Here is a 57671-nt window from a genome sequence, read left to right on the forward strand (position 1 = left end):
GGCCGTTCAAGAAGACAAGGATCGCCCCGATGGGGAAATCTCGGTAGCGCGTAATGGCCGAGCCGATAATGTCGAAGCCTCCGGAGGACCCGCCAACCCGGAAGGATATCCCGCTGCCGAACCCGACGAGCACACCGCCGAAAACGGCCGAAAGCAGCGTATCAGAAGCCAGCGGTTTCTCCGGAATAAGCGCCATCATCAGCGTAACTCCGGCAACGGACAGGATGCTAAGTCCAATAAACCGTCTACCCAGCAGAAATAGCCCGAGGATCAACAGCGGGACATTGTAGGCCAGGTACATTGTGCTTATGCTAAATGGCGTGAAGTACCCTGTCAGCATAGCCAGACCGGATACCCCTCCGCTCAGAAGATGTTGGGGAACGAGGAACAAATTGAAGCCTGAGGCAATGAATGCCGCCCCGATCAAGATGATGACACAGTTCCTGATTTCCTTTAACACAAAAAATCCTCCTTAAATTGTAAGTTCAAAAAAGTCCGGTTTTCAGCACCAAGAAATTTAAATGAAATGAAGCTTGGGACCGAGGGGCGGAGCATTGGGTAGCCGGGTGCTTGGAGTACCTGGGATATTCCCGTAGGAAGCCTGATTTCGTTGGCCTCTGCTTAGGTCCGGCCGAATTCAAGATTCAATATCGAATAGCTTTCCGATTTGCTTCGTAATCCCAATTGGGCTTTTTGAACAACCTCCTAAAATAATAAGCAGTATACCCACCTGCATTCTACTGGTATTTTTGAAATGATTTATGCTATAATATTTGAGATATTCTTGAGTAGGGATCTCTTTCCACTTTGATGGTCCATATATTTTGGTGAAATGGCCAGTAGAATTCAGGTTGATTTGTCGTCAGATGCTTATTTAGATCCAGAGCTTATGTAAATTTTTCGGGCTGACTGGACAGTCTATAAACAGATTAAACGCTACTTAAGAATACAGTTAAGAAGGTGGAATGTCCACTATATAGAAGGAGTTTGAGGACAATTTGAACACATTTTCAGAATTTGGCCTAGAGCCTAAAGTATTACAAGCTATAACGGAGCTTGGATTTGAGGAAGCGACCCCGATTCAAGTTAAATCGATCCCGATTGCGATGACCGGCAGAGACATGATTGGACAAGCGCAAACAGGGACAGGAAAGACTGCAGCTTTTGGTTTGCCGCTGATCAATAAAATCTCGAAAGATGAAGAGCATATCGTAGCTCTCATTATGACGCCTACCCGTGAATTAGCTATCCAGGTTGCAGAGGAAATTGGCAAGCTGGCCCGCTTCAAGGGAACTCGTTCCTTGGCGATTTATGGCGGACAGGATATCGTTCGTCAGATCCGCGCGTTGAAGAAGAAGCCGCAGATCATTATCGGTACTCCAGGACGTTTGCTGGACCATATCAATCGCAAGACGATTAAGCTTGACGATGTACAGACGGTTGTACTGGATGAGGCCGATGAAATGCTGGATATGGGCTTCATGGAGGATATCCAATCGATCCTGAAGCTTGTCCCCGAAGAACGTCAGACGATGTTATTTTCCGCGACTATGCCTTCAAATATCCAAAAACTGGCGCAGCAATTTTTGAAAAATCCTGAGCATGTATCTGTTATTCCTAAACAGGTAAGCGCCCCGCTTATTGATCAAGCCTATATTGAGGTTAATGAACGTCAGAAGTTTGATGCCCTTTCCCGTTTACTTGATATGGAATCCCCTGAGCTTGCGATCGTATTTGGACGTACGAAACGTCGTGTTGACGAGTTGTCTGAAGCATTGCAAAAACGGGGTTACTCTGCAGACGGCCTGCATGGCGACTTGTCGCAGAATCAACGTGACAATGTTATGCGTAAATTCCGCGACGGAAGCATCGACGTGCTCGTGGCTACCGACGTGGCGGCTCGTGGTCTGGACGTATCCGGCGTAACGCATGTTGTTAACTTTGACTTGCCGCAGGATCCGGAAAGCTATGTGCACCGTATTGGCCGGACTGGCCGTGCGGGTAAAGAAGGGACTGCTTGGTCCTTCGTAACTCCACGGGAAATCGATCATCTGCATTTCATCGAGCGGATTACCCGCCATAAGATTACCCGCAAACCATTGCCTACGCTGGCTGAAGCGATTGAAGGCAAGCAACGGATTGCCGCTGAGCGAATCCTTGAAATCGTTGAAGAAGGCGAGCTTAGAGAATACAAAGGCATTGCCATCCAATTGCTGGAGCAATTTGATTCTGTCAATTTGCTTGCTGCGGCATTCAAGTTGATTACCGGCGAGAAGAACGATAAGACGTCCATCGAGTTGACTCCGGAAGAGCCAATCCGTGTGAAGCGTCGTAACCCGGACATCCGTTCCAGCGGACGTAAGCCGTCCGGATATGGTAATCGTGGCGGTGGCTATCGCCGCGACAATCGTGAGGGCGGTAACCGCAGTGGCAGCGGCAGCGGCTACAAAGGTGGTTACAACAAGGAAGGCGGACGCGATTCGTATCGCGGCGGTTCATCCGATCGCAAGCCGCGTTCCGGTTACAATAACGGCGAACGCAGACCTAAAAATGGCGGCAGCTTCTCCGACAAGTAATTTGCGTTTTAGTTAACGAAAATCGTTTGGAATAGCAAAGAAGACGAAGGCAAGCTTCGTCTTCTTTTGCTGTTATGATTAATACAAAAAGGTCCGGCTTACAATCACGAGCAGAATGAACAATACCAAGATTGTGCCTGTAGATGTCCATCCACCACCGCAACTACCACAACTTCCACAACTTCCGAATCCACCAACAACACCAGACATTTGATAACCTCCTTTTTTATTAGAAGATGTTCTCGCCTAAGTTTTGAAGTTACGGTATATCTTATGCTGGGTGGATGAACTAGTCTAGACTCTTACCCAGGTGCACGCAAAATAGGCGCTGGATAGTCGGCCATGAATCATGTATAGTTATAAATATAGACAGATTCTGTTACTGATGGAGGGAGATTTTTTGGAAACCAAAGGCTTAATGGGTGGATTATACAAAATAACAGAATGGATTATGCGAATTGCAGGCAGCAATTTATATTGGGTATTATGCTCTTCGCCGATTCTATTGCTCCTAGTTCTAGGGCTTAACTATGTTGCTTCGACTAACATGCCTATCCCCTTTGAAATTTACATGCCTATGGCGGTTTTGGCACCGTTTACACTCTTTCCCGCGACCGCGGCTTTATTCTCGGTGACACGGAAATGGGTGATGGGTGAGACCGATCTTGGCATTACCAAGCTGTTTTTCAGAAGTTACAAGGATAATTACAAGCAAAGTATGCTGGGAGGCATCTTCTACACGCTTCTGATCGTTATCATGTATGTCGATTACGAAGTGTACATGAAGCAATTTAAGAACATGCAGATCCTCGGCATCGTGATGCTTGTATTACTATTTTTCATCTTGTTGTCCTTATTTAATTTCTTCTCCTTAGTAGCTCATTTTCATATGAAAGTTAAAATGTTAATTAAGAATGCTATTTTGCTCACGGTTCTCAGACCTTTCCGCACCCTGTCCACGTTCCTCACTGCAGTGGTGATTGGGTTCATTACCCTGAAGTTCACCTGGTTGATTCCTTTTGGCTTTGCCACGCTGATCGCTTGGATGGCCTACTTCAACTTTAATATCGCCTATACAAAAGTGCAGGAGAAGGTGGAGAGACTCCGTCAGGTGGAGGAGGAAGGCACGCAAGCCGATGGCGAAACGGGTGAAGATGCGGAATCGATGGCTGCTGAATTGACTGAAGGAGAGGACAAAGAGAAGAACTGATTTTTTACCTCGGACAAGCGGGTCAATCGATTTGCTAACAACACCAAGTTTACAATTGAATTAAGAAGTTTTATAATAGGAATACGTCCTGCGATGTACGTTTCGGTTAATTGTTGTTTTGAACCAATGACAAAGTCTCGGGAGACTCACATTACGCCGCAGCTGAAAGGCCCTATCCAGCGGATTAGGGGACTTCAAAAGCGTCGTTGCGGTCACCCACCTGCTAAGAGCAGGTTCGAGGCACGATAATCGGACGGCATAGGCGGGTCTTGCATATTTGCATGCGGCACTTTGAAGGATTTTTTGTGAAAAAGAGTCCTCGAGGTGCCTTTTTTATTTGTCTTCTTCCCGGATTTGACTTTGTTTGTTCTTCAATCAATGTTACACTATAATATAAATTATACTTACTATTTCTTGCCGTTATGATGAAGGAGGAAGAGCAGGTTGTCGCTAAAAAGAACATTAGTTGGGATTTTTCGCAGCTACGAAGGTACAAGTGATCGTGCGAAGACACCTGAATTAAAGACGAGATATTATCAATTATCCAGGGAAAAAGCCTGGGAGGAAATAAGCTCAACTCTGAAGAAAATTCCCGGATATAAAGTCCTGCATGAGGTCCCTAACGTAGGGGAAATTACGTTGGAGAAGCGTACCAAATTCGGACGGGTTATGGATATCACCGTATCGATTGTTTCCACGGGTCCTGTCCGTACAGCTGTCGACGTCTATTCTGCTACCCGAGGTTCGATGGGGGATCTGGGGGCGAACTACCGCAACGTCCTTCATTTGTTCGCCGTACTGGATAAGAAGCTGTCTACCTATAAAGTAACAGCGTAATTAGCGGAACGAGGACAAAAAAGCGAGCAGGGAGGTTTTCCTCCTTACTCGCTTTTCTTGTCATAACATGTATGGGCTGAAAGTTAAGCAAGCAGCTTCTTCACGGCTGCGATCGGCTCTTCATAGTTCGGATGCTCGCCCATTTCGTTAAGGATTTCAATATAACGAATCGTGTTGTCCTTGTCGAGAACGAAGACAGCGCGGTGGTCGAGTGCGAATTCCTTAATCAGGACGCCGTATGCTTTCCCGAAGGAATTCTCTTTGTAGTCAGACAGGGTTACGACGCGATCCACCCCGGCAGCTCCGCACCAGCGGGCCTGTGCAAACGGGAGATCAGCGCTGACGGTAAGAATGATTACATCTTCGCCAAGCTCAGCGGCTTCTTGATTGAACCGCCTTGTTTGGGCGTCACATACGCCTGTATCCAGGGAGGGTACGACACTGATCAGCTTGATTTTGCCGTCATAGTCGGCAAGGGTGGCTTCTTCAAGCAGGTTTTTATTTAACCGGAAATCGGGAGCCTTATCCCCGACCTTCAATTCAGGTCCAATCAAAGTAATGGGATTGCCTTTAAATGTAGCAGCGTTAGTACGTTCTTGAGTCATTTGTCTTCTCCTCCTATTAATTAGATAAAGTTTCTAATTTTAATTATAATCGTTTTAAAAAGAGATTGTCCAACTTATAAAAATAAAGGATGGAGTACAAGGAGGAAACGATATGATCTTTATACGATATGAAGATTGGAGAAGTTACCTGCGTTATTATCCGGTTACGAGTTTGCTTCTGGCCGCTAATATCGTGATGTTTATCATCGAAGTGTTTACCGGAGGTTCAACGGATAACATGAACTTGTTGCGACTAGGGGCTGTTACGGAGCACCCCCAATTATCCAGCGAGTGGTGGAGGCTGTTCGCGGCGATGTTTCTGCACGCCGGGGTGATGCATTTGGTGTCGAACTGCTTCGCTCTTCTTGTCTTTGCGCCGCCGCTAGAGCGATTGATGGGGCATATTAAATACTTCGTGCTGTATATATTCAGTGGAGTGATCGGTAATATCATTACCTTGGCTGTATACCAGTCTCAACATTCTCTGCAATATCATGTTGCAGTAGGAGCTTCCGGGGCTATCTATGGGATTTATGGGGCATTCCTGTTCATTGCCCTGCTGCAGCGCAACCTGATGGATGAGAACTCCCGCAAGACGCTGTACAGCTTGCTTATGATCGGGGTTGTCTATTCCTTTGTCGTGACGCAGATTAACTGGATAGCTCACTTCGGCGGCTTGCTTGGCGGCTTTGTATTATACGCTATTCTCAGCAGATTCATAAAGAATCATTGAACCAATAGAAAGTACATGGTAAATTAAAGAAGTACTGATCTATAGGTGACTTAGTTAACAGATTAAGCGTTAACATTTTGCTCTCACATCCCATAGAACTATAGTCCGGTACGCCAAGGGTCCTGATTTCAAAGGATATCGAACAGATGTGAAATGGAGCGATCAGATTCTGTGGAATTAAGACAACTGCAGTATTTTGTAAAAGTGGCGAAAAAAGAGCATGTCACGCAAGCGGCTGAGGAGCTACATGTGGCGCAGTCGGCGGTAAGCAGACAGATTCACCAGCTGGAGCAAGAGCTGGGCGTCAACTTGTTCATGCAGAAGGGCAGGAACCTGCATCTCACGGCGGTAGGACAATTGTTCTGCAGCAGGGTAGAGACGATTCTGAAGGATTTAGAGCGGGCGGTCATGGAAGTCCATGAGCTGCTTGATCCGGAGCTGGGCGAGATCCGCCTTGGATTTCCGAACAGTCTCGGAATTCATTTCATACCTAGCATCGTCTCGGAATTTCGTAAATTGTATCCTAATGTTAAATTCCGCTTCAGACAAGGAACTTATCCTACATTAATCCGCGATGTGGTCTCCGGAGAGGTTGACCTGGCCTTCATCTCTCCATTTCCGGAGAATCATGATCAGGTGGTTGGAAATATTGTATTGACCGAGGAATTGGTGGCGATTCTCCCGCCCGGACATCTTTTGGCCGGGGAACAGAGCATCACGTTGAATCAGCTGAAGGATGATAACTTTATTCTTTTTGGGAGCGGTTACTCTCTACGTCCTATTGTATGGCATGCTTGTCTGGAAGCGGGCTTCACGCCGAAGGTAGCGTTCGAGGGAGAAGAGACAGATACGATCCGCGGTCTCGTTGCGGCAGGGATGGGAGTAAGCTTGCTGCCGGAAATGGCATTGTATCAGAGCTTCTTGTTGCAGCCAAGCCGCGTACGCATCTCTCATCCGAAAGTGACGAGGACGATTGGCTTGATTCATCGGACAGATGAGAAGCTGCCGCTGGTCGCGCAATCATTCAGAGCGTTCCTGCTGGAATACTTTGGGCTTCAAATTGATACTCCACCGAGTCAATGACCCGGAAGGTACTAACTTAACGATCAATGAAAAATGCACCTCCTTTATCAGGGGGTGCATTTTGGCTTATATGGAGCTATTGCCGCTGGGTCCAACTCGGACAGCGTTAGTCACGATTGCTTGTGAAGATCAAAATATAGCGGAGCAATTCAAGCACAGAGATTAGGGCGGCTGCGACATAAGTCAGTGCAGCGGCGTTCAGGACGTTAGCGACTCCGCGCTCTTCTTCGTTAGTAACGAAGCCCTGTGTCAGCATGATCTTGCGTGCCCGACTGCTGGCATTGAATTCGACTGGCAAGGTAACCAGCTGGAACAATACCGCTGCCGAGAAGAAGATGATACCTAGGCCGATCAGATTAAAGGCTCCGAATAGGAATCCGGCCAAGAGCAGGAACGGCGCTACCCCGGATGCGAAGTTCACAAACGGGAACATGCGATGGCGCAACACGAGCATAGGGTAAGCTTCTTTATGCTGAATGGCATGACCGACTTCGTGGCAGGCAACCGATACCGCTGAGATCGAACTCTCGTAGTAAACCGGCTCCGACAGACGTACGACCTTATGAATCGGGTCATAGTGGTCAGTCAACGCTCCGCGTACTGGCTCAATCGGAATATCATACAGCCCGTTAGCATCCAGCATGCGTCTTGCTGCATCGTGACCGGTTAATCCGTACATATTCGGCACCTGTGAGTATTTATTGAACGTACCCTTTACCCGGAATTGGGCCCATAAGGAGAGACCGAAGGCGAGTAAAATAGGAATTAGCATGACGTTAGAATACATTAATCATTCCTCCAAAGTTTGTAGATATTAGATTGTGTCCGATTAAAGGAAAGGATTCTGTTAGTTCTAAATTAAAAAGGGTTGTGATTCATCAGAATCTGGATCGCTTCAATGCAAGCAAGACTTTGCGGCATCAGGTTCGTGAAGGCTCGTCGGGCTTGGTTCGGTTTGAGATTGGAAATCAACGGCTCAAGCTCTTTAACTTCCCGTTCAAGCTGCTGCATGCGTATTTCCAGGGAGCTCAGCTTTTCGTTAACCTGTTCCTCACCGCTAACCGTGCTCCATTGATTGAGCTTTTCGCGAATTTCCTCTAACGTATATTTTTCTTGCTTCATCTGATTAATACGTTCGAGTCTGTTTAAGGTTTCAGAACTGTACAAGCGGTAATTTTTTTGCGTGCGCGTCTCCGGCCAGATCAGACCAAGTTTGGTGTAATAATCTATTGTTCTTTCGCTAATATTTGCAGCTTTGGCCAGTTCTCCAATACGATACAACTTCATATCCCCAATAGATTCACCCTCTCTCCAATTAATATCAGTATGTGATCTCTATATATAGATTTATGATACTCGATATGCAACTATACAGTCAAACGTCACGCTTTATAAATGATAGTAGCCAAAGAGGGTTGTGTAGATGTAAATTAACACTTAATGTTAAGTATTCTTGCAAGTATTCAAAATCTTGCCGATTTGGCATTGTTTTATGCATAATTCAGATCATATAATCAGCTTAATCATTATACTTGTGTTAGGAAATATGACATTTAGGGAGCTGGTTGTTTATGAGAAGAAAATGGATCTATGGTCTGTCGGGAATCATCGCCGTCTTGGCGTTCCCGGTTTCTGCATATGCTGCAGAGGGGGAGATTAGTGGTGAGGTTTTACAGGTTGGATTAAATTCGGTTTTCGTGTTTTTGGCGGCGATGCTCGTCTTTTTCATGCAAGCAGGATTTGCACTGTTGGAGGCTGGATCGTTAAGAATGAAAAATGCCGGGCATGTAGCGGGCAAGACGGTGCTGACATTAGGAATCGCTGTGCTCACCTGGTGGTTTCTTGGCTTTGGCTTTGCCTTTGGAGACGGTAACGGCTTTCTTGGAACGACCGGCTTTCTGTTCGGCGGCGAGGGAGATATCGGTTCATTTAGCGTCTTCTCCGACATTGGGGTCCCGCTGAACTTGATGTTTCTGTTCCAAATGGCATTCGCAGCGGTATCGTTGGCGATTGCCTGCGGAGGTATGGCGGAGAGAGCAAAACTGAGCGTATATATGGTCTTCGGAACGATATTCATGGTTGTCATCTACCCGATTGTGGCCCATTGGGTATGGGGCGGCGGCTGGCTGGGACAATTGGGAATGCAGGATTATGCCGGTTCAACAGTGGTTCATCTTACCGGTGCGACAGCGGCCCTGGCGGCGATCATACTGCTGAAGCCGCGCCTTGGTAAGTACAATCAGGATGGCAAGCCCAACAGCATTTCAGGGCATAACCAAGTGTTGACGGTGCTCGGCGTGATTATACTCTGGATCGGCTGGTTTGGCTTCAACCCGGGCAGTGCGTTAACGCCCCTGGGGGACGGATTCTTTGGCTTCGTATTAATGACTACGAATCTGGCCGCGGCAGCAGGTGCTATAGCTGCACTGCTTGCTTCCTGGGCTGTGCTCGGCAAGGCGGATATTCCAAGCATGCTAAATGGTGTATTAGCTGCGTTGGTGGCAATTACCGGCTCTTGTGCTTTTGTGGAAGCTTGGGCAGCGATCGTCATTGGTGCGGTGGCCGGGACAGTCACCTTCTTCACCTCCAGATGGTTCGAACGCGCCGGCTTTGACGATCCGATCTGCGCTTTCTCTGTTCACGGGATCGCCGGCATTTGGGGCGCCGTTTCAACCGGATTGTTTGCTACGCCCGAGCTTGCGGAGAGGACCGGGGTAGGATCGCCTGGCCTGTTCTATGGCGGCGGTTTAGGGCAGTTGGGTGTGCAGTTGCTTGGTGTGATCGGCACATTTGTATTTGTGCTCGTGCTTTCTTTTCTCGTGCTCGGTGGAATGAAGCTGCTGATGGGGCTTCGAGTAACGGAAGAAGAAGAGATGATGGGACTGGATATTAGCGAGCATGGCACATACGGATATCCGGAGCAAATGAGCCTGCTGAACCAAACGGTCGATAGCGGAGTTCAAACAGGCAATAATGCTTCTACTTCTCCGGCAGGGTCATAAATACAGATTAGGATATATCGCATGGGATGCGCTTTATGGCGAAATAGGGTCCGGGCAAATCGGTATTAAGGCTGGGTGGAAAGGAGGTGGGCGATGCCGAAGGAATTAAAGGATCAGGATTTCGCCGATTGGCTAGGCGAGATTCGAGGAGCGACTTCCTCCCGGGAACTTCTGGCAGCGAGAAACAAACGGCAGAAAATTGTGAACAAAAGCCTGGTGAGTATGGCTGTTGAAGAAGGGAATCGCCAAATCGCACAGATTCATAGGGAAGTGATGTGCAGGGCGCTCACATTGTGTGAGGCAACATGTATTCAGGAGGGCCTGGGCCCTCCTCCTGTTTCATATGCGTTTATTGCCCTCGGCAGTGCCGGGCGGGAGGAACAAACGCTGTGGAGCGACCAGGATCATGCGCTAGTCATCGGAGCAGGAGATGGACAGCAGGTTGATTTCTATTACGAAAGATTTGCTGCCATACTGGTCCGGATTCTTGAGGAGGCCGGCTATCCGCCTTGCCCGGGCAAAGTGATGATATCGAACCCGCTATGGCGCAGGACATTGGCAAGCTGGCAGCAGATGCTTAGTGATTGGAGAGAGGAGCTTGGCTGGGAGCAGGTCCGTTATTTGATGATCGCTGCCGATATGCGCCTGATTGCCGGGGATGCCGGACTATTTACCCAGCTTCGTGCTAATATCGATGAAGTGCTGGGATCTTCCGCAGAGCATGAGCAGGATCTTGTCCTTGCTGTTCTGCGCGGAACAGTTCGCCATAAAGCAGCGTTAAATGTGCTTGGGCAGGTGATTACAGAAAGAAACGGTGAGCATGCCGGTGATTTTGATGTAAAATACGGCCTCTATTTGCCAATTGTTAATGCGGTGAGGTTTTTGGCAGTAGAACACGGCGTTGTCTCCAGTAATTCAACATTGGATAGGCTAAGGCGGTTATATGAATTGGAGGCCCTGCCTTTCCGTTGGATTGAAATGTGCCGCGAGGCATTTATAATCGCTCTTAAATTCAGGTCCCTGGCGGCAGGTTATGAGGGCGAGAACGGTCTGTTGACCGGCAGCAATTATTTGCCGCAAGCGATGCTCAAGCAGCGGGAGATCAGGAGGGAGCTGCAGGAGGCCCTCGGAACTGTCAAGCTGATATATCGATCGCTGGAGCGCCAGCGCCGCTATGCGGAGAGGATCTGGTCATGAAGGACTCAATGAAGAGAAATGGAGTTTTCTGGGATATTATGAAGGAGGGAGTGCTGCCGTCCAGGATCGCTTCTATGCTCAGCGCACCCAGCGCCCAGCAAATCGCTTTTGTCCGGTCATTAACGCGGGGGCAGCGGAAAACGGAGACACTGCACGTGCCTTTGACCGAATTAGGGACGGCGGTATTCGATCTGGAGACGACGGGATTCCATTATAACCATGGGGACGAAATTTTGTCCTTTGGCGCGGTTAGGGTGGATGGGATGGAGGTCGACAGGGAAGCATTCTATTCTCTAGCCCGACCGGGAACGGCCATTCCAGAGCGAATTATAGAACTGACCGGCATTACCCTGCAGGCTGCGGAAGAGGCACCTGCTTTGCTGCAGGTGCTTCAGGATTTTATGAGCTTCGTGGATGATCGGGTACTGATTGCCCACGGCAGTGCGCATGACAAGGCTTTTTTGGATGCGGCCCTCTGGAAGACAACGAGGGTGCATTTAGGCCATCGGGTATTGGACACGATGATGATTGCGCGGAAGCTGGTGCCAAATCGTCCAATATCTGCTCTGGATGACTGGCTGCGTATATACGATATCCCGATTGGACGGCGACATCACGCGTTAGAGGATGCTAAAATGACCGCGCAATTATGGGTGAAGCTGATCGACCACTTAGCGCATACGGGGGTTGTTACTCTGGGGGATCTGTATCATTTTCTTGGAAAATCGTGAATGGGCTTAGAGCTGCGAATAATTGCATTTATTTACTTTCAAGCTGTAACAAATCCCTGAATCAGGGTACAATATACTAATAAGACATTAAATTTTAAAGGAACGGATTTCTCATGAGACGACATAAATGGATCCTGGCAGGATTGATTATCTTATTAGCAGCAGTATTGTACGTTAATTTGGGTCAAGGCTCATTCGGCTTATGGGGGAAGGGCGAAAAGGAAGCCGCGGCCTCCAGCCAGTCGTTAACCGAGCTGATTGCGGCGGGAGCGCCTAAGCCTGGGACGCCGGCCCCCTCATTCACTCTGGAAGGCCTGAACGGTCAGACATATACAGTAGGTGGAGAACGTGACAAAGCCCTGCTATTGAACTTCTGGGCATCCTGGTGTGATCCTTGCAAAGAAGAGGCGCCGGATTTGGTTGCCCTGGCGAAGAAATACGGGGATTCACTGGATGTGTACGCCGTGAACGTCACCTTATATGATCAACTCGATAAAGTTAAGAAGTTTGTCGAGGACTATGATTATACCTTCCCAGTATTGCTCGATAAGAAGGAAGAGGTTTACCGCAAATTTAACGGGATGGCCTTTCCGACAAATGTACTGATCGGGAAAGATGGCGTCATCCAAGAGGTGATCATAGGCTCACTTTCCGCCAAGGATTTGGAAGCCAAATTGAAGAAGCTGACGAATTCGTAGTAATCCGTATTTGCTGCGAATACCTGTATATAGGCTTCTTTTTTGCCCCAACGCGATCCTGAACCGCCCAGCAATGCGTTAATTCTAACGATACCCGGTTTCGTTAGAATTAACGTTATTTGATTTTGGGGAGGAAAAGAGCTTTGGACTTGACCCGGTGTTATTTCAAACGAAGGGCAGGCGAAGGGGCAAGATCAATATGTTATATCAAATTTTTAATTAACCACGGCTTTATCAATGACAGAACCACTTCTGGCTGCATCGCTTTGGTATGATCCATGCCGCTTCCTTTTAGAACCTCTACATCCCATCCAAGGTGTTCTAATTCTTGTTTGTTTTTCTGGAGTATCCCGGCAATATCAACGGTTACACTGCCGAAGTTTTCTCCATAAATAATAGTGTCTTGCTCCCCGGCAAAGGTTAATCTCGGAATTGTGAATGGTTGCTGGATTTTTCGATCATCAAAGGTTATCAAGTTTTGGTACATAGTAACAAACTGTTTGGTTTGATCCGCGTCGATCTTTACCTTAATATTGTCCCAATCTATTTCTTCTGGGCTAATCGGGACGGGTTCATCATCAGCGGCTGAATTTTGGTGATTTAGAGCCTGCTCATAAGTTTTATTGGTCACTACCATCATTTCTTTATACGGGCCGTCTATTGGAGGAAAGCCGCCCATCATTAAACTTTCCAGTCGGTCTGTCCGAATGGCTAATTGCAACCCGGCCAGAGCTAACCAGGAATAACCGTAATAGCTGAATTTCTTAACGTTCATTTCGTCGGCGATGGTTAAGAAATCGTTTGTAATATTTTCAGGTGTGAGATTGTCAGGGCTGGGATGCTGAAACCGGTGTCCCTCGTAATCGAAAGATAGGATCTGAAACTTGTCCATGAGTCCCTCGATAAAATGTTTTCCTGATTCGGGGTCTACTCCCCACAACTTTAAGTTTTCCGCCTCTTGCCCATATACGGATTCTTTAGCACCCGGAAGCATAATCGTTACAGAGCCGGGATTGCCAGTTAGACCAACCTTTAATTCTGATCCATCCGCAAGCGTTATGTTTTTCTCCATATTTAATCCCTCCTAACTGATTTACATCTATCGTATAACATTCATGCAATCTTTCGGATTCGCTCTGTTTTCTACTTGATACATGGGGGTCTTCTTCAAAATATGTTATCGTAGCACTTGAAGGTTTTACTTTAAGTTTGTGGTTTAAAGCTGACTTTTGAACCACTTCTTTAAAAGGAGTTATAAATGGAGACATATAGCCCTAAACAAATTGCGGATGCCTTAAAGGTCAGCACCACCACCTTGAGAAGATATGAAGAACAAGAGCTTATTCCTGCTGTACCAAGAACCAAAGGCAGCCATCGTATGTATACTTCGATACACTTACAAGCTTTTACTGCTATCAGAGCGATGCTAAAAGGGTATGACATCCCTGTTGTTTACGATGTTATGAGAAGGTGTAAGCAGGCAAGATTTGAGGAAGCCCTGTGGTTCGTTAATGAACAGCAATATCATATTCAGGTGGAAAGGCGGCGAGTCGAAGAAATCCTCACGATGATTCAAAATACTGATTTTACTAGATATCAAAATGTAAAACTAACAGAATATATGAGCATTGGAGAGGCTGCAAAAATAGCGGGGGTAAATCCTTCAGCGATTCGTCATTGGGAATACGAAGGTTTGGTTCACTCGGAAAGAAATGAGGAAAACGGCTATAGAATGTTCTCAGTAGCGGAACTGCGTAAAATACTGGTCATCAGCAGCTTGCGAAAGACCGTTTATTATATAGAAAATATGAAGGAGTTATTAAATGATTTGGATGTCCAAAGCTATGACAAAATCGAACGTTCTTTTCAGCTGGCTTTGGAAAATTTGAATCGTCAGCTATTGGATCAAATGAAGGGAATTGCAGAACTGATTAAATATATAGGCTTATATCAAGAAGTAAATATCTAACACGGGCATAAGCGCCTTGTTTTGCGGTGATCTCTTTAATCTCCTCCTTGCCGCAGGTTTAGGAACAGGGCTTGCGCTTGCATAGAAAAAACCTGCATTTTTCAGCAGGTTTTTGTTAACGTTCATTGTCTATGGCAAGTCTTAGTGATTTACAAGGCCTCTCTCGACCGATTGGATCTCCTCGTAGCCTTCACGCTTGTCTTGTCCAAGCAGGGCGTACAGGAAGCTGTCAACAAGCGCCTCCCAGCTTGCTTCGATAACGTTGCTGGAGACGCCGACTGTACTCCAGGAGTTCTCCACGTTGGAGGATTCAATCAAGACGCGAACCTTCGAGGCGGTGGCCTCTTTATCGTCGAGGACACGAACCTTATAGTCTGACAAATGCACCTCATTGAGGCCCGGATAGTAGCTGATCAGCGCCTTGCGCAGCGCGTTGTCCAGCGCATTGACCGGACCGTTGCCCTCAGCGGCCGTATAGATAGAGTTGCCATCGATGTTCAGCTTGACGAACGCCTCGGATACCACCGGTTTTCCGGCTGATTTCTCAACAAGCATTTTAAAGGACTCGAACGTGAACAGCTTCTTCACTTCTCCGTTCGCCTCTCGCAGCATTAGCTCAAGCGATGCGTCGGCTCCTTCGAATTGATAGCCTTGATGCTCCAGTTCCTTAATTCGGTCAATCACTTCCCGGGTGCTTTCTTTTTCCGGATCAAATTCGATTCCCATCTTCTGTGCCTTGGACAGGATGTTGCTCTGTCCGGCCAGTTCAGAGACAAGCACGCGCTGGTGGTTGCCCACTGTCTCAGGCACGATATGCTCGTAGGTACGGGCATCGCGCAGGATCGCCGATACATGGATGCCGCCTTTATGAGCAAAAGCGGCTGCGCCTACATAAGGCTGGTTAACTGGCATATGAACATTGGCAATCTCGCTTACGTAGCGGGCTGTGTTCGTCAGTTGCTCCAGTTGCTTCTCTTCAAGAACCTGATATCCAAGCTTCAGCTGCAGGTTCGGGATAATGGAGCAGAGGTTGGCGTTGCCACAGCGTTCGCCATATCCGTTCATAGTCCCTTGGATCATTTCGGCACCGGAGCGAACTGCGCTGAGCGTATTAGCCACTGCCAGTTCACAGTCGTTATGGGTATGAATGCCAAGCCTTGCAGTTCCGGCAATCTGCCCGCCAAGCGCAGCAACGATGTCGGACACCTCGTGAGGCATGGTTCCACCATTGGTATCGCACATGACCAGCCAGTCTGCACCTGCTTCTTCAGCTTTGCGCATTACGGCTAAGGCATATTCGGGGTTGTTCTTATAGCCATCGAAGAAGTGCTCGGCATCGAACATCACCTCAAGTCCGCGTTGCTTCAAGTAGGCAATAGAATCATAGATCATCGCCAGATTCTCTTCCAGAGTAGTCTGCAGTGCCGTATGCACGTGGAAGTCCCATGACTTGCCGACAAGCGATGTTGCCTGTGCACCGGAGTCGATAAGACGCTGCAGATTGGCATCATGCTCGGCCAGACTGTTCTTGCGGCGAGTGCTGCCAAATGCTGTAATCTTCGCGTTCAGACGCAATTCTTTAACTCGGTCAAAAAATTCGATATCCTTACTATTGCTGCCGGGGATGCCGCCTTCAATGTAATGGACACCTAACTGATCCAGCTTCTTGGCAATCTTCAATTTGTCCTCTGCGGATAAGCTGATGCCTTCTCCTTGAGTACCGTCGCGCAAAGTAGTGTCGAAGATAGTTAAAGCTTTTGACATAATGGAAGTATCCCCCTTTGGAAGTCCTCAAAAATAAAGCACCGATTTAGGTATATTTTCTAATTATATCATCCTGATATTTTAAATGTAATATAATTTTCGTTAAAAGTTCATCGTGATATTGACCGTTTTTTGCTGAAAAGGGTATGCTGAAATTACTAGTATATAAATGAGGGGAAACGCTTGGATAATGTCGATAAATACTATCCCGCCAAAGGGCGGGTTGTGCTGCATGTCGATATGAATGCTTTCTACTGTTCGGTGCATGAAGCGGAGGAACCGGAGAAATACCGGAATCGTCCGACCGCTGTAGCCGGTAGCGTGGAACTGCGCAAGGGAGTCATCGTTACTTGCTCCTATGCGGCGCGTCGGAGAGGCATATCTACGGGGATGACAGTCAGCCAGGGGCTGAAGAAGTGCCCGGAGCTCATCGTAATTCAGCCGGACTTTCATTTGTATCGGAAATACTCCAAAGCTTTTATGAATATCGCTTATAGCTATACTCCGCTATTGCAGGCCGTATCTATTGATGAATGCTACCTGGATATTACCGGCTCGAAGCAGTTTGGCACACCGATGGAAATTGCACAGGCGATTCAATCGCGTATTGCCAGCGAGCTTGGTCTTCCATGCTCCATTGGGATTGCACCCAACAAGCTGCTGGCCAAAATGGCCTCGGATATGAAGAAGCCGAATGGCATAACGGTGCTGCGGATACGTGATGTGCCAGCCTTGCTATGGGATAAGCCGTGCCATGAAATGTTCGGAATCGGCAGGCGGACGGCAGAGAAGCTGAAGAAGATCCGCATATATACGATCGGACAACTGGCGGTAGCGGATGAGCGGTTGTTGTTAGAACGTTTCGGCGTGGTTGGACACTGGATGAAACAGGCGGCGAATGGCCATGACGACACACCGGTCATCGACGAGCGGGAGAAGAATAAATCGATCGGACATACGACGACCCTGCCGCGGGATATTCGTGAAATGGAGGATGTCCAGCGGGTGCTGCTGAATTTGGCGGATCAAGTGACACGGCGCTTACGCAGGCAGCAACTGATGGCTCAGACGGTGCAGATTACGATACGCACCCCGGACATGAAGACGATAACGAGATCCCATAGCCTGGATAATGTGACGGATAGAGCGGAGGATGTATATACGGAAGCCTGTAAGCTGTACAGGCAGCACTGGAGCACTGAGAAGCCGATTAGACTGCTCGGTATAACTTTGCAGAATCTGTTGCCCAAGGAGCAGGCAGCGCTGCAGCTGGATCTGTTCGATTATGAACAGCAGCCGAAGAAGGAATCGCTGACGAAGACGATGGATATGCTGCGCGATAAGTTTGGGGAGAGCGCTGTGCTAACGGCGGGAATGCTGTCGGATGATCCTTCGGCGCTGATCCGCAATCACAAAGTCCGCGGTACTTCGCTACAAACCGATTTTCTTCTGGATAAAGATCAAGCAAATGATGATAAATGATCCAGGTATTCGAATGGAATAATGCGGAAAATGAATTGAAATTGATTGGTATTTATATTATATTGGTCATGGTGATAACAAAGCACCGGACTTGTACCGTTTATTCAGGAGGCAGAAAAAATGGCTAAATTTACTTGGGTTGAGAAGGATACTTGTATCGCTTGCGGCGCTTGTGGCGCAACGGCACCAGATATTTATGATTATGATGACGAAGGTTTGGCCGAAGTGATCTATGAAGGCGACGCCAACCGTGGTGTGACCGAAATTCCTGAAGACCTATTTGATGACCTTCAAGACGCTTGTGACGGATGTCCTACAGACTCCATCAAAGTAGCGGATGAACCATTTAACAAAGAAGGTTAAGTTATTTAACGGTAAGCACCGACTGTTAATAGCATCATAAGACAGGGACTATCTGCTCGCTAGATGGCTAGAGCGATTCCTCCCTATTCATAGTGGGAACCTCTCCTTCCGGATGGAAGGGGAGGTTCTTGTTTGCATTTTGGTCATCTTTTAATAGTAGATAATGTGACTGCAAGTATGTCTGTAGATCTAGTTCCGGATTCTGTAAAAATAGGACGATAGACTGTTTTCTTCTGTTACATAGAGAAAAATCCAAGCTTATGCCGATATATATAATAGATGAACCTAACATTATAGTGAGAGTTCAAACAACCTCTAAATATATCGGAGGATAGCCATGAAGAATACGGCTTACCTGAAGAGCTATGTGAAGAATCACCCGGATAATAAAATGGCCTGGTATTTGCTGGGCAAGGAATATGAGAGCGCTGGGCAAGAAGGGAAAGCCCAATATTGCTATAATCAGGCAGGAAGCGTCTATGAAGCCTTCGAGGCAACCAAGATCCCGGCGGATCTATGGCAGGAATATCAGGACAAGCTGCATCAGGAATCTAGACGGAAAGAGGAGCGCAAAGGGCTTGTGCGTAAGATTGGCATTGTACTTGTGTTCCTGCTGCTGCTTAATTTGTCATCCGCCTATGCGCCGGGACAATTTGCAACGGATCTCCCTGTCGAGGATGATTCAGCCACTGTCGCAGAGGATCTGGGGCTTGTCGTTAAGAACCCGAGTCAGGACAGCGAAGCAATGTGGCCGGAGGGCGAGAGAAATTGGGGCATCGGCAGCCCCTTTGAAGGCCAGGGGACGGAGTTTACGGCTAGCGCTTATCAGAGCAATATTGATAATCCTTACAAGTCGCTGGAAGATTTGTATGGCGATAAGCTAAAGACGTCGGCTTCAAAGGTAGTTGTACTTGGAATGAAACAGAAGGCCGAATGGCTGATTTGGTCCAAGGAGATGCCGGTCGTATACGAGTTGGACAAAAGTCCGCAGGATGGCGTAATGAAGGTACAATCCTATGATCCGAAGGCATGTCAGTGCACCCCGCCGGATGCGACCAAGCTGCAGAATGAAGGCAAGGCATGGATCGAGAGACAGGAGACGCTGGCGGTTCTCTCCACGGCGATACACACATACAAGGAGCAGAAGGGCAGCTGGCCGGAGAGTCTGGATCAATTGGTACAACCATTTCCGGATAATTGGTTGGCCGGCAGCAACCCGTTCATGAGGCATGAATTCAAGCGTGTGCTTGCATTGCAACAGCACGCCGGCAGCAAACCTCAACAGGAGGAGGAGCAGCATCCGTCTGCAAGCGAAGAGCGTCTGAGCAGCAATCCAGGCGGCGAACCGCTTTATTTCAAGGAGCCTTTGCGCATTGTCATCGACAAGGAGGCTCATCTGCTGGCAGTTGCAAGCGGGAACATAATGTTAAGAAGTTATAAGGTAGGGCTTGGCGGTGATAAAACTCCGGACGGAACCTTCAAGGTTTCCGATAAGGTGATTAACCCGAACGGGAAGGACGATGGCGACTTCGGCAGCCGCGGGATGCAGCTGTCGGATACGAATTATGCGATCCATGGGACGAATGAGCCGGATAGCATCGGCAAGGACGAATCGCTGGGCTGCATTCGAATGTTGAAGAAGGATGTCGAGGAGCTGTTTGATTTGATTCCGCGTGGGGCCAAGGTTGAGATCGGCAAGGGGATTCTCCCGCAGCTGGAGAGCGTACCGAAGGAACGGTTCGTTCTCAAACGGAGTCAGGATCAGACGAATCCCCACCGTACCTACCATTGGCTGTTATAAAATCTTGAAACTCATATCTTAAAGCTTGGTCAGGACTAGGACGATGATTACGAACAAGATGAGCACGCCGGTTACCGAACCGGCCCAGATAAGCGCCTTCTTGTTTACTTCGTCCTTTTTCTGCTGCAGTGTAGGCGGCTTGCGTTTGTTGGACATGGACAAATCCCCTCTCTTCTACATTTGCTTTAAGGAGTATACACTCTATATTTTATAGAGGTTGTTCAAAAAGTCCACATTTGTTCACGCCATGAACGGGATTTTCTCGGAAATTTTATAGGATTGTTTTCCTACTCGACAGGAACTCTTAACTTTTCTTTTGCCGCAGAAACGGCTAAACTGGATAAGGAGATAAAGTTAGCGCTAGGGCGAATGATCGGAGTGAAGCGGAAACGTGTTGTACCGTAATTTTGGAAAACCCATTTTTTTTAAGCTGGACCCAGAGGCAGCACATCATCTGGTGATCGGTGGTTTACATAAAGCAGCGAAAGTACCAGGAATGATTCCTGTGGTTCGCGGAATGTATGGTGTATCGGAAGTGCCGGAGCTTGCTACAGATTTATTCGGTATTCATTTCCCTTCACCTATTGGATTGGCCGCCGGACTTGATAAGAATGCCGAAGCGGTAGAAGGGTTTTCTTCGATTGGATTTGGCTTCATGGAAGTGGGGACGGTAACCCCCAAAGGACAGCCTGGCAATGAACAGCCAAGACTGTTCAGGCTTCCTCCGGACGAAGCACTGATCAATCGTATGGGATTTAACAACCGGGGTGCTGAAGCAATGGCGGATAGACTGGCCGCATTGACCTCAAGGCGTATCCCGGTCGCGGTCAATATCGGCAAGAATAAACTGACACCGAATGAAGAAGCGCATACGGATTATGAGAAATGCATCTCGATTCTGTATCCGCAGGCGGACTTTTTTGTTGTCAATATCAGTTCACCGAATACGCCGAACCTGCGTAATCTGCAGCATGGGAGCGAACTGGCTTCCTTATTGAAGGCTGTGACGGATGAGATGGACGTGCAGACGAAGCGTTGCGGAACTAGAAAATCGGTTCTGGTCAAGATCGCTCCTGATGTCAGCGACGGGGAATTGGAATTTATGATCGATACGATCCAGAATAGCGGAGTATCCGGACTGATTGCAACCAATACGACGATATCGCGGGATGGCCTGGCGCATGACAATGCGAAGGAGACCGGGGGCTTAAGCGGTAAGCCGCTGAAGGCCAGATCGACGGAAGTGGTGTCCCGTGCTTACCTCCAGACGGGGGGCAAATTGCCGATCATTGGATCGGGCGGGATATTTACTGCAGAAGATGCTTATGAGAAAATTCGCGCAGGCGCGAGCCTGGTAGAAATTTATACGGCGCTGATTTATGAAGGCCCCGAGATCAACCGCAAGCTGCATCGTGGCCTAAGGGAGCTGCTGCGGCGGGATGGGTTCTCCCATATATCCGAAGCGGTAGGTGCTGATCACCGTTAAGGGGCTACTGAAGATAGGAGGCACAACAATGGATAGTAGAGATTGGGGAACGTTTTTGCTTCCATATGAACAAGCTGTTGAAGAATTAAAGGTTAAGTTCAAGACGATGCGTTCCGAATTGAAGAAAATCGAAGAGTATGCTCCGATTGAATTCGTGACGGGCCGGGTCAAGAAGATTTCCAGTATTCTCGATAAAGCGAAGCGATTGAACGTGCCGATGGAAAATCTGGAGACGGGGATCGAGGATATCGCCGGCATTCGGATTATGTGCCAGTTCGTAGAGGACATCCGCCGGGTGGCGGAATATATCAGGAAGCGGAAAGACCTGACGGTGCTGTACGAGAAGGACTATATCACAAATTACAAGGAGAGCGGCTACCGCAGCTTCCATATGATCGTGGAATATCCAGTGCAGACTTCGCTAGGACAGAAGAATGTGTTGGCTGAGATTCAGATCAGGACCTTGGCCATGAATTTTTGGGCTACGATCGAGCATTCCTTGAATTACAAGTATCGTCAGATGCTGCCTGAAGAAATGCGCGTTCGATTGAAAAAGACGGCCGAGGCAGCGTTTATCCTTGATAATGAGATGTCCAGCATTCGCCAGGAAATTCTCGACGCCCAGAAGAGCTTTGAGGATGATTCCAGTATCGTCTCCTCCGTGCTTGGGGCAATCCATCGCTTGTACTTCTTCCATATGGTATCGGAAGCAATTGCGGCTCAGGAACGCTTTAATGAGCTGTGGGAAGCGCGGGATATGGAAGGAATGAAGGCCTTGCTGACTGAAGTTAAGGCGATGATTCATCGTTCCAAGACCGATGCCGAGGAATCTGCAAATGAAGAATGAGCCGTTGTTCTTGGCGTTCCTGGTCTATTTTAATCGTGATAGGGATTACTTCGAGTGTCATGAAGTGATGGAGGAGCTGTGGCTGGCTCAGCAGAGTGATCCGCTCTATAAAGGGCTTCTACAGATTGCGGTGGGTCTATTCCATTTCCGCTACGGGAACGTAATAGGGGCAAGAAAAATGCTGCTTTCCGCGGTGGAACGCCTTAAGCCTTATCCTGTAGATAGCCTGGGTATTGATCTGGAAAAGCTGCGCAATGAGGCTGCCCTGTATGCGGCCAAGCTGGAGGCTTACGAGCAAAGCCCGTTCAGCCACTACGATCTGACGATCGATATCATAGATCCTGAACTGGGTGAGGCTGTAGAGCAGGCTTCTGCTCAGATCTCCCCCAATATTCCGCAGAGGCGGCGTCCGATGCGGGGAGCGAAGCACGAACAACGGCAGCAGGGCTGATCAGGCCTAGATTGGGATGAAGGGATTCGGTTTATGGTTTATAATGAAGAGACTAGCCGCTTTTGCGATAGCGAGAGCGGCTTTTTACATAAATGATAGCATTTCCTGCTTATAACTTCCTTTCGCGAAAAACCAGGGGCTTGTGGTACAATAGTTTTGCTTTTTGATTTCACAAGTCTATATAGATGGAAGGTATAGCATGGGGTTACAATTACCGATCGCTTTTACGACAAAAATGCAGCAACTGCTTGGGGATGAATATGAAGAGTTTTTCGCTTCTTATGAGAAGCCGCGTTATGCCGGTATTCGCATAAACACGCTAAAAATCGATGTAGAATCTTTCCGCGCAATATCTCCGTTCGAGCTTAAGCCCATTCCGTGGTGTAAAACAGGCTTCTATGTGGAAGAGGGCCTGAAGCCAGGCAAGCATCCGTATTATCATGCAGGATTATATTATATTCAAGAACCAAGCGCGATGGCCCCGGTTGAGGTGCTAGATGTTCATCCGGGGGATCGAGTACTTGATCTGTGTGCAGCTCCTGGAGGCAAATCAACGCAAATCGCTGCCAAGCTGAGCGGCCAAGGCCTTCTGGTGACGAATGATATTAGTGCAGAACGCACCAAGGCGTTGGCTAAAAATATTGAGTTAAACGGTGTCCGCAACGCGATCGTCTTGAATGAGACGCCCGAGCGGATTGCGGATCGATTTCCCCAGTTTTTCAACCGCATTCTGATTGACGCGCCTTGCTCTGGCGAAGGAATGTTCCGTAAGGATGAAGAAATGGCCAGACAGTGGGAGAAGCGGTCGCTTGAGCAATATACAAATATGCAGCATGATATTCTGCATACAGCTGCCAAAATGCTGTCTCCTGGCGGGAGGATTGTATATTCCACTTGCACCTTCTCGCCGGAGGAGAATGAAGCGATTATTGCAGGGTTCCTCCAGGAGTATGAAGATTATGAAGTTATACCGTTGCCCGGAGATGGGGGCTTTGCGCCTGGACGAGCCGATTGGCTCGTCCAGGCGGAAGGTTTGACAGACTTGACTACGAGTCAAGGGCTCACAGCGGAGACGGCTGCCAAGACAGGCTGTTGCGGACGGTTATGGCCGCATCAGGTCGATGGGGAAGGCCATTTTCTGGCTATACTCCAGCATCAGGGACCAGTGGATTCATCGCTGGATTTGATTCAGTATGTGCCTGGTAATCATGCTGCACATTCCACGGATCATGCCGCGCCTGTGAAAAAAGGGAAAATACGGCCACACGGTCGTACCAAAGGAGCGCGTACACCGGGGAAGCCAGCGACGGAGGATAGCGAGCTGCTGGCGGGTTGGGAGCAATTCAGAGATGAGCAGCTTCGGCTGCAGCCTGCCGGCGAGGTGATGGTATACGGGGCAAATCTATATATTTCTCCGCTGTCCAAAGACAGGCTGAACGGTCTAAGGACGGTTCGTTCGGGCTGGTATGTCGGCTCGGTCAAGAATGGGCGCTTTACGCCCGCGCATCCGCTGGCTACCGCACTCAAACCTGACGAAGCGTCCCGGATACTGGAGCTGTCCGTCCGCGAGGGGGAAGTTGTTAGATATTTGAAGGGCGAGACGCTGGAAATTCAGCAGTCCCGCATTCGTTATATAGAAAATTTGGGCCCGAAGGGGTTCGTATTAGTTACGGCGGAGGGCTACCCATTAGGTTGGGGCAAGTGGATCGACGGAATCCTTAAGAATGAGTATCCTGCCGGTTGGAGGTGGACTTAAGCGATATGGGAACAGGCAAGAAGACACAGAGAATCGATAAGATTCTTGGTAATCTGGGATATGGATCACGCTCGGACCTGAAGAGAATGGTGAAGCAAGGGCGGATTTTATTGAACGGATCTGTTGTGAAGGATAGCGGCGCACAAGCTGATCCTGAACTGGATGCGATTGAGATTGACGGAGAACGTATCGTTTATCGGGAATTCATCTATATTATGATGCACAAGCCGCCGGGCGTCATTTCCGCGACCGAGGATTTAAGGGATCGGACCGTCATCGATCTGCTGCCGGATGAGTTCAAGGTATTTGCCCCCTTTCCTGTTGGAAGACTGGATAAAGATACAGAAGGACTGTTGCTGCTGACCAATGACGGCGGACTGACTCATGATCTGCTATCCCCGCGCAAGCATGTGCCGAAGACTTACTTGGCGGATTGTATCGGACGTATCGGGGAGTCGGAAATTGCCCGGTTCCAGGCGGGGGTGCAGCTTGATGATGGTTATGTGACAATGCCTGCGCAGCTGGAGATCCTGGAATATGGAGAATATGACGATGGGACGGTTAAATCACGAATATCCCTGACGATCTCGGAGGGGAAGTTCCATCAGGTGAAGCGGATGTTGGAGGCTGTCGGCTCCAAGGTAACTTATCTAAAGAGGGTATCAATGGGGCCGTTGGAGTTGGATGCTTCGCTGCCGATAGGCTCTTTTCGTGAATTGACTGCAGCCGAGCTGGAGGCGTTGAAGAATATTAAGAAATAGAAAATAAATAGGTTCAAAAGTTCCAAGGCCGCACCGAGAAGGATGGATGAAGCCCGGGGACTTATTGGACTATAAATAAAGAGGAGTGGTGAGAGATGAAGTATAAATTGATTGCTCTGGACGTAGATGGGACGCTGCTGACGGATGATCATGTCCTGACACCGGGGACGATTGAAGTGATCAAGCAGATTGCAGGGCAAGGGGCAGAGTTTGTGCTCTGTACAGGACGTGCTCCGCTCAGCTGTATTCCTTATATGGAGCAGATGGGACTGGAAGGATATGCGATCACGCATAATGGCGCGGCTACCGTTAGCGTAAACGGACAGGTCATTCACCACTTTGAGATGCGCAGCGAGGGGCTGAAGCCTTACATTCAGTATTGCGAGCAAAACCATGTGCATTATGATCTAAATACGACGTTTGGGTTATATGTGGAGGGAGCATCCCGGCTTAGCCAGGAAGCGCTCGATATGTACCATAAGTTTCTGATCGAGCCGAAGGATCTCACAGAGCGTCCTGAAGACGATCCTTTTGTGAAGATGACCTTATCCGGCGATATTCCGGTGATGGATAAGATTATGGAGGAATGGAGCACCTGGACGCATGAATTCAACGTACTTCGCAGCGGCGATTATTTCATTGATCTGATGCACAAGGATTCCTCCAAAGGCTCAGCGCTGAAGCATCTGGCAGCAATGCGCGGAATACCTGTAGAGAATGTGCTGGCCATCGGTAATTATTATAATGACTTAACGATGCTGGAATACGCCGGCCTGGGCATTGCTATGGATAACTCGCCGCAGGAAGTCAAGGATGTGGCCGATGTTATGACCGCTTCCAATAATGAGGAAGGCGTCAAGATCGCCTTGCAGAAGTATTGCCTATAGAATCGTAAATCGTACAGAATAAGCAAGAGCGGAGGAACATAGGGTTCCTCCGCTCTTTGTCTTAGTCGTTCGCATTAGATGAAAAATGCACGGGTGATGATAACGAGCAGGATGAACAGTACAAGAATGACACCTGTCGAAGTCCACAAACCACCGCCATATACTTCGCCCATCGTGATTCCTCCCTTGGTCTTAACTTGTTCCCGTTCACCACGGGATACGGTATTTTATGTTACTCAGCGAATATGGTATGGACTTCTACCATGGTTCACAGAAAACAGGGGCTTAGCCTCTGGGCGAATTCCCCGTCGGATCTAACGCTCTTGGGGCCTGGCGACTCGACTAATGCATGAGACGAAGTCCTTTGGGAAGATGATTCTTCAGCTGCCCTCCGCTGGCTTTGCCCCATCCCAGCGGATAGCTGCTGCTGCCGCATTTGACGGTCACGATCACCCAGCCGCGAAGCTCTGCGGATACGTTTAAAGTCTCGCCGTGCAGGTAAGCTGCAAGCTCGGAGGAATCGGCTTGGAGAGCTGCTACGCGGGCTTTGTCTTTGGCCTCGGCAGCCATTGCCAGGGCGTGGGCCGGCACGAAGCGATTTTTGCGGTAATCGCCGAGATGCAGACCGGCACGGGGAACCTTGATGCCGGATAGCAGTTCCCTATCAACGGTCAGTTCCTTACTGCGGGGCAATAAATACAGGGCTTCTCCAAACAGAACGGGAACGCCTTCATCCGCCTGAAAGCCTGGCAAATCAAGCTTGGCCCAGGTGGTGAAGGCTTCCCAAGCATTCAGCAGTTCTTTGCCGGATTCACGTCCTGCACGGGACGATTTGCCTCGCTTCTTATTGGCTTTTGCCTCATTTGTTCTGCCGCCTAATGCAGCTTGTTCTTCTGCTTGCTGTTCACGCTCCAGCACGGCTACATAATGGCCTTCGCCTTGCTGCAGATGAGGCCACACTCTTTTTTCGGCTTTAAGGCGCATTTCCGGATATTCATTCAGCACCCGTGCGATCATTTCTTCATTTTCTGTTCGATTGAAGGTACAAGTGGAATAGGCGAGAGTACCGCCTGGCTTCAGCATGGCGATCGCATCCTGGAGGATGTCCCATTGACGGTTTGCGCAGAGCGCAACTGAAGCTGGAGACCATTCCTCGATGGCAGAAGGGTCTTTGCGGAACATGCCCTCGCCGGAGCATGGGGCATCCAGCATGATTCGGTCGAAGGTTCGCGGGAAGCGTGCCGACAATTCGGGTGGAGCGGCCTGGGTAACGATCGTTCCCCGGATGCCCATCCGTTCCACGTTTTCGGCTAATATTTTGGCACGCTGAGGGTGGATTTCATTACTGATCAGCAGGCCTTGTCCATTCATTTTCGCTGCAATTTGGGTCGTCTTGCCTCCTGGAGCAGCCGCGAGATCAAGAATGGTCTCTCCTGGCTGCGGGTCCAGCAGTTCTACGGCTGACATAGCGGATGGCTCCTGGATATAGTAGAGCCCTGCCATATGATAAGGGTGTTTGCCGGGGCGGGTATCTTTCTCATAGTAGTAGCCTGTGCTGCACCATGGTACGGGTGTTAGCCTGAAGGTCTGGATCAGTTCATCTATAGTGGCATTTGTTGTTAATTTAAGTGAATTGATACGAAGTCCATAGGTACGCGGTTGCTCATAACTGTTCAGAAAGGCGTTGCCTTCTTCTTGTCCCAGCATCTGAATGATCTGTTCCTTGAAATTTGCAGGCAGGGATCGGTCTGACATATTTGCTGCTCCTTTTCGATCAAATAATATTCCTTTCGCAGTTTACCACACCGGATGCTTCTGTTCAAAAGCTTGTTTGTGGGGAGTATTGACGGAAATTGATGCTTTGGCTAGAAAAAGGGGAATGGATGTTCCGCTCTACCTATGGCATAATAGGAATTGGCGGTTCATCCGCGTCATGATTGGCTTTGTCTCCCATTTCGTGTCAGATGTAGAATGGATAAGTGATCAGCTATGCTGATAAAATTCAATATTGCAAGTATCTACCATTAAATCGCGGCCGCTCATTCATAAATGGCCTCGGTTGGTTTTCTTATCACAAGCGGCTTGCATTACCTCTTCAGAAAGATAGAGCGTAAAGGAGAACCCCTTATGAAACTGCTACAGGCATTATTTTTTCCTCCAGAGCAGCCTGGAGGCGTATCATCGATGATTCCTTCTTTACAAGAACGGTTTAATTCTCCCCATTGGGAGATGGAATTATTTTCGCTTCCCAAACGGATTAGAAATAAAGGGCATGAGCCTGTCCATTTCCACACCTTTGACTGGCATGAATATGAGGGCAGCCCGATCGTGCAAAAATATATACAAACCTACAAGGACTATATATGGTGGACGAAGCTGCGTTTGAACAAGCCCTATGATCTGATTCATGCGCATCATCCGATTGCCGGGCTTGCGATGAAGGAAGCCTTCCCGGAAACTCCGGTATTGCAGAGCATCCATTCCAGCTATGAGCGTGAATTGCTATTGAACGGACGGATTAAGCCGGATAGCCTGGAACAGCGATTCTTGACATCATTGTATAGAGAGCTTGAAGCTCGTACGGATCGGTTGTTCACCGTATCCCATTCATTCAAGAGTTATTTAACAGATTATGTGGACCATCCGGAACGGATCGGCATTATCCCCAATGGCTTCGATGAGCGGCGATTCAAGCCTGTCCCTCATGAGAATGAAGTGGCACAGCTTGTCACCGTATGCCGGCTGGTTCCGGCCAAGGGGCTGGATATCCTTCTCCGTGCTTGCAAGGAGCTTAAGAATCGGGGATTGAATTATGTGCTGCATATTATCGGCGACGGCCCAATCCGCAAGGTGCTTGAGGACTTGGCTAAGGAACTGGGCATCTATAATGAGACGATCTTCTATGGATATACCTTGCATCCCGAAGAGTTTGTGCCTTTCTTTGATGTATTTGTATTGCCGTCGCGGGCAGAAGCCTTCGGTTCGGTATTTGCTGAAGCCGCGCTGTGCAGTCTGGCGTTGGTGGGAACAGATGTCGGGGGAATCTCCGAGCAGATTGAGAGCGGCTCGAATGGTCTGCTGGTACCGGTAGAGGACGTATTGGCGCTTGCCGATGCGTTGGAGCAGGTGATCATCGACCCGGCCTTCCGCTATGAACTGGCTCGAACGGGCTCGGATCGTGCCAAGCAGCATTATTCGTTGAACCAGGTTGTGTATGAATTAAAGAAAATATATTTGGAGTATCAATAAACGTATCTCGTGAAAATGTAATTGTTTGCGTCATCCACCTTTGCCTTGTAAGGCAGAGGTGGATTTTTTTCTATCGGAAGCGAAGTCCGGGATGTTAGCCTATATGGCGTACACCAGGCTTCATTTATGGTTTGAGATCTGTTTAGAGTTGTAGGTTGCCAGCATCGCCGCCCATAGCAGGCTGAATATGCCGAATATCGGGTATAAGATCGAGAGTAAAGTACTGAACCCGAATTGGCTGGTGATATAACACAGGCACAGGATCATGACAGAGAGCAGTCGCGGAGACACATTAATTCGCTGCCTGATTTGCAAGGTAACGCCGTATATATCAGATACAAAGGTGCTGAAGATCTCCATGAAGATCAGCAGGATATAGATAAGCTGGATGACGCTCCCCAGTTGCTGGGCGATGCTGCCCATCGGTATTTCAAATTGGGAAATGCCCGGCATGTTGGCGGACAGGGCGAAGTGACCCGCCATGAGCATAAAGCCGACGCCGGCACCACCGAGAACACCACCCCATACGATGGCGCGACGGTCGCGAGTATGGCTGCCGATCGGAACGAGTACAGCCTGAGCCATCGATAGATTAAAGGCCGTGTACATAAGCGGAGAAGCCCAGGCCGAGAATAGGCCGGTGTCGGTATCCATCGTTAAGAATCGGCTTGCACCCGGGGACCCTGCTGTATTGATAATGATGGCCAGAGACAGCGTGATCATCATGGGAACGACGATGGAATTAAGCTTCATGATGCCGCTGATTCCCTTGCCTAATAATAAATAAGTGCTGATGAGCGTAATCCAGAGGCCGATCTGATAGTTGAGGCCGAGATGCTCGTTAAACACGGACCCGGCTCCGGCCAGCATAACGCTATTGACGCCGAGCAGGACAATGAGTGTAAACAGGCTAAGAGCTTGTCCGAATTTCTCGCCGAATAGCTTGCGATTGAGGTCTTCATAGGAGACCGCTTGGATCTTATTAGCCAGCAGCATCATTTTTGTCCCAAGCCATATAAACAGAACGGTTGCTAACAGAATCGTCAGAATCCCTAATTTGCCGTAGCGGGTAAAAAACTGTAGTATCTCTTGTCCGGTTGCAAACCCGGCGCCAACGACAGTACCTATATAAGTGAACGCAATCTGCAAAATTTTGACGGCATTTTTCATGGCCTTCCTCCTGCTGGGTGTGCTATATATAGTACAAGGTATGTTGTATTTCAAGAGGACATGACTCAAACTGAAAAATGAAACTTATTTGGTGTGAGAGGTTGTTCAAAAAGTCCATTTTGATCACGATGTAGCTCGAGAGGTTATTCGACATCGAATCTTAAATTCAGCCGGGCCTTCCGGTGCTCACGTAGGTTTTGCCTACGCTCCGCTCCTCAGTCCCTAGCTTCATCCAACCTTCTCGGTGCTGAACACGGGCCTTTTTGAACACACACTATAACTCGGGAGGACGAATAGATGGATAAATTAAAACAAAGGATTATCGAGGAAGGCGTGGTCGTCTCGGAGGAAGTGCTGAAGCTGGACAAGCTGCTGAACCATCAAGTGGACCCGGAGCTGATGATGGAGCTTGGGCGGGAATTCGCCGAGCGTTTCCGCGATGAAGAGGTAACCCGTGTCGTGACCGTGGAATCCTCAGGCATTTCAATCGCGTTCGCGACGGCGTATGCGTTGGGGGTACCACTCGTATTTGCCCGCCGCAAGAAGACGCTGCTGGAGGAGGCGGATATGCTCCAGGAACGGGTTCCATCCTTTACGAAAGGGATCGTAACCGATATTCTGATATCCCGAGATCTGATTAACGGGCAGGACCGGATTCTGTTCATCGATGATATTATTGCTAATGGAGATGCGGCCAAAGGCCTGATCAAAATTGTTGAACGCTCTGGCGCGAAGCTGGTTGGTGCAGGAATCGTGGTGGAGAAGTGCTTCCAATCCGGAGCACGGGCAATTCGGGATCAGGGAATCCGTCTTGAGACCCTGGCCAAGATCAAGTCTTTGGAGAATGGGCAGGTCATTTTTGCAGAATAAAATAGGCTATTCCAATTTTTTCATGACTCCTTTGCAGGTTCATATTTTTTCGTTATAATGAGGATTACTAGGGAGAGGAGGCTTATAAGATGGGAAGAGATTCGGTAGTTCCTACTGAGTTTTTCATTTCAAAATTATCCGAAGCCAAGGTTGCTTTTGAACGGGCTCTCGATTGTAAGCATACAGAGTTTGATGACCTTTATCCCTATATGCTTGAGCATCCCCAATTCTTCTGGTATAAGCGCTATGTGGCGTGGTCGAAGCTATTGACGATTGTTGAGCTGTGCGAAGAGCTTGACACGCCATGGAAAGAGGAATTCAGTCCGCAGCAGGTCGGGTATTTGGAGCAAAGAGTCATGTCTTCGAAGGTGCTCGACTTCTGGTTCGACGGCAGCAAGGAGCATGCACAACGTTAAGAGGGATATAGGACTCCGCCAGCTGGTGCGGGGTCTTTTTTTGAAGAATATATAGCTGGCAGAACAGCTTCACTCGGGAAGCTTCTTCCGATTGTTGATCTGTTCAGCATATTCGGGGCATATTGAAGTGAAGAGGGGAGTGAAAAGTAAACACGATGATCACAGATGAGCAGCTGAATGAGTATCGGTTGTCCGGGCAGAAGGTGCGCGTGGTGAGGGATGCGCTTCCTGAGAACGATGTTAGAGGAATTATTGTTGCCTGGGATGAGACCCATGTATTGGTCCGCAGGCCGAACCGAAATGTGGTCAAGCTGGACCGTAATTATTTGATTCAATCCGCTAAAGATCCTCGGCCTTCGTTCGAGGAATAAAGAGCTGATCCTAAGACAACTATCCCGGATGAAAGGCGAACGCGACCTGTATCCGGGATAGTTGTATTTGCATGTAAGGGAACTGGAATCAGGACTCCGCAGCAGCGCGTCGATTTGGCTGCAGGCGGCTTCTCTTGGGAGCATCTCCCCCCAGGTAGGCCCGCATGCGGGAATTGATCTCATGGCGCAACCCAGACCATAATATCCTCATCTCTCCGCGATATCCACGACAGGTGTAATCGGCCCAGATTCCATTCTCGTCCTGCCGGATCTGGTACAGTTTAATCTTACGTTTATTGAATTCAGTCTGTATCTCGGATAATACGAGGGCAGCTCGTTGTTCTCCGCCATGGATCATCTCTACATAGATCTCAGGACTCTTCAATACACCGCTCTGTTCAATAATTCTTGCGTCCCGTTGGAATACATGGCGCACGAACTTTAACAGCAGAGCGCTCTTGATCAAGGCTAGCTCCTCTTCTAATATGCCGGGTACGGCCATATAAAACACCTTCTTTTTAAATGGGAACTTATGTTCTTATTATATCCAAAAGAATAAGAAATAACAATGGAATTTCCAAGCAGAGGACAGAAGGCGGTAATCACACAAAATGTGAAAATATTCGACGAATTGAAGCGGAATCAAGTGATTAGGCGCTAACGTAAAAAAAATATTGACTCCATAATTTGGCCGTGATATTATATATCTTGTCGCTGCGGAACACCAAGTGATCTGCAAGAGACATTACAATATGCGGTCGTGGCGGAATTGGCAGACGCGCACGGTTCAGGTCCGTGTGGGCTAACCCCCGTGGAGGTTCGAGTCCTCTCGACCGCATTATTATTACAAAGAATAAGCTCCTGAATTTGTCCTTGCGACGATTCAGGAGCTTATTTGCATAATTGGGATTTTTAGGTGTTGCTCATGACCTGTGCAGACGAAACTTTTGAACTGTAATCCAGATGTGCATAGATGTTTGCCGTCGTGGAATAACGGCTATGTCCTGGCTATGATTGAATCTCTTTCAGACTCACATCGTTGGCCAGTAACAGGCTCGCACAACTTTGACGAAGATCATGGAAGCGAATATCCTCAGCCCATGCTTCTTGAGGACAAGTGGAAAGTGCTGTGTGATATATCCAGGCTTGATTCGGTCACCTAGCTTGTTTACGTAGATGTATTCCTTATACTTGTATTGGTATGAGTCCTTGAATAAGGCACGATTTTTTTGCTGTTCCTTTCAAAGTCGTATTTGGCTTCGTTCTACGGATTTCGGCGAAGCGAAATTGGCTTTATTGGTTTTAAAATCTTGTTTTTTTGTAGGAGGGTGCTATTGACCATGAATCTATTTAAAGAAGAAATCGGAAACTGGCAAGACTGGAGCAATATCTCTCAGTCATTATTCGCTTTTTCTGCTCTTACTAATTTCATATTCCAAAAAGAAAACCTGCCGCCCGCAAAACTCGAAAACCTGCCACCGGCAACGAATGCTGTTTTCAAATCTGGTGATTTTGTTATAAAAATATTTGTTCCGTGTGAAGGAGGAATGGATCAGGCAACGGAAATACAGACAGAACAGTTTTCCATGCAGCGGGCAAATCAGCTCGGTATTCACTCCCCTAAACTGATAGCACATGGTTTGGTGGAGGATAAATACCGCTTTGCTTACATGATCATGGAATATGTTCATGGGACTGCATTCGGCGAAGCTGTGAACAGCATGGCACACATTGAAAAATTTGAAGCAGCACAGCAACTTCGCAAAATCACGAATATCATGAACACCCCATGCCCACGGTTCAATGACATTGATATCATTGCCAATGAAGATCGTTCTGAAAGGTGGAGAATATATCCCGATGACTTTAGGTCGGAAAGACTTATTTACATCACCTCTCAAGATTTCGGCGAGAAAGTATATATTCACGGCGATCTAAACAGCAACAACGTCATCATAGCTGATGACGGTAAACTCTGTATTATTGACTTTGCAGATGCAGTTCTTGCGCCTAAGGTTTACGAGGATGCGTATATTGCAGCCGAACTGTTTAATTTTGATTCTGCACTGCTGCGTGGTTATTTCGGTGATTATTCTAAAGAAGAGCTTGTTGGAATCATTACGGATGGTCTGCTTATTCACGATTTCGGTGGAGATGTTGTCGGAAAATACCTTGGTAAGCCAGAGGAGTTTCACTGTATTAATGATCTGCGTAAACGTATATATGAAAAGCTGACAAACGGAACGTCAGGCCAGTAAAAATAGCATGTCCGTTCCGATCACTCTACTCACTTTCAAATTTCGAACAGTGCAGCTTCAGAATGGAAGAATTGTTCGGCATTTCAGGCCATTTCTCGTTCCCAGCTCGTGCCAATCCGGCCTTCTTTATTACTTCGGATTATCACTGAACCGATCTTTCGATGCAGCGGAACGTCCTTGCGTTTGTTTGCACCCAACAGGTGTCATCTACAGGCGTTGTTACACCTTGCTGCACAAGGCCTTTTCCTAATCTTTCGAAATTCAGGTGAATAACAGCATTTAATTAGAATATATATGTCCCCCCTTAAAAATTCTACTTTTGAAGATCCATCTTCTGAAAGCGTTAAATAGGCTGTGCCGGAGTTTAGTGTGACTTCTTTAATTATGGCTCCTTTTTGGCTAGCACCTGAACCAATGTTGGAGTCTTCTAAATCTCTATCCTTAGTAGTTTATTATCGTTATCGATATAAGAGAACCGAAATTTCAATAGACTGCGTTGGCTCATCTTCAGATTGTACAAATATTTTAGTAGATGTGAGATGAAACCGTTCTGGAACGGTAAAGTAGGGAGAGGGAAGGTAATTCTTTTTTCTGCTTCTCCCGTATCAATTGTAATAGAAACTAGATTATCGGGTTTTATAGCCACTGAATTATCGTCAGGTGGGGCTGTTTTAGCACTTCGCGAACTTTTCTCATCATTCTCGAAAAAGAAAGATATCATTTCTTCGCCGGCCTGCGCAATAGACTGGTATATAGGGGGAAATGCTTTAACAATTTCGTTGCGACCGATTAGAAAAAAACAGAATAAGATTGAAGCAGCAATCAAACCTTATCTGACAGCTTGTTTTTTACGCTGCTTTCTTTTTTGTATAGTGGACATGCGAACTTGAAACTTTCCCAAGCATGATCCGGGTCAAGTTCTAGCTCAGGAAGCCTTGCCGCTGCACCACGGGCGCGGTGCAATTTTGCCGTACAATATTCTCAGCAGTATTCATTTCTTCTGCTATTTCCTTGTAAGTTAGTTCCTTTTTCCAATTCAATTCGATTAATCGTCGATAATCTGGTTAGTTATGAGAACCTTAAACCCTCCTGAAAAATGGTTATAATTTCCACTATACAACTTATACTTCCATTTGAACAGAAACACAGTAAATGAATGTTGACACTGATTGGGTAAAATTAACCTATGGTCGTAAAAAATTAAACGAATTCGACCGGCATCAAGATCAGATCTTCATTTTCGCGAACCAGACGGGAAATAAGGGAATTATTCTAGAGGGTTTTATGGGACTAGATATATCAAAATGAAAAAGAGTGCAGATATTAGAGTCTACACTCTCTAGAAGACTGTATTGATTCGAACATACTCGTTTGCTTGTTCATTGGAACGTATTTTTCCTTTAAATGCTTGGCATCCGTTCGGGAGGAGCACCGAACATACGGTTATATTCACGACTGAATTGGGAGGCACCTTCATATCCTACACGCAATGCGATGTCCGCTGATTCTGGAAGTTGTTCAACGTGCGCATGATTTCGTCCAACAAACCTATCGAATCACACTATCAAAACCAAAAACCGACAACGCAACGTTGATTGTTCTTACTCTATTTTAATCTGTAAGAGAAGTAGGGGTCGCATTTGTCGCTCGACCGGCCTTAAATCCGGAAGCGAGCAGCAGGACCAAAAATCCCACGGACACGCCCCACAAAACGAGGGCGTTCGAGCCGACTGCGTCCAGTCCGCCGAAATACATCACTTCCCGCAGCCCTCCTGCCGCGAACCGTAGTGGCGTCCACGAATAGATCCAATCTCGCGTCGTCTGTGACAAGAACTCCGGAGCCATGTTCAGCAGCGGCACGGAGAAGAACATCAGCAATACGAGCAGCGGTATAGCCGGGAATCCGATCCAATTCAGCAAGGAAGATTGCAACAAGAAGAACGCCGATCCGGCCAACCATAAGAACAACCAAATCTCTCCCGCGTTTGCCAGTTCCATGCCGTACCACGACGAAGCCATCCATATGGTGAAACCCGATGCCATGCCGACAATCGAAAATCCCCCAATAGCTTGCAGCGCGCTAACTGTCCATCTCCTTGAACCCGCGGCGACCGCCTTCTGGCTAGCCAAGAACAAGACTACTCCGGTCACCAGGCTGCCAATCCACATGATCTGGGTCAACAAACCCGGCGCATTCCCCGATGCATTATTTACCCCCGGCGAATGCACGACTTCCTCCTGAACGTTCACCGGTGTCATTAAAGTTTTAGCCGTTTCAATCGGAATTTGCTCCGTTTGCTGCCCGATCTGCCCAAGCAGCTGCTGCAACAGTTCCCCGCTGATCATTTTCATCGCTTGCCCCATTGCCTGTCTTACGACCATCGAGGCTTGGGGGTTCATACCCTCGTTGGCGATGATTTTCACATTAGGGTGAATCGGCGAGTGAGTTGCTAACGAGAGTAAACCGTTGCTCAGATCCGCCGGAATCACCATCGCTCCGTAATATTCGCGCTTATCCAGTCCTTCCCGAGCTTTTTCCTCGGAATCCACGATATGCCAGATGAACGGCATTGCCGGGTTCGACACCAACTTTTCCCGGATCATTTCTCCTATCGTAAACGTTCCTCCAGTCGATAGCTCCGCCGGTTGGTCAAGGACAACGAGGGCCACCGGGAGCTCCTTTGGCTTCGATCCAATCACCGATCCCATCATCGCTACCCCGAATACGGTCAACACGATCAGGACGAGCGCCATTCCCAGCCACATCATTTTTTGTGTCAGCATTTTCATGATCCTCTGCTCCTCGTCTCTTTATAATGAATATATTGTTGATTATCAACCCAATGTTCATGTGTGAAAGGTTCACCATATAATATGGCTGCACCACCGGTCACTTAATTGCAATGAACAAAAATAGCGTTGCTGCTGCAACGCCTCTGTATCCATTTGATTACAAAATTTATCACTCAAGTACAATCGTGAAGCGAAAGACATCACCGTAATTAAATTTGGAGATGTCTTTCTTGCGATTCAGCTACACAAACTTCAAAATCTACTGTTCGAATTTTTTCGTTTTTCTGCCGGCAGTATGGCCTCGATTACGTCCCAATGCTCAGCGATCTTTCCATCCTCTACGCGGAACAAATCGTAGAAAGCAGTATATTGACCATCAAATAGACCTTCACTTACTGTAAGAACAAAATCGCCTTGCCCGATGACTTGATGGACATGAGTATATTGAAACTCAATATTTTTTTCCCTCAGAGCATGCAAAGCAGCGTGAAGACCAGAAAGGCCGTCTGCAATATGCGGACTATGTTGAATGTAGTTATTTCCATCAAAGTAAGAGGCAAGCAGGTCAGGATTCTTCCCAAGCAAGATGTTCTCAACATAGCTTTTGACAAACACTTTGTTGGCATCCGTCTTGTTGATATCCTTAATCGTAACCGGTCCGTCATTCATCGTATGATTGTTTAGTGTCTTTTCCTCCATCTCTTGCAAATTGTCCCAATGCTCGACGATTAGTCCATTCTCAAAACGGAAAACATCAAATGCGATTTTAGGGCCGTGAAAATCATACACAGAATGAAGAGCCACATAATCTCCGTCGACTAAAGTACGCTTAATACTTACCTTTGTACCAATTTCCTTTAAATGATCAAGTGCACCAATCATGGCTTCACGACCATCGGGTAAGGCCTGGTTGTGCTGAATATATTGATCTGGATGAACGTAAGCCGTAATCGCTTCGGGGTTGCCGCTCTCAAAACTTTTCAGTACAGCGACTGCCTTACGAACAAGCTCATTTTGATGGTTGAATGTCATTGGAATATCCTCCTTAGTTTTTTTGGTCATTAGATAAATAATGAACAATATGTTGTTTATTTATCTATCGCTCATTATAATAGAGGTTAATATAACGCTCAATATTCAATATTTTTGGTTTTGAAGGATAACAGACAATTCATAAAACTTTGTCGCTTAACAATTCTAAATATATTTTAAGGGGAACGAAAACATGAGCAAGAAAACCGACCTAAGAATACTGCGTACGAAACAATCGATTCGAAAGGCGTTTTATGAGCTTATTCAGGAAAAAGGATATGAAGCGATAACGATCCAGGATATTGCCGATCAGGCTATGATTAATCGAAACACTTTTTATCTTCACTACCAAAATAAGCCTGATTTATTAGATACATGTATGAATGAATTGTTAAGCGAATTAAAGGATGCAGTCGTTCTTTGTCCCATCAGCATGAATCCTTTCAGTATCTCTATACTCGAGACAGTAATGCAAACTGTGCTGGAGCATATTTCTCTAAATATGACCTTTTACCGCTCGATGTTAATTGAAGAGAATAGAATCTATCAGTTTCAATCGAAAATGGAGAATATCATTAAAGATAAATTAATTGAAGGGTGGAAACCTGCTCAGGAAAACTCTCCTTTAGCGATATCCAAGGAATTGCTGCTCGAATACCTCGGATCGTCTTTCATGGGGATTGTATTTTGGTGGATTAAAAACGATAAACCCCTTCCTGCAGACGAAGTTTCATCTCAGTTTAGTAGAATCGTTGCCTACGGGCATTTAAGAGCCGCTGGCATCGCCGTCGAGGAATAAAATTAACGAGGGTAGAAGGAGAGCACAAGTACACTAAGCAGGTATATTTTTACTGCATAGAAACATTGAAAAGGGGGATGAGCTGCTTCTTTTTGTTCAGCGATTATCGCCCTTCCGCCGTTCCCATAGAGCTGAACTTGTACTCGGGGATTTCAAAGTGAACGTGCATTCGTTTGGAACCGATCATGAGAGGGCTTGACCGTACGTCTTCACCTCCGGAGCCAGGAAATTCACAACGCTATGAGAGATAATCGCAAGGCTAGCTTCCGTGCCCGTTTTTCAACGTTCCGGAGGAAAATAAGGCTTTGGGGTTCATTCGGGTCGATCGTCAAATAAGATTCGTCGCAGATAAGGGGCAGGCCACTATGGCTTGTACGACAGGCAGGAGCCAGTGAGCCCAAGCTGTTGAAAAATTAGGTGCTTTTTATAAAGAAAATCTTTAGGTTAAGGGCAAAGGATGCAAACTTCACAAAAACTACATAGCAATGCATTCTCTTATTGAGCACTTGAGAATTGGCGGGAGATGTTTCGGTATTCGGTTGGCGACAATCCCCTCTTAGCCGTAAATTGTTTGATAAAGTAGGTGTCATACTCAAATCCGGTAGCACGCGCTATTTCGTTCAAGCCCATACCTGTATGGGTGAGAAGATCCCCTGCTACTTTCAATCGGTGTGATAACAAATATCCCATCGCTGTACATCCGCATCTTTCTTGAAACATCTTATTAAGCGACACACGATTCAAGTGTGCACATTTGGTTAAATTGTCCAATGAGATTTTATCTGCATAGTTTGCATGTATATATTCCAACACTAAATCAACAGGGGATTGTTCGCTTTGGCGGTCCAAATCCTCAAGCAAGCCTAATATCTGGATAAGATATTTTTTGATTCTGCAGACCCAGTTTGCATCGCTTTGCGCATACACTTCAGTCCCAAGCACAAAAAACCACTCAAATAATTGCGGGTAGGCTTTTTCGGTAACAAAAGGTACTCCTCTGCGTGTTGGAATGCTCTGAAAAAGCGAAAGACCTGTCTGTATTTTCAAATGGCTAGGAAAGTAGTCTTCTGTTTCAGAAATCGGTAAGGTATTTAGAAAGTCTGGATGATAACTAAATGACTGCGCAGAAGCGTTACGCTTTTCAATTATTTGTATCTTATCATTGTCGGACAAACAGAGAATGTCGGGTGCAGTAATCGCTATTGGTCGATCGTTGAGTATCCCGTTGATGCTGCCAGACGTAATAAAGATTATAGTAAACCGCTCCGGATAGGGAAGGCCATTCAAATCCTCGGCGGCAACAAATTCAATATTTACTATCCTGTCTTTGTGGCGGTCAATTTGCGGCATGTTCCTCTCCTGATAATGACAAATAGTATAGTCAATCTCTTCACTTATAACAGTGTATCATAAAGATATGAAGGATATACTGTTAGCTGAGATAAAGAAAGGTGGTTATTAATATGGCAATCAACATTGCAATAAATGGTTTTGGCAGAATTGGTAGGCTGGCCTTTAGGCAACTTTTTGGTACAGAAGGCTATCAGATTGTTGCTATCAATGACCTGACAAGTCCAAAGATGCTTGCGCATTTGCTAAAACACGACACAACGCAGCGAGATTATAATGAAAAGATTGGTTATAGGGATAACAGTTTGACCGTGAACGGCGTGGATATTCCGATTTATGCCGAAAGAGATCCCGGCCAACTTCCTTGGAAGGATTTGCAGGTTGATTTAGTTTTGGAGTGTACAGGCTTTTTTGCATCAAAAAAAGCATCTACAGCTCATATTGAGGCAGGCGCAAAAAAAGTGGTCATCTCCACCGTTGCCGGAAAAGATATTCCTACTATTGTATTTGGTGTTAATGAACGCACGCTAACTAATGAGGACACCATAATTTCGGCCGCATCCTGCACAACGAACTGTCTGGCTCCAATGGTCTACTTCCTTAACGAGCTTTCTCCGATTAAAAAAGGTTTTATGACGACGATACATGCTTATACAAACGACCAAAATACCCTTGATGGCCCTCATGCTAAAGGTGACTTACGCCGTGCGCGTGCTGCGGCCGGCAACATCATTCCAACGTCAACCGGGGCAGCAAAAGCAATAGGGCTTGTCATCCCTTCTTTGGATGGCAAACTGGATGGTGTATCACAACGGGTACCGGTTATGGCTGGCTCTCTGACAGAATTGACAGTAGTCGTGAAAGGATCCGTAACTGTGGAGCAGGTCAACGAGAAGATGGAGCAATCCCAGTCGGAGCAATACGGATATACAGAGGAAGAGCTTGTTTCCTCTGATATTATTGGCATGACCTACGGCAGCTTGTTTGACGCCACACAAACAAATGTAATGGAACTGGGAACAGATACTTTGGTAAAAATAGCAGCATGGTATGATAACGAAAACTCCTTTACTAGCCAAATGATCCGCACCGCCAAATATCTTGCTGAATTGTGATGGTAAGACGGTCATTTACCTTGATATTAGTTAAGCTGTCACCCGCTGTTTTTTATTTTCGACGAATGTCGAGATCTTAGAAAAAGTCCCCCGACTAAGCGGGGGACTTTCTTCCTTTCTAACACCATCTCTGTCTTACTTTGCAAGCAGCTTATAGCTATGCCCTTGCCCAAGCTTCCCAGATTATGCAGCCATCCTCTTCATATTCATGGCTTTGCTGGCTGCCATCTGCATCATTATAAAGGCTTAAACCTCCGCCAAACTTACTCTTGTCGTAATAGTCCGTACTCCACCGCTTGTGACATCTATCCAGGCGTTTTTTGTGTGAAAAAATGGTTGGAAAAGGACGTGGAGCGAAATATATTTAAATTAACTTGAAGTAGTTCATATAAATTAAAATCAAATCGCTTACAAAAAGGGGAAGAGGGGTATTGAGCAATGAAACGAATTCCGATGCTGCTTCAGCTGGCACTCATTCTGTTCGGCGTCATGGCGATTCCGTTGTCTATTCTGACCTGGTACAGCGGAGCACAGATCCTGCGGAATTCCGAACTTGAGATTGCGGAATCCGCACTCGCAAGGCTGAATGCGAACCGGAAACTGAATGAGAATGCACTGAATAATCTGGCACAGGATGCCGTAAGCTGTCTTCGACCCATATTTATGACCGAATCCGCAATTTCGATACCTATGCCGAGCTTGGAGAGAATTATGGCAACATGAGCAGCGCCCTTACGGTGCTGAATGAATTGGTGAACTTGAACCATAGAGTCGATGGCGTGTACTCTACCTATTTTTATCTGGAGGGAGCGAACTACGTCATTTCCACGGACAAAGGAATTCCGACGCTGGACAGATATGAGCCGATCGATTGGATCGAGCAGGCGCTGATCGGAAAGATAGGGATAGGAGGTATTTGGTATCCCGGGTATTAAGCTCGGGGACGAATGTCATTTCGTATGTGCTGCCATTATGCTGGTGCTGTTAGCGGATCGTATCGCCAAGAAGCTAGGTGAAGACGGACTGCTATGAGAGATAGTTTTAAAAGTCAACTTTTGATCACGAAGTATTTAAATTCAAAGAAAGGAGGTGGGTTCTTGAAGTCTTCGGGCAATTTACTCACTGTGCATCGCAACAGACGCTTTGACACTTGGGATATGCGAAGGCATGGCTGCCGGAGCGCTTAAAGGTTAGGCGTCGGCGCTACAGTTCAACTTCTCTAGCTAGAGTAGGAATTTTCCGGTTATAATTTATGTTCATAATCTAAAAGCTGCGAACTTTCGCAGCTTCTTTTCATTCATTATTCATAAATCATGAACGAAGGAGAATCGAAATTGTTCAAAAATCCATTTAAAGTATTCAGAATCGACGTTGTTTTCTTTTTCGGATTTGCTTTAATCGTGACGATTCTCGTAGGAATCGTGGTTACGGTAAGCTATATTAACGGATCCAGAGATATAGCCGATAACACATCCTATTATCAACAGAAGTTATTGATTGAGCTGCATAAAAAATTGAATACGAGTCCAGATACGGAAAAGCATATTTACTTGGAAAATACTCACCGTAATCCTCTGCCCGACCAATTACTGGCTGAACGTCTGAAATGTAAATTTATGGATTATGGAATATTATGAGATAATGGGGAACGGCAGCTACTCCGGCGGTGTGAACGGGTGGCTCCATTACGTTCTAACCCCGGCTGCCTACTCAAACTTTCGAAGTAGTCCGGAGCGGCTGATCAACGGCTCCGGATCAAATCTAGTTAAAGTCAACAAAGAGTTCCATCCCCCGGAATTCCAGAATACTGCACTTCTACCGCGTCAAATACATCAATTGCAATCGTCTTATCTTCAACTCCATCTGCGCTGATCGTGACCTGGATAAGGCCTGCATTACGACCTACTCGTATGACAGCTAAAGCTCGCCCGTAATACGTTTGATGATTACCGGACACAAAGCCTTCCTCCGTGTAAGGATTGGCGGAGCCGATAGCAAGAAGCTGCCCGGCTCCGCTGACCTGCACGTGCACGGATCGATCGGTGGCGGGCAGAATTTCACCATGGCCGTCGGTAAGGTAAATGTTCACATAGCACAGGTCCTGCCCATTGGCGCGAAGCACTGTTTTTTCAGGATCAAGAGTCAGTTTGATGTCTTTCCCGCCCGTTCTCAAGTGATTTTTGCCCAGTTCTTTCCCGTTAGCGTCATAATTCACGGCCACCAATTCACCAGGCAGGTACTTCGTTTTGAACAACGCGGCACCTTCCTTTATCGGCTTCTTTCCAAGCGATTTGCCGTTCAGCAGCAGTTCCACGGTCTTAGCTCTGGAATAAACGACGATTTTGGCCGGAGAACCTTCATAGCCATGCCAGGACCAGCTGTGCACCGCATCGGACTTGCGCCACATCGAACGGATGACTTTCTCCTTAGCATGAGTAACCGGTTCAACCCCGATATAAGGGTTATTACCAATCGTTCCCCACGCAACGCGGTTCAACCACACCTCCGGCCGGAACCAGCCGCAAATATCGATGACACCGGCATCTGCTAAAAGATAGGGGTACTTCTTCAACAGCCAACCGCTTGGACTGCGACTGGAATAAGCGATCGCACCAATGCCAGCCTCGCCTAGATAATCCCAGCCGACCCACATGAAATCGCCAATGATATACTTATTGTTCATGGTGGCGCGCCAGTTTTCCATAATATTGGGCGGACGTGTCTCGCTTCCTACGATGATCCGTTCTGGATGAAGCCGAGGTTCATTGGCGTAACGGATGGTGCCGTAATTATATCCGCAAATATCCAGATGAGAAAAGTGTTCGGCGGTAGCTTTATCACAATTTTTCTTTTTACTTTGTCTATCCATCATGCCGCCCATGATGTTTATCAGGATATTGTAGAACTCGCTGGCTACCAGTTTGAACTTCTTTTTATCAGGCTTGGCAGGTCTCTTCTTGTCATCCACATCGACAACCTTGAATACTCCGATTCCTTTCATTGCCATGTTTGCGAGCATTAAGTTGGTGCCGCAGGTAACCGGTCGTGAGTCGTCCAGTCTATGGCAAACCTCGGTCATCTCTTTGGTTAACTGGATGCCTCGCTCTTCCCATACTTCTCCGATTTCGTTACCAATCGAATACATGACCACCGACGGATGATTATAATCGCGCACAACCATGGCGCGCAGATCCTCCATATACCATTTGTCAAAGTCGGAAGCGTAATCGTTCTTTTGTTTGTGCACAACCCACACATCACTGAACTCATCCATCACATACATGCCGACCTTGTCTGCGGCTTGCAGCAAGGCTCTTGAGCAAGGATTGTGACTGGACCGAATTGCATTAAAGCCGGCCTTTTTGAGCAGACGTACACGACGCTCTTCCGCATCGTCAAAAGCACAAGCACCCAGTATCCCATTGTCATGGTGGATACAAGCTCCCCGCAGTTTCGTTTCTTTTCCGTTGACCAAAAAACCGTCGGTGCTCCAGGAAAGCGTGCGGATGCCCACATCCACCCATTCCTCATCCACAATTCTGCCGTTATGCTCCAGCATAACTTTACATTGGTATAGCTCCGGCGTTTCATCAGACCATAGCTTCCCATCCGGGATGTCCATAACTGCACAATCACCATTTGCTCTTGTCATCAACTTGCCCTTGTAATAAACTTCGATGACAACACCTCCTCCGCTGTGTTCTATTCGAACCTCAATCCGCGGTGGCTGGTGCGATAATGTCTTTACTTTTACCCCGTTAATGTGTATGTGGTGTTCATCTTTGACAATCAGGTTTACGGGTCGGTAAATTCCACTGCCGGTATACCACCTCCCATTGGGCGTGTCCTTATTGTCGGCAATTACAAGCACTTCATTTTCTTCACCGTACCGGACATATTCAGTACAATCTACATAGAACGTTGTGTAACCGGAAGGCCGTTCCGCTGCCTGCTTGCCATTGATCAGGACAACCGCGTTCCTGTAAACGCCTTCAAATTCCAATGTCAGGCGCTTTCCCGCAAACTGATTGGGGATATTCCAAATTTTCTTATAGTAGTACTTGCTGCCCGGATAGAATCCGGAATTGTGCGCATTATCGCAATGGGGGTCGCGTTGTTCCCATATCATTGCGTCATGAGGCAAATCTACCTCTTTAACTTCGGTCTGACCCTCTTTCCAAAACTGCCAATGATCATTGAAGCTCGTTCTCGCCATTTTTACACCGCCGTTTCTAATTAGTATAAAAGGAAGTAGAGCGCTTTCATAACCTTAATTATTCCATAGGTTATCTATTGATTATGGTAAAATACTTATATAATTGGTATGAAATCGAGGTGTCTTATGAAAGAAGTTAATGAGCAGACCCGTTGGGTTGATTTATGCAAACAAATTCATATAAGCATGCAGCTTCCGGTTTATTATAGAATGGATGGAGCTTCTCACGGCGAATTGTTGTGGAGTTCTGAATATACTCATCCTTTGTTTTCCGGAGCGAATGAGTTGTTCAGTGCCGTGATCGCTCAGGATACGAATTTGAAGTACCCTATTGTTCGCGTTACCGACTTTCGGGAGCAGTTCATCATTCTCCCGATCTATCGTGACGGAAGGCGGCAGGGGGGTGCTATCATTGGTCCTATGATCCAGGAACGCCCGGATAGCGATGTCCTTGCCAAGCTCATAAACGATTACGGTGTATCCTTCCAAGAGAAGGCGCGTTGGAATAGGTATTGGCGCAGTCTCCCGGTCGTCAATAGGTTCAGACTGCTTCATATATGTGTACTGGCGCACTGGGTGATCAACCATGAAGCTTTGGATGTCAAGGACATATTCGAATCCAGTTTGCAGTATGATCTGCCGAACTGGCCCAAGGACTATGTGGAAAAGGAGCTTGCAGATCGACGGGAGTTTTCGCTTTCCCATATGGGGGTGGATAAAGAGAAGAGTCTTCTCGACTTGATTCGACGAGGGGAAAGGTCCGAGCTATTGCAATTGCTTGCCGAAACGACATACGAAGAAGCCGGAGTTCTTGCTAAGCGGAGTCAGCTCCGGAACTTGAAGAACTTGGCTATTGGAGCCATTACGCTTAGCGTGCGGGCTGCGATTGAAGGAGGTGTGTTCGAGGAGAGGGCATACACATTGGGAGATTTGCGTATTCAGCAAATCGAGGAACTAAACGAAGCGAAAGCCGTGGAAGCGGCCATGATCCAAACGATGCTTGACCTTGCCGACCTTGCAGGACAAAGCCGTAAAGTAAGCTTTTCCAAACCGATTCGCAACTGCAGGGAATACATTTATAATCACCTGTTTGAAAGCTTTTCAACGCAGCAACTGTCTGAGATAACCGGACTGAATGCCGACTACTTGTCCCAATTGTTCAAGAGAGAAACCGGCATGACCTTGACGAACTATATTCAGAAAGAACGGATTGGAGAAGCTAAGAAACTGCTCGATTCTACCGGCGAGACGATCTCGGCGATTGGGTCGCGACTAAGTTTTTACGATCAGGCTCATTTCCTCAAAGTGTTTAAGAAACATGTAGGCATGACACCCAAGCAATATCGAAATAGGCATTCCAATAAATAGAGGTGGGAAGGGCTGCGGCTCGCCTTTCCATTGGGCCATTTCATCCGAGGGTGGATAATGCAAAACCATATAAATCATTGGATATTAGGCACGTGGAGATCATTTGAATGGAAAATTGAATAGTTTTTCTTAAACGGCTCCAAATTAGGGTATAAATTAAAAAGCAATTTACTATTGTGAGTGGCGAAGTGCGTCCGTAAAATTCCCTTTCTTTTATAGGGAGAATCCGGGCGTTTTTTATTTGAATATAGGTGCTGTTGGCGTCGAAATCCTATATAAATAACCAATAAGGGGGGCCGCCACGTCGAGCGTAGGACAACAATTATTGAGACTACACCGAGGATGCGGTCGAACACCTTCTGCTGATCGAAAGACTTCAGGCAGCCTCGAACCCGGACTGTCTGGCAATTTCAGACCGGGCTTATTAATAATCAGCTGCTTGCTGCGGTTGAAAGGGTCTGAGGTGAAGGAGATTTGTTTAAAAAAAGTAGACTGCATAAAAACGTCCTAAGCAGCCTCTATGGTAATTCCACCGTACTGAGGTTGTTTAATTTTGTCTGAAAAAGCTGTCATAATAATAAAACCAACTGTTCTAAATCTGAGATCATTTGGCCAGCTTGCCTGCTGACCTACCTGATTCTAGATGATCGCTTGTTCCGTATAGAATGCTGTGATTGTGGATTTGCGGTCAATTGCATATTCATTTTCGTCTAGCAATTGTTTTTACTCTGTATATTCCTTTTACTAGCCGACAGCTTGGGATGAAACGCATTCGCCAGGCTGCCCCAGCCGACATAGCTTGCTAATACTTGTTGTTCCTCGGGTGTGGCTTGCCGCTGCCCGGTATCCAAGTGCTTGAGCAGCCGAATCGCTTCTACATTGCGTTTGTATTGATTTCTCGGCCCGGATACGTATACGTATGGAGAACGCGACGGATCAAAACGATGGTTGGATGCAGGGGAGACGGCGATAACAGAAGCTGGCGCGTCATAGTCAGCAACGGAACCGGAAACGCTTTGCGATATATTGATGCTGCCGGTGATTAAAGATGATTGCGAACGATTCCCGGCTTATTTCCTATGGTACAAATTAAGCTGATAGAACTATTACCCAGGAAGGTAGCTTATACGATAAATAAAAATAACACCTTTGGGATGTTAATATATTGCAAACGACAAGGGAGAAGAATTAATGAACAAAAGCAAAGCACTATTGTTTATCCTGGCCGCCGCACTACTCATTCCTTCAGCAACAAACTGGCCAACTGCGTCTGCAGCAAGTTCTACGGATTCGCAAGATTCGTCCAGCGTAACGGTTCCCAACCGAACATTCCATTTGGTGGGGAAAGGAAAGGTAAAGGACTTTACAGACGTCCAGCGTAGACGCTTTCATTTCAGCCAGTTTGAGCCAACAGGCTTCTATGCCAGCCCAAATGAAACGCTGACCGTTGATGTGCAAGGTCTCCAGGCGGTTAAAGCTTACATCGGCACTTACGGCTATGACCGTACGTGGGAATCGCCTCCCGATAAGTTTACGCTTCAACCTGGCGCCAATTCCATTTTGAGTATACGAGGCGGAGTCCTGTATTTCAGTAATGAGAACACTAGTGGAAGCGTGGACCTGACGGTTACTAACGGGGGAACGCCAATTCCACTCTTTGTCTTAGGACAGACGACACAGACCGATTGGGACAATATGCTGCAGCAGTACCCCAATGCCTATGCCGTAGAGCTTAAAGGAAATCGCTCTCTCATAACCGTCTCCTCCGGCAAAGCCCGGCAGTATCTATCAGGTAAAAATCCGGCGCCGCTCATGCAGAAGCATGACGAGATTATTGCCATGGAAGATTCGGTTTCAGGCGTTGGGCTAGAGTATACCGGTGTGGCGAAAGCAGATCCTCACTATATTCATTTTGTTGAAAATATTCATCCAGAGCCTAATGAATATATGTATGCGACCGATTACTATACGTCCTATATCCCCGATGTGGTTAACAAAATTCTGGATGTGAATACGCTTTTGAACGATGGCTGGGGGCCTTGGCATGAACAAGGGCATCAGCGTCAGCAAAATCCTTGGACATGGGACGCTTTGTCCGAAGTCACCGTGAACGTGAGTAGCTTGTCCGTACAGAGGAAGTTGGGCATACCCTCCCGCCTGGAAATGGACAAGGTATATAACGATGTATTTTCCTATTTGAATCAACCGGCGAATCAAAAGAATTTTGACAGCCTCAATGATGATTTCACGAAGTTGGCTTTGTTCTGGCAGTTGGATTTGGCCTTTGGGGAGCACTTTTATCCACAGCTTCATCAACAGTACCGAATTCTGCCCGACGAGCTTCAACCGAAAAACGACGACGAAAAAAAACAGCTGTTCATAATGATATCGTCCAAAGTGGCCAATCGCAATCTAGTCCCGTTTTTTGAACAGTGGGGCATCCAGTCTTCACAGGAAACGCGGGATGCTGTAGCGGCTTTGCCGTCGTTAACCAAACAGATTTGGTTAGGCCGTGATGCGAATCCGCTGGTAGAGAATATCGTTCAGCCGTACCGTGTTCCCTCAGGCGTACCAATTCCGCAACAAGTCGAGTTAGGTCAGGGGAAAGCCCAGATCACCAATTTGAATCAGTGGCTATCCGGCCTTGCGGAGGATGTGCACGTCACGGATGTTTTTCTGAAATCCCAGCAGTTGGGCGCTTCAACCGCTCTGGTCACGATTGAGGATACTGCCGGGAATGTCAACGGCATCCAGGTCCCGATTCAGGTCGTTACCGGAGATACGATGATTTTCCAGGGGCTCGGTGATTGGAACAGCGCTGCGCTGACTTTGGATCATACGTCCCAAACGCTTCTCGCCAGTACGCCGAACCGGGAATCAACCATCCATAGTTACTTCACAGAACCTTATTATACGGTCAAAATATTCCCTAAGAACTCAGACGAGCCTAAGCTACAGGCTTCAGCCAAAGGCACCGACACCCCGGCCGCCTTCGTAGACGCTCTGAACAATGCAGCTTTCGAATACGGGGATGTCATTCAGATTACGCATGAAGAGCCGTCGCGTTTTCTAGTTTATGATAATGCCACGAAGCTTGCGCCGAATACAGCCAAGACCCAGACATATACAATCACAACCCAAGGCTTTGTGCCAAGAAGCTTGCCTACCGGAGTTGCCGTACCACAGACTGTGGAGATCGGGGTCAACAAGGAACAAATCACAAATTTTCAGGCATGGGTGACGAACCTATCTCCGAATACCCGCATCGTTGGGATTACAGAGCTGGACACGACGGTTGTCGGTAACACGAACGCCAAGGTGAAGCTTCAAGATGAACTGCTGGGTGACACGAGCATTATCAACGTACCGGTTCAGGTCGTATACGGCGATAGCCTGGTTTTCCAAGGACTTAGTGACTGGAACAGCGCGACGCTGACGCTAGACCATACGTCCAAAACGATTTTGGCTAGCACACCAAAACGCAGTACCTCCATCCATTATTACTTTTCAGAAACTTACTACTCGGTCAAAGTATTGGATAAGAACACAGCAGTTGTAAAGTTTCAGGCTTCAGCCAAAGGCACCGACACCCCAGCGGCTTTCGTAGACGCTTTGAACAAAGGGGCCTTCGAATATGGGGATGTCATTCAGATTACACATGAGGAGCCTTTCCGCTTTATCGTCTATGACAATGGCACAAAGCTTGCTCCGAACACAGCCAAGACGCAGACATATACGATTACAGATCAAGGCTTTGTGCCTGAAAAAGGATAGTCGAAGCTCGTTGATCATTTAGCGGCTTTGTCATGAGCAGCGGGCCGGGTGCGAGTAAACGGTTTAATAAATGGTTCAACGCTTGAGGGAGCTTATCCAAAAGAATATTTATTAATACACTAAGAAAAATAGATAAGAAAAGGAAAAACACAAAGATTCCCAATACTTTCATGAATTTTTCTCCTTATTTTATTATGTGTATAGTCAAAGGGAATCTTCATTTAAAATCCGTATGAACCAATTGAAGTATTTAGGATTTCGGGATTGGACTAACGGGAAACGATAGCTCAATGAAGACTTAAAGAGGCAGCCGGCTTTTTGTCGACTGCTTTTTCTCAATCAACGGGCAGATTAGTTTAACAAATATCCATGAACTACTTACTTTCTACCATATTAAATACCCGCGAAAAAAGGATATATTATTTACAAAATAATATGACCGTAGGGGATGTGATCGCACCCCATATTTTTACTAAGTGCATCTATCCTTATTTTGCTTTTTTCTTCCTTCGGCATTTTGCTCCATTCCTCAATCCAGTTTGAACCCAGCCCAATGAAAAAGGCTATGCCTATTCCCAGAAAATCAATCCGAAAATAACATAATGCAAGTTCATAGCCATTCACTCTCCTATCTGTTTTGAATATTTCTAAAATTGGCTGGAAAAGCACATAAAAAAAGCTATCGCTACTATGCTTCTCCAGTGGCATACTCCGTAAAGGAATCCTACGGTAATGCCATCTGATAGGGAAAACATAACGATGGTCTAATTAAATTCATGGGTGATTAGGGGATGATTTCTGTCATATTCAATCACAGAATCTCAGTGGCTGTTTCATGCCGGATGGTTTGTCGAGTCGAGCCAGACCCTGGTCATTCATATGATTCGTACACCGAAGCTTCCATTTATACAAAGCCGTGCTTCCGCTCCGCTTACACTACTCACTTTTACCGGCATTGCAGTGCTGACTATCATTCCGTTTACCGCTTTTGGGACAATTCTCGGATTTATTCCGCTGCCGGCTGCATACTTTGCCTATCTAATTCCGTGCATCATCTTATATATGGTGTTGGCTATAAGTTTGAAGAAAGCCTATGTACGGCATTACGGTGATCTTCTTTAATAGAAAGGAGCTTTGCAATGAACTACACAGAACTATGGATGCGTCTCTTTCACACAACAGTATGGTTTGGCATTGATATAGGATTTTGGCCTCCATGTTTGTATGTCTGCTCGTTGTGGTTTTGATGAGTGTTGTATTTTGGGGAATGAAACCTAAATCTATAAGAAATGATCATCCAAGTGAACACTAATTCACTTTAATAGCTTCAGTACAGCGCTAAGAACCCTACAATAAAAAAACCGTCAAGGCTAATCTGCGTGCACTGCGCTCGGCCTTGACGGTTTCCTTTTACGGATTTAAGATGAACAACTTCCCGTTTCCTCAAACCCCACTCGATAGCGTAATTGAGATCAATAATAAGCTCATTGGTAACATTGCCTCTCGGCAGGATCAAAGAGGGCTTTAAGATTTATTTGCTGATAATTGAATATTGGGATTATACGATGAGATCACTATTCAAGCGGAGGATGGTTATAAAGAACGAGAACAAACGATTCTAATTTAGACAGGACTAAGACTTTATAAAAATGCTTATTATTTCGATCCTAGAAACGACCACATACTAATGAAGTTACTATGTGAAAGAAGGTACGGATATATGAAATCTTTAAATGGCTCGATATATCCTGCTATTTTTAAGCGGCAGTCCACTCGACGCTATAGTGATAGCCTTATTTCTACAGATAAACTCTACGGTCTCCGGGTTTTCATGCAGGAGGTTGTTCCCCTTTTATCATTAGAACAGTCGGTATTTGAAATTCAGCGCCATAAGGGAAACACGATGAAAATAGCAGCTTACGCGAAAAATCAGGCAACTTCCTTCATCAATCTGGCATTCATGCTGCAGCAAATGGACTTGTTCATCCAAACGAATGGGATGGGGGCGCAATGGAGCTCCACGGTAAGAGCAACAGAGAAGCAAAACAAGGGTTTCCATATAGAGTTAGCCTTGTATTTGGGATGGCTAAGGAGAGTCCCGTTCGCATGAGTATAAGCCAATTTGACCGTAAGCAGCCGGAGGAAATATCAAACAGGCCGGAGCTTCCTCTGGTTGAAGCTGTGCGGCTGGCGCCAAGTGCGCGAAACAGGCAGCCTTGGTATCTCGCATGCAAAGAAGGGTGCATTGATTTCTATTGCAGAAAAGGTGGCCTCATCGACAATACTTTGCTTAAAAACTTACATTGGTTCGATATTGGGATCGCTGTCTGTCATGCGGTTCTCGCCTTGCAGGAGGAAGGCTTCTCGCCAATCCCTGTGATTAGGCCTGATCCGCCCGAAAGAGCAGGATGTATCTATGGCATTAGTTTAAATATTAATCCCGCGAAAAGCGCAGAGATCCCTGCTAAATATCGTACTAATAAACGTAGAAATTTCATCAGGCGTTTTGACTTGCTCCCTCTATAAGCCATGCGATTATGAGCTATATCATAATCTGGAAAATGATATGTTGGAGTGTCTCACGGATAAACAATAAGCAGATATGAGCTGCTTGCCGGATAAGGTGGTTGATAATTTGAGAAAACAACCCACAGAAGACGGGAGAGTCGAAGGGCAATGAAGCGATTAAAGATATTCTTTTTAGTTACCGATCTGGGATTTCTGGGTAACACCAGGGAACAATTTGCGGACGGAGGGAGCCGTTGTTCGATGCCTATTATTAACATAAAGATGGCTAAGGGGCGGAACATTCAGCAAAAACAACAGCTTGTCGAAATAATTACTAAAGCATCGGCCGAGATATTAAACGTGAAAGAAGAATGGGTAACAGTCATTTTCGATGAGTATGAGAGGGATAGTTGGGCGACTGGCGGCTCACTTCATTCTACGAAATATGGTGATGGATCCGGGAAGATGGGGACGGAGTGATTCCTGAAAACACGTTTCTAATAGAATAAGTAACAGAGAAGGTTTCTGATTTGCTTATCTTGGCAAATTGGAAACCTTTTCATATGTCCAATAAATTCAGGCTTGCTTCAATCTCATGCTTCTACAACACAATCGGCCTCTCTTTTAACACTCTTTTTATGCTACCCGTACAAAACCAGCTACTTTTACCGGCAATTAATAAATTTAACCCCTTCAGTTAATCCCGCGCAAACAGTCAGTTTCTATACTTTAAGAGGGTTGAAAACAACGCAAATATATCATGAACCCACATTAATTCACAGGGAGTGCGATAAAAACATGAAACCTTGGTTAAAAAAAGAATTAGCATTGGGTCTTGTTCTAAGCTTATTTGTTTTAATGCTGGCAGCTTGTGGAGGTTCGGACAGCAAAGAAGCAACTACAAGCGGAAACGCGAGCGCTACTCCTGCAACGGAAGAAATTTCAGTGACTGATCTGGAAGTAAAGGCGAAGGAAGAAGGCGCTGTCGTAAGCGTCGGCATGCCGGATTCCTGGGCGAACTGGAAGGGGACATGGGAGGATCTTAAGAGCAAATACTCTCTTACACACACAGATACAGATATGTCGAGCGCGGAGGAAATCGCCAAATTCGAGGCGGAGAAGGACAAGCCTACTGCCGACATCGGTGATGTAGGTATAGCCTTCGGATCGGTAGCGATTGATAAGGGGGTCACGCAACCCTATAAAACCTCCTATTGGGATGAAATTCCCGACTGGGCTAAGGATAGCGAGGGCCACTGGCTAGTCGGCTACCAGGGCTCTATCTCAATCTTTACGAATACACAGCTTGTTCAATCAGCTCCGCAAAGCTGGGAGGATCTCAAGAACGGCGACTATAAAATCATTGTTGGCGATGTAACAAAGGCAGCGCAAGCGCAAATGGCTGTATTAGCGGCCGCAATGGCTTATGGCGGCGATGAATCGAACATCGAACCGGGAATAGCTTACTTTGAAGAGCTTGCGAAGAAGGGGCGTCTGTCCAATGCAGAAGCTTCACTGGCTAACATAGAGAAGGGCGAGGTTCAAGTTACATTGCTATGGGACTTTAACGCTCTCAACTACAAGGATCAATTGGGTGCGGATAAATTTAGCGTAGCTATACCTAAAGAGGGCAGCGTTGTAAGCGGCTATGCAACGATCATTAATAAATATGCTCCCCATCCGAATGCCGCCAAGCTTGCCCGCGAATATATTCTAAGCGACGATGGCCAGATTAACCTGGCTAAAGGTTATGCAAGACCGATCCGCAACAGCGTACAGCTTCCTGACGAGGTAGCCGCCAAGCTTTTACCAGCAGAGGCCTATACCAACGTGAAGCCGGTTAACGATTACAAGGTGTGGGAAGAAACCGCGAAGACTCTTCCGCAGCTTTGGCAGGAACGCGTACTTGTTTATATGAATTAATGAGCATGCCTAAAAGGTGGGGCGTCTTCGTCATCTGATGAACGACGCCCCTTTTTTACAAGAAGGAGAGTGAGGGCGTGAAGCGTAGTAATCGATGGTTCTTACTAGGGTTAGTTCCTTTTGTAGTGATGATCGTGCTGTTTCAATTAGCTCCAATCCTGTCAATGTTGACGGGAAGCATTAGTCAAGGGAACGGTTCAGGTTTTACGCTTGATTATTATTCACGGATTATCCATAGCGAATTTTATTTGAAAGCTATTAAGAACAGTTTGCTGATTTCCATTTTTTCCAGTGTGATTGGGATTGTAGCCGGGCTGATTTGTGCTTATTCGATTACTCGATTCTCGCCAAGGATGCGGGATCGGTTGTTAATGCTGTCTAATATGACGTCGAATTTTGCTGGTGTTCCGCTTGCGTTTGCTTATATTATTCTGCTTGGCAGCAATGGGGTATTTACGTTGCTCTTTAAGCAGTGGGGCTGGAGCGTGTTCGCCGATTTCAATTTATATAGCTGGGCAGGACTTGTGTTGGTTTACGTGTACTTTCAGGTGCCCCTTGCTTTATTGCTATTGTACCCTTCCTTTTACGGGATCCGGGAGCAGTGGAAGGAGGCGGCTTCCCTGTTAGGTGCAAGCAAATGGCAGTTTTGGAGAACGATCGGATTGCCTATTCTGACGCCTGCTGTTTTCGGTACATTGGGAATTTTGTTCGCTAACGGGATGGGAGCATATGCAACTGCCTATGCCCTGGTTGGCGGAAATTACAATTTGCTTGCAGTCCGGATAGGATCATTGGTCGCAGGAGACGTGGTCAATGAACCACAGCTAGGCAATGCACTCGCAGTTATATTGGCTTTATCGACGCTGCTAGCGGTGTATCTTAATCATAAAATGACACAGCGATCCAAGATGCTTCAATCCGGATTTACCTCAAACAATACCAGGAGCTTACGAATATTTACCAAGCTGAAGTCCTCGGCAGTGAAGGAGGAACTGTAATGGAGACCCATAGAAAGAAGGCAGGCTGGGGGCATCTGTCACTAATGCTAATCTTGATGGTTTATTTGCTTCTTCCTTTGCTTGTTACGTTTATTTATGCGTTCGCGAAGGAGTGGCAGGCAACGATCTTACCGGAGAGCTGGACGTTGGCATGGTTCAAGGAAATGCTTCAGGACGTCAGGTTTATGGAGGCCCTGTGGACCTCGCTATATCTCTGTATCATTAGTGTGGCGCTGAGCCTCGCCGTGATGCTGCCAGCCGTGTTTATTATTACTGTCTATCTGCCCGGGCTGGAGAGGTTCATGAAGGGAATCGTTGTCCTTCCTTATGCCGTACCCGGCGTCGTTGCAGCGGTAGGGCTGATTCGGGCCTATTCCTCTGGGCCGATTCCTATTGCAGGTACAGCGTATATTTTGATCGGCGCGTACTTCATTATTATATTGCCTTACATGTACCAGGGGATTCGCAACAGTCTGTTAACGGTGTCTGCCGTTGAACTGGTTAATTCGGCTGAAATGTTAGGTGCCAGTCGATTGAAGGCATTTACAACCGTAATTGTACCCAATATTTGGCCAGGGATTATCACATCTACCTTGTTATCTTTCTCCGTATTATTTGGTGAATTTGTTCTAACAAACATGTTGGTTGGCGGGCATATTCAGACGATTCAGGTTTATTTGTATCAAAGGGTCAACGAAAGCGGACATCTGGCTAGCGCCATTGCGATTTCCTACTTTTTGTTTATTCTGGTGCTGTCTATGATCCTAATGAAGCTTGGCAAAAAAGTGAATAAGGGGATATCAGGATGAAACCATATTTGAGACTTGAAGGTATCCGCAAGCAATTCGGGGATACCACGGTGCTTCATAATGTCAATTTGGATATTCGTGAGGGAGAACTTGTTACGCTGCTGGGTCCATCCGGCTGTGGAAAAAGTACGCTGCTGCGCTGTATCGCCGGCCTGACGGATCTGGATGGCGGACATATTTTACTCGATAGCAAGGACATTGTAAGCCTGCCACCCCGCAGCCGCGAGATCGGCATGGTATTTCAATCCTACGCCTTGTTTCCGAATTTGTCGGTCAGTGAAAATATAGAGTACGGAATGAAAATGAGAGGAGTCTCCAAGGAAGCAAGACGTAAAAGATCGGCTGAACTGCTGGAGCTTATTGATCTTGGAGAAAAACGGGACGCGTATCCTCAGCAACTGTCGGGTGGTCAA

54 protein-coding genes, 1 tRNA gene, 1 other RNA gene and 2 pseudogenes (2 of these 58 only partly in view) are annotated in these 57671 nt (G+C 46.9%); 40 read left to right on the plus strand and 18 right to left on the minus strand.

Annotated features, from left to right (window positions below; translation table 11 throughout):
- Positions 1–460, minus strand: the 5' portion of a protein-coding gene (locus BN1360_RS13660) for a YitT family protein (protein ID WP_068780404.1). 362 nt of this gene lie to the left of the window's left edge; 460 of the gene's 822 nt are visible here — the first part of the coding sequence; the start codon lies at positions 458–460; the stop codon falls past the left edge of the window.
- Positions 461–998: 538 nt separating this feature from the next.
- On the opposite strand from BN1360_RS13660, the gene cshA reads away from it, so the two are divergent.
- Positions 999–2576: a degradosome RNA helicase CshA gene (gene cshA, locus BN1360_RS13665; RefSeq protein WP_068780405.1), complete on the plus strand. Its 1578-nt coding sequence runs from the start codon at positions 999–1001 to the stop codon at positions 2574–2576.
- Between the two features lie 78 nt (positions 2577–2654).
- On the opposite strand, the gene BN1360_RS25955 is transcribed toward cshA, so the two are convergent.
- Positions 2655–2786, minus strand: coding sequence for a YjcZ family sporulation protein (locus tag BN1360_RS25955; RefSeq protein ID WP_229521000.1), 132 nt, complete (start codon positions 2784–2786; stop codon positions 2655–2657).
- 190 nt (positions 2787–2976) lie between these two features.
- On the opposite strand from BN1360_RS25955, the gene BN1360_RS13670 reads away from it, so the two are divergent.
- The 3 genes from BN1360_RS13670 to BN1360_RS13680 all read left to right on the plus strand — a co-directional run bounded on the left by BN1360_RS13670 (position 2977) and on the right by BN1360_RS13680 (position 4623).
- On the plus strand, positions 2977–3786 hold the full coding sequence (locus BN1360_RS13670; protein ID WP_068780406.1) for a YesL family protein: 810 nt from the start codon (positions 2977–2979) through the stop codon (positions 3784–3786).
- Positions 3787–3868: 82 nt separating this feature from the next.
- Positions 3869–4059: non-coding RNA, 6S RNA (gene ssrS / locus BN1360_RS13675), on the plus strand.
- 171 nt (positions 4060–4230) lie between these two features.
- Positions 4231–4623 (plus strand): DUF1499 domain-containing protein, encoded by a 393-nt coding sequence (locus BN1360_RS13680; protein WP_068780407.1) that lies wholly within the window; start codon positions 4231–4233, stop codon positions 4621–4623.
- An 83-nt stretch (positions 4624–4706) separates the two neighbouring features.
- Here the strand turns inward: BN1360_RS13680 and tpx are convergent, their stop codons facing one another.
- Entirely contained in the window at positions 4707–5228 is a 522-nt protein-coding gene (gene tpx / locus BN1360_RS13685) for a thiol peroxidase (protein WP_068780408.1), read from the minus strand.
- A 112-nt stretch (positions 5229–5340) separates the two neighbouring features.
- Here tpx and BN1360_RS13690 point away from each other — a divergent pair, with 112 nt between their 5' ends.
- Both BN1360_RS13690 and gltC read left to right on the plus strand, forming a co-directional pair.
- The gene (locus BN1360_RS13690; protein WP_068780409.1) at positions 5341–5961 is read left to right on the plus strand and encodes a rhomboid family intramembrane serine protease; all 621 of its coding nucleotides are present in this window, start codon (positions 5341–5343) and stop codon (positions 5959–5961) included.
- 171 nt (positions 5962–6132) lie between these two features.
- Positions 6133–7044, plus strand: coding sequence for a glutamate biosynthesis transcriptional regulator GltC (gene gltC / locus BN1360_RS13695; protein WP_068780410.1), 912 nt, complete (start codon positions 6133–6135; stop codon positions 7042–7044).
- Between the two features lie 106 nt (positions 7045–7150).
- Here gltC and BN1360_RS13700 read toward each other — a convergent pair whose 3' ends face one another.
- Positions 7151–7831, minus strand: coding sequence for a zinc metallopeptidase (locus BN1360_RS13700; protein WP_068780411.1), 681 nt, complete (start codon positions 7829–7831; stop codon positions 7151–7153).
- 71 nt (positions 7832–7902) lie between these two features.
- Entirely contained in the window at positions 7903–8331 is a 429-nt protein-coding gene (locus BN1360_RS13705) for a MerR family transcriptional regulator (RefSeq protein ID WP_068780412.1), read from the minus strand.
- A 284-nt stretch (positions 8332–8615) separates the two neighbouring features.
- Between BN1360_RS13705 and BN1360_RS13710 the strand changes: the two genes are divergently transcribed.
- The 4 genes from BN1360_RS13710 (at position 8616) to BN1360_RS13725 (ending at position 12672) form a co-directional block, all read left to right on the plus strand.
- A complete protein-coding gene (locus BN1360_RS13710) occupies positions 8616–10046 on the plus strand; it encodes an ammonium transporter (protein WP_068780413.1) in 1431 nt (476 codons plus the stop codon).
- Between the two features lie 93 nt (positions 10047–10139).
- Positions 10140–11243: a DUF294 nucleotidyltransferase-like domain-containing protein gene (locus BN1360_RS13715; RefSeq protein ID WP_068780414.1), complete on the plus strand. Its 1104-nt coding sequence runs from the start codon at positions 10140–10142 to the stop codon at positions 11241–11243.
- On the plus strand, positions 11240–11974 hold the full coding sequence (locus BN1360_RS13720) for an exonuclease domain-containing protein (RefSeq protein WP_068780415.1): 735 nt from the start codon (positions 11240–11242) through the stop codon (positions 11972–11974). Before BN1360_RS13715 ends, BN1360_RS13720 begins: the two co-directional genes overlap by 4 nt.
- Before the next feature lie 113 nt (positions 11975–12087).
- Positions 12088–12672 carry a TlpA family protein disulfide reductase gene (locus BN1360_RS13725; protein ID WP_068780416.1) on the plus strand — a complete coding sequence of 195 codons (585 nt, stop codon included), beginning with the start codon at positions 12088–12090 and terminating at the stop codon, positions 12670–12672.
- A 202-nt stretch (positions 12673–12874) separates the two neighbouring features.
- Here BN1360_RS13725 and BN1360_RS13730 read toward each other — a convergent pair whose 3' ends face one another.
- Complete coding sequence (locus BN1360_RS13730) at positions 12875–13744, minus strand: alpha/beta fold hydrolase (protein WP_068780417.1); 870 nt, start codon at positions 13742–13744, stop codon at positions 12875–12877.
- Between the two features lie 186 nt (positions 13745–13930).
- On the opposite strand from BN1360_RS13730, the gene BN1360_RS13735 reads away from it, so the two are divergent.
- Positions 13931–14641: a MerR family transcriptional regulator gene (locus BN1360_RS13735; protein WP_068780418.1), complete on the plus strand. Its 711-nt coding sequence runs from the start codon at positions 13931–13933 to the stop codon at positions 14639–14641.
- Between the two features lie 141 nt (positions 14642–14782).
- On the opposite strand, the gene cimA is transcribed toward BN1360_RS13735, so the two are convergent.
- Complete coding sequence (gene cimA / locus BN1360_RS13740; RefSeq protein ID WP_068780419.1) at positions 14783–16405, minus strand: citramalate synthase; 1623 nt, start codon at positions 16403–16405, stop codon at positions 14783–14785.
- 183 nt (positions 16406–16588) lie between these two features.
- Between cimA and BN1360_RS13745 the strand changes: the two genes are divergently transcribed.
- The 3 genes from BN1360_RS13745 to BN1360_RS13755 all read left to right on the plus strand — a co-directional run bounded on the left by BN1360_RS13745 (position 16589) and on the right by BN1360_RS13755 (position 20051).
- Positions 16589–17887: a DNA polymerase IV gene (locus tag BN1360_RS13745; protein WP_068780420.1), complete on the plus strand. Its 1299-nt coding sequence runs from the start codon at positions 16589–16591 to the stop codon at positions 17885–17887.
- 120 nt (positions 17888–18007) lie between these two features.
- Positions 18008–18250: a ferredoxin gene (locus BN1360_RS13750; protein WP_068780421.1), complete on the plus strand. Its 243-nt coding sequence runs from the start codon at positions 18008–18010 to the stop codon at positions 18248–18250.
- A 337-nt stretch (positions 18251–18587) separates the two neighbouring features.
- Complete coding sequence (locus BN1360_RS13755) at positions 18588–20051, plus strand: L,D-transpeptidase (protein ID WP_068780422.1); 1464 nt, start codon at positions 18588–18590, stop codon at positions 20049–20051.
- Positions 20052–20069: 18 nt separating this feature from the next.
- Here BN1360_RS13755 and BN1360_RS13760 read toward each other — a convergent pair whose 3' ends face one another.
- Positions 20070–20207, minus strand: a complete 138-nt coding sequence (locus BN1360_RS13760) for a hypothetical protein (RefSeq protein ID WP_179015858.1) — start codon at positions 20205–20207, stop codon at positions 20070–20072.
- A 235-nt stretch (positions 20208–20442) separates the two neighbouring features.
- Between BN1360_RS13760 and BN1360_RS13765 the strand changes: the two genes are divergently transcribed.
- The 6 genes from BN1360_RS13765 to BN1360_RS13790 all read left to right on the plus strand — a co-directional run bounded on the left by BN1360_RS13765 (position 20443) and on the right by BN1360_RS13790 (position 26239).
- Entirely contained in the window at positions 20443–21537 is a 1095-nt protein-coding gene (locus tag BN1360_RS13765; RefSeq protein WP_068780423.1) for a quinone-dependent dihydroorotate dehydrogenase, read from the plus strand.
- Between the two features lie 28 nt (positions 21538–21565).
- Positions 21566–22384, plus strand: a complete 819-nt coding sequence (gene yjbM, locus BN1360_RS13770; RefSeq protein WP_068780424.1) for a GTP diphosphokinase — start codon at positions 21566–21568, stop codon at positions 22382–22384.
- Positions 22374–22835, plus strand: a complete 462-nt coding sequence (locus BN1360_RS13775) for a DUF309 domain-containing protein (RefSeq protein ID WP_068780425.1) — start codon at positions 22374–22376, stop codon at positions 22833–22835. Before yjbM ends, BN1360_RS13775 begins: the two co-directional genes overlap by 11 nt.
- Positions 22836–23034: 199 nt before the next feature.
- Positions 23035–24591 carry an RsmF rRNA methyltransferase first C-terminal domain-containing protein gene (locus BN1360_RS13780; protein WP_068780426.1) on the plus strand — a complete coding sequence of 519 codons (1557 nt, stop codon included), beginning with the start codon at positions 23035–23037 and terminating at the stop codon, positions 24589–24591.
- Positions 24592–24596: 5 nt separating this feature from the next.
- On the plus strand, positions 24597–25352 hold the full coding sequence (locus tag BN1360_RS13785) for a pseudouridine synthase (protein ID WP_068780427.1): 756 nt from the start codon (positions 24597–24599) through the stop codon (positions 25350–25352).
- A 95-nt stretch (positions 25353–25447) separates the two neighbouring features.
- The gene (locus tag BN1360_RS13790) at positions 25448–26239 is read left to right on the plus strand and encodes a Cof-type HAD-IIB family hydrolase (protein ID WP_068780428.1); all 792 of its coding nucleotides are present in this window, start codon (positions 25448–25450) and stop codon (positions 26237–26239) included.
- Between the two features lie 74 nt (positions 26240–26313).
- Here BN1360_RS13790 and BN1360_RS25960 read toward each other — a convergent pair whose 3' ends face one another.
- The gene (locus tag BN1360_RS25960; RefSeq protein WP_218653025.1) at positions 26314–26412 is read right to left on the minus strand and encodes a YjcZ family sporulation protein; all 99 of its coding nucleotides are present in this window, start codon (positions 26410–26412) and stop codon (positions 26314–26316) included.
- Between the two features lie 169 nt (positions 26413–26581).
- Positions 26582–27994 (minus strand): RsmB/NOP family class I SAM-dependent RNA methyltransferase, encoded by a 1413-nt coding sequence (locus BN1360_RS13795; RefSeq protein WP_068780429.1) that lies wholly within the window; start codon positions 27992–27994, stop codon positions 26582–26584.
- A 372-nt stretch (positions 27995–28366) separates the two neighbouring features.
- Here BN1360_RS13795 and BN1360_RS13800 point away from each other — a divergent pair, with 372 nt between their 5' ends.
- Positions 28367–29488 carry a glycosyltransferase family 4 protein gene (locus BN1360_RS13800; RefSeq protein ID WP_068780430.1) on the plus strand — a complete coding sequence of 374 codons (1122 nt, stop codon included), beginning with the start codon at positions 28367–28369 and terminating at the stop codon, positions 29486–29488.
- Between the two features lie 120 nt (positions 29489–29608).
- Here the strand turns inward: BN1360_RS13800 and BN1360_RS13805 are convergent, their stop codons facing one another.
- Entirely contained in the window at positions 29609–30658 is a 1050-nt protein-coding gene (locus BN1360_RS13805) for a YkvI family membrane protein (RefSeq protein WP_068780431.1), read from the minus strand.
- A 297-nt stretch (positions 30659–30955) separates the two neighbouring features.
- Between BN1360_RS13805 and BN1360_RS13810 the strand changes: the two genes are divergently transcribed.
- The 3 genes from BN1360_RS13810 (at position 30956) to BN1360_RS13820 (ending at position 32315) form a co-directional block, all read left to right on the plus strand.
- Positions 30956–31528 carry a xanthine phosphoribosyltransferase gene (locus BN1360_RS13810; protein ID WP_068780432.1) on the plus strand — a complete coding sequence of 191 codons (573 nt, stop codon included), beginning with the start codon at positions 30956–30958 and terminating at the stop codon, positions 31526–31528.
- Positions 31529–31617: 89 nt separating this feature from the next.
- Entirely contained in the window at positions 31618–31944 is a 327-nt protein-coding gene (locus BN1360_RS13815) for a hypothetical protein (protein WP_068780433.1), read from the plus strand.
- A 155-nt stretch (positions 31945–32099) separates the two neighbouring features.
- Positions 32100–32315, plus strand: coding sequence for a hypothetical protein (locus BN1360_RS13820; protein WP_068780434.1), 216 nt, complete (start codon positions 32100–32102; stop codon positions 32313–32315).
- Between the two features lie 88 nt (positions 32316–32403).
- Here the strand turns inward: BN1360_RS13820 and BN1360_RS13825 are convergent, their stop codons facing one another.
- Positions 32404–32817: a YhjD family protein gene (locus tag BN1360_RS13825; protein WP_068780435.1), complete on the minus strand. Its 414-nt coding sequence runs from the start codon at positions 32815–32817 to the stop codon at positions 32404–32406.
- Positions 32818–33069: 252 nt separating this feature from the next.
- Between BN1360_RS13825 and BN1360_RS13830 the strand changes: the two genes are divergently transcribed.
- Together BN1360_RS13830 and BN1360_RS13835 are read left to right on the plus strand one after the other, a co-directional pair.
- Positions 33070–33153 (plus strand) — tRNA-Leu (locus BN1360_RS13830).
- Positions 33154–33655: 502 nt separating this feature from the next.
- A complete protein-coding gene (locus tag BN1360_RS13835) occupies positions 33656–34573 on the plus strand; it encodes an aminoglycoside phosphotransferase family protein (protein ID WP_068780436.1) in 918 nt (305 codons plus the stop codon).
- Positions 34574–35896: 1323 nt separating this feature from the next.
- Here the strand turns inward: BN1360_RS13835 and BN1360_RS26415 are convergent.
- The 3 genes and pseudogenes from BN1360_RS26415 to BN1360_RS13850 form a co-directional block, all read right to left on the minus strand.
- Positions 35897–36081, minus strand: a pseudogene (locus BN1360_RS26415) (hypothetical protein); the annotation flags it as partial.
- 103 nt (positions 36082–36184) lie between these two features.
- Positions 36185–37363: a YhgE/Pip domain-containing protein gene (locus BN1360_RS13845; RefSeq protein WP_068780438.1), complete on the minus strand. Its 1179-nt coding sequence runs from the start codon at positions 37361–37363 to the stop codon at positions 36185–36187.
- 255 nt (positions 37364–37618) lie between these two features.
- A complete protein-coding gene (locus BN1360_RS13850; RefSeq protein WP_068780439.1) occupies positions 37619–38398 on the minus strand; it encodes a nuclear transport factor 2 family protein in 780 nt (259 codons plus the stop codon).
- A 193-nt stretch (positions 38399–38591) separates the two neighbouring features.
- On the opposite strand from BN1360_RS13850, the gene BN1360_RS13855 reads away from it, so the two are divergent.
- The gene (locus BN1360_RS13855) at positions 38592–39197 is read left to right on the plus strand and encodes a TetR/AcrR family transcriptional regulator (RefSeq protein ID WP_068780440.1); all 606 of its coding nucleotides are present in this window, start codon (positions 38592–38594) and stop codon (positions 39195–39197) included.
- Positions 39198–39692: 495 nt separating this feature from the next.
- Here the strand turns inward: BN1360_RS13855 and BN1360_RS13860 are convergent, their stop codons facing one another.
- Positions 39693–40547 (minus strand): helix-turn-helix domain-containing protein, encoded by an 855-nt coding sequence (locus tag BN1360_RS13860; protein WP_068780441.1) that lies wholly within the window; start codon positions 40545–40547, stop codon positions 39693–39695.
- Positions 40548–40660: 113 nt separating this feature from the next.
- On the opposite strand from BN1360_RS13860, the gene gap reads away from it, so the two are divergent.
- The 4 genes from gap to BN1360_RS25965 all read left to right on the plus strand — a co-directional run bounded on the left by gap (position 40661) and on the right by BN1360_RS25965 (position 43299).
- Positions 40661–41662 (plus strand): type I glyceraldehyde-3-phosphate dehydrogenase, encoded by a 1002-nt coding sequence (gene gap / locus BN1360_RS13865; RefSeq protein WP_068780442.1) that lies wholly within the window; start codon positions 40661–40663, stop codon positions 41660–41662.
- A gap of 438 nt (positions 41663–42100) precedes the next feature.
- Positions 42101–42385, plus strand: a complete 285-nt coding sequence (locus tag BN1360_RS13870; RefSeq protein ID WP_068780443.1) for a hypothetical protein — start codon at positions 42101–42103, stop codon at positions 42383–42385.
- Positions 42382–42597 (plus strand): hypothetical protein, encoded by a 216-nt coding sequence (locus BN1360_RS13875; protein ID WP_068780444.1) that lies wholly within the window; start codon positions 42382–42384, stop codon positions 42595–42597. Before BN1360_RS13870 ends, BN1360_RS13875 begins: the two co-directional genes overlap by 4 nt.
- Positions 42598–42975: 378 nt before the next feature.
- The gene (locus BN1360_RS25965; protein WP_229521001.1) at positions 42976–43299 is read left to right on the plus strand and encodes a hypothetical protein; all 324 of its coding nucleotides are present in this window, start codon (positions 42976–42978) and stop codon (positions 43297–43299) included.
- A gap of 134 nt (positions 43300–43433) precedes the next feature.
- On the opposite strand, the gene BN1360_RS13885 is transcribed toward BN1360_RS25965, so the two are convergent.
- Positions 43434–45878, minus strand: coding sequence for a glycoside hydrolase family 2 TIM barrel-domain containing protein (locus BN1360_RS13885; protein ID WP_068780446.1), 2445 nt, complete (start codon positions 45876–45878; stop codon positions 43434–43436).
- A gap of 126 nt (positions 45879–46004) precedes the next feature.
- Here BN1360_RS13885 and BN1360_RS13890 point away from each other — a divergent pair, with 126 nt between their 5' ends.
- Together BN1360_RS13890 and BN1360_RS13895 are read left to right on the plus strand one after the other, a co-directional pair.
- Positions 46005–47246, plus strand: coding sequence for a helix-turn-helix domain-containing protein (locus BN1360_RS13890; protein ID WP_068780447.1), 1242 nt, complete (start codon positions 46005–46007; stop codon positions 47244–47246).
- Between the two features lie 1191 nt (positions 47247–48437).
- A complete protein-coding gene (locus tag BN1360_RS13895; RefSeq protein ID WP_068780448.1) occupies positions 48438–51020 on the plus strand; it encodes a M60 family metallopeptidase in 2583 nt (860 codons plus the stop codon).
- A 423-nt stretch (positions 51021–51443) separates the two neighbouring features.
- On the opposite strand, the gene BN1360_RS13900 is transcribed toward BN1360_RS13895, so the two are convergent.
- Positions 51444–51728, minus strand: coding sequence for a DUF3784 domain-containing protein (locus tag BN1360_RS13900; protein ID WP_068780449.1), 285 nt, complete (start codon positions 51726–51728; stop codon positions 51444–51446).
- A gap of 171 nt (positions 51729–51899) precedes the next feature.
- Between BN1360_RS13900 and BN1360_RS13905 the strand changes: the two genes are divergently transcribed.
- The 7 genes and pseudogenes from BN1360_RS13905 to BN1360_RS13940 all read left to right on the plus strand — a co-directional run.
- Complete coding sequence (locus BN1360_RS13905; protein ID WP_068780450.1) at positions 51900–52142, plus strand: hypothetical protein; 243 nt, start codon at positions 51900–51902, stop codon at positions 52140–52142.
- Between the two features lie 598 nt (positions 52143–52740).
- Positions 52741–53546 (plus strand): annotated as a pseudogene (locus BN1360_RS25970) (nitroreductase family protein).
- A 150-nt stretch (positions 53547–53696) separates the two neighbouring features.
- The gene (locus BN1360_RS13920) at positions 53697–54008 is read left to right on the plus strand and encodes a tautomerase family protein (protein ID WP_229521002.1); all 312 of its coding nucleotides are present in this window, start codon (positions 53697–53699) and stop codon (positions 54006–54008) included.
- Between the two features lie 318 nt (positions 54009–54326).
- Complete coding sequence (locus BN1360_RS13925) at positions 54327–55451, plus strand: ABC transporter substrate-binding protein (protein WP_068780453.1); 1125 nt, start codon at positions 54327–54329, stop codon at positions 55449–55451.
- 77 nt (positions 55452–55528) lie between these two features.
- Positions 55529–56449, plus strand: coding sequence for an ABC transporter permease (locus BN1360_RS13930; RefSeq protein WP_068780454.1), 921 nt, complete (start codon positions 55529–55531; stop codon positions 56447–56449).
- The gene (locus BN1360_RS13935) at positions 56449–57258 is read left to right on the plus strand and encodes an ABC transporter permease (protein ID WP_068780455.1); all 810 of its coding nucleotides are present in this window, start codon (positions 56449–56451) and stop codon (positions 57256–57258) included. The genes BN1360_RS13930 and BN1360_RS13935 overlap by 1 nt, the downstream gene beginning before the upstream one ends.
- Positions 57255–57671, plus strand: the start of a protein-coding gene (locus tag BN1360_RS13940) for an ABC transporter ATP-binding protein (protein WP_068780456.1). The gene runs 627 nt beyond the window's last position; the window shows 417 of its 1044 coding nt (coding positions 1–417); it begins with the start codon at positions 57255–57257; its stop codon lies beyond the right edge, outside the window. Before BN1360_RS13935 ends, BN1360_RS13940 begins: the two co-directional genes overlap by 4 nt.

The sequence above is a fragment of the Paenibacillus sp. GM2 genome, from assembly GCF_900069005.2.
Classification (GTDB): domain Bacteria; phylum Bacillota; class Bacilli; order Paenibacillales; family Paenibacillaceae; genus Fontibacillus.

Excerpts from the sequence above, each read along its gene's own strand:
- BN1360_RS25955 (WP_229521000.1), bottom strand. The coding sequence starts at position 2,786 with ATGTCTGGTGTTGTTGGTGGATTCGGAAGTTGTGGAAGTTGTGGTAGT.
- tpx (WP_068780408.1), bottom strand. The coding sequence starts at position 5,228 with ATGACTCAAGAACGTACTAACGCTGCTACATTTAAAGGCAATCCCATT.
- BN1360_RS13690 (WP_068780409.1), top strand. The coding sequence starts at position 5,341 with ATGATCTTTATACGATATGAAGATTGGAGAAGTTACCTGCGTTATTAT.
- BN1360_RS13700 (WP_068780411.1), bottom strand. The coding sequence starts at position 7,831 with ATGTATTCTAACGTCATGCTAATTCCTATTTTACTCGCCTTCGGTCTC.
- BN1360_RS13705 (WP_068780412.1), bottom strand. The coding sequence starts at position 8,331 with ATGAAGTTGTATCGTATTGGAGAACTGGCCAAAGCTGCAAATATTAGC.
- BN1360_RS13710 (WP_068780413.1), top strand. The coding sequence starts at position 8,616 with ATGAGAAGAAAATGGATCTATGGTCTGTCGGGAATCATCGCCGTCTTG.
- BN1360_RS13715 (WP_068780414.1), top strand. The coding sequence starts at position 10,140 with ATGCCGAAGGAATTAAAGGATCAGGATTTCGCCGATTGGCTAGGCGAG.
- BN1360_RS13720 (WP_068780415.1), top strand. The coding sequence starts at position 11,240 with ATGAAGGACTCAATGAAGAGAAATGGAGTTTTCTGGGATATTATGAAG.
- BN1360_RS13725 (WP_068780416.1), top strand. The coding sequence starts at position 12,088 with ATGAGACGACATAAATGGATCCTGGCAGGATTGATTATCTTATTAGCA.
- BN1360_RS13730 (WP_068780417.1), bottom strand. The coding sequence starts at position 13,744 with ATGGAGAAAAACATAACGCTTGCGGATGGATCAGAATTAAAGGTTGGT.
- BN1360_RS13735 (WP_068780418.1), top strand. The coding sequence starts at position 13,931 with ATGGAGACATATAGCCCTAAACAAATTGCGGATGCCTTAAAGGTCAGC.
- cimA (WP_068780419.1), bottom strand. The coding sequence starts at position 16,405 with ATGTCAAAAGCTTTAACTATCTTCGACACTACTTTGCGCGACGGTACT.
- BN1360_RS13750 (WP_068780421.1), top strand. The coding sequence starts at position 18,008 with ATGGCTAAATTTACTTGGGTTGAGAAGGATACTTGTATCGCTTGCGGC.
- BN1360_RS13755 (WP_068780422.1), top strand. The coding sequence starts at position 18,588 with ATGAAGAATACGGCTTACCTGAAGAGCTATGTGAAGAATCACCCGGAT.
- BN1360_RS13760 (WP_179015858.1), bottom strand. The coding sequence starts at position 20,207 with ATGTCCAACAAACGCAAGCCGCCTACACTGCAGCAGAAAAAGGACGAA.
- yjbM (WP_068780424.1), top strand. The coding sequence starts at position 21,566 with ATGGATAGTAGAGATTGGGGAACGTTTTTGCTTCCATATGAACAAGCT.
- BN1360_RS13775 (WP_068780425.1), top strand. The coding sequence starts at position 22,374 with ATGAAGAATGAGCCGTTGTTCTTGGCGTTCCTGGTCTATTTTAATCGT.
- BN1360_RS13780 (WP_068780426.1), top strand. The coding sequence starts at position 23,035 with ATGGGGTTACAATTACCGATCGCTTTTACGACAAAAATGCAGCAACTG.
- BN1360_RS13785 (WP_068780427.1), top strand. The coding sequence starts at position 24,597 with ATGGGAACAGGCAAGAAGACACAGAGAATCGATAAGATTCTTGGTAAT.
- BN1360_RS13790 (WP_068780428.1), top strand. The coding sequence starts at position 25,448 with ATGAAGTATAAATTGATTGCTCTGGACGTAGATGGGACGCTGCTGACG.
- BN1360_RS25960 (WP_218653025.1), bottom strand. The coding sequence starts at position 26,412 with ATGGGCGAAGTATATGGCGGTGGTTTGTGGACTTCGACAGGTGTCATT.
- BN1360_RS13795 (WP_068780429.1), bottom strand. The coding sequence starts at position 27,994 with ATGTCAGACCGATCCCTGCCTGCAAATTTCAAGGAACAGATCATTCAG.
- BN1360_RS13800 (WP_068780430.1), top strand. The coding sequence starts at position 28,367 with ATGAAACTGCTACAGGCATTATTTTTTCCTCCAGAGCAGCCTGGAGGC.
- BN1360_RS13805 (WP_068780431.1), bottom strand. The coding sequence starts at position 30,658 with ATGAAAAATGCCGTCAAAATTTTGCAGATTGCGTTCACTTATATAGGT.
- BN1360_RS13810 (WP_068780432.1), top strand. The coding sequence starts at position 30,956 with ATGGATAAATTAAAACAAAGGATTATCGAGGAAGGCGTGGTCGTCTCG.
- BN1360_RS13815 (WP_068780433.1), top strand. The coding sequence starts at position 31,618 with ATGGGAAGAGATTCGGTAGTTCCTACTGAGTTTTTCATTTCAAAATTA.
- BN1360_RS13820 (WP_068780434.1), top strand. The coding sequence starts at position 32,100 with ATGATCACAGATGAGCAGCTGAATGAGTATCGGTTGTCCGGGCAGAAG.
- BN1360_RS13825 (WP_068780435.1), bottom strand. The coding sequence starts at position 32,817 with ATGGCCGTACCCGGCATATTAGAAGAGGAGCTAGCCTTGATCAAGAGC.
- BN1360_RS13835 (WP_068780436.1), top strand. The coding sequence starts at position 33,656 with ATGAATCTATTTAAAGAAGAAATCGGAAACTGGCAAGACTGGAGCAAT.
- BN1360_RS13845 (WP_068780438.1), bottom strand. The coding sequence starts at position 37,363 with ATGAAAATGCTGACACAAAAAATGATGTGGCTGGGAATGGCGCTCGTC.
- BN1360_RS13850 (WP_068780439.1), bottom strand. The coding sequence starts at position 38,398 with ATGACATTCAACCATCAAAATGAGCTTGTTCGTAAGGCAGTCGCTGTA.
- BN1360_RS13855 (WP_068780440.1), top strand. The coding sequence starts at position 38,592 with ATGAGCAAGAAAACCGACCTAAGAATACTGCGTACGAAACAATCGATT.
- BN1360_RS13860 (WP_068780441.1), bottom strand. The coding sequence starts at position 40,547 with ATGCCGCAAATTGACCGCCACAAAGACAGGATAGTAAATATTGAATTT.
- gap (WP_068780442.1), top strand. The coding sequence starts at position 40,661 with ATGGCAATCAACATTGCAATAAATGGTTTTGGCAGAATTGGTAGGCTG.
- BN1360_RS13870 (WP_068780443.1), top strand. The coding sequence starts at position 42,101 with ATGAAACGAATTCCGATGCTGCTTCAGCTGGCACTCATTCTGTTCGGC.
- BN1360_RS13875 (WP_068780444.1), top strand. The coding sequence starts at position 42,382 with ATGAGCAGCGCCCTTACGGTGCTGAATGAATTGGTGAACTTGAACCAT.
- BN1360_RS25965 (WP_229521001.1), top strand. The coding sequence starts at position 42,976 with ATGAACGAAGGAGAATCGAAATTGTTCAAAAATCCATTTAAAGTATTC.
- BN1360_RS13885 (WP_068780446.1), bottom strand. The coding sequence starts at position 45,878 with ATGGCGAGAACGAGCTTCAATGATCATTGGCAGTTTTGGAAAGAGGGT.
- BN1360_RS13890 (WP_068780447.1), top strand. The coding sequence starts at position 46,005 with ATGAAAGAAGTTAATGAGCAGACCCGTTGGGTTGATTTATGCAAACAA.
- BN1360_RS13895 (WP_068780448.1), top strand. The coding sequence starts at position 48,438 with ATGAACAAAAGCAAAGCACTATTGTTTATCCTGGCCGCCGCACTACTC.
- BN1360_RS13900 (WP_068780449.1), bottom strand. The coding sequence starts at position 51,728 with ATGCCACTGGAGAAGCATAGTAGCGATAGCTTTTTTTATGTGCTTTTC.
- BN1360_RS13905 (WP_068780450.1), top strand. The coding sequence starts at position 51,900 with ATGATTCGTACACCGAAGCTTCCATTTATACAAAGCCGTGCTTCCGCT.
- BN1360_RS13920 (WP_229521002.1), top strand. The coding sequence starts at position 53,697 with ATGAAGCGATTAAAGATATTCTTTTTAGTTACCGATCTGGGATTTCTG.
- BN1360_RS13925 (WP_068780453.1), top strand. The coding sequence starts at position 54,327 with ATGAAACCTTGGTTAAAAAAAGAATTAGCATTGGGTCTTGTTCTAAGC.
- BN1360_RS13935 (WP_068780455.1), top strand. The coding sequence starts at position 56,449 with ATGGAGACCCATAGAAAGAAGGCAGGCTGGGGGCATCTGTCACTAATG.